The 55,431-nt window shown below is 63.1% G+C and carries 55 protein-coding genes and 1 tRNA gene (2 of these 56 running past the window's edge); 27 read left to right on the top strand and 29 right to left on the bottom strand.

Annotated elements, in window-relative coordinates; translation table 11 throughout:
- Window positions 1-426 carry the 5' end (the start) of a hypothetical protein gene (locus AC1DPX_RS31545; protein WP_477241674.1) on the bottom strand. Its footprint begins 1,344 nt before the window's first position, so only the first 426 of its 1,770 coding nucleotides appear in the window; the start codon lies at window positions 424-426; the stop codon falls past the left edge of the window.
- Window positions 427-873 (bottom strand): TadE/TadG family type IV pilus assembly protein, encoded by a 447-nt coding sequence (locus tag AC1DPX_RS31540; protein ID WP_202355223.1) that lies wholly within the window; start codon window positions 871-873, stop codon window positions 427-429. It abuts the gene before it with no gap.
- A 283-nt stretch (window positions 874-1,156) separates the two neighbouring features.
- Between AC1DPX_RS31540 and AC1DPX_RS31535 the strand changes: the two genes are divergently transcribed.
- The 4 genes from AC1DPX_RS31535 to AC1DPX_RS31520 all read left to right on the top strand — a co-directional run bounded on the left by AC1DPX_RS31535 (window position 1,157) and on the right by AC1DPX_RS31520 (window position 6,583).
- Window positions 1,157-2,749, top strand: coding sequence for a peptide ABC transporter substrate-binding protein (locus AC1DPX_RS31535; protein ID WP_477241672.1), 1,593 nt, complete (start codon window positions 1,157-1,159; stop codon window positions 2,747-2,749).
- 162 nt (window positions 2,750-2,911) lie between these two features.
- Window positions 2,912-3,835, top strand: a complete 924-nt coding sequence (locus AC1DPX_RS31530; RefSeq protein ID WP_019857069.1) for an ABC transporter permease subunit — start codon at window positions 2,912-2,914, stop codon at window positions 3,833-3,835.
- On the top strand, window positions 3,828-4,949 hold the full coding sequence (locus AC1DPX_RS31525; protein ID WP_477241670.1) for an ABC transporter permease: 1,122 nt from the start codon (window positions 3,828-3,830) through the stop codon (window positions 4,947-4,949). The genes AC1DPX_RS31530 and AC1DPX_RS31525 overlap by 8 nt, the downstream gene beginning before the upstream one ends.
- 14 nt (window positions 4,950-4,963) lie before the next feature.
- A complete protein-coding gene (locus AC1DPX_RS31520) occupies window positions 4,964-6,583 on the top strand; it encodes an ABC transporter ATP-binding protein (protein ID WP_202355219.1) in 1,620 nt (539 codons plus the stop codon).
- A 31-nt stretch (window positions 6,584-6,614) separates the two neighbouring features.
- Here the strand turns inward: AC1DPX_RS31520 and AC1DPX_RS31515 are convergent, their stop codons facing one another.
- The 5 genes from AC1DPX_RS31515 to AC1DPX_RS31495 all read right to left on the bottom strand — a co-directional run bounded on the left by AC1DPX_RS31515 (window position 6,615) and on the right by AC1DPX_RS31495 (window position 9,273).
- On the bottom strand, window positions 6,615-6,959 hold the full coding sequence (locus tag AC1DPX_RS31515) for a hypothetical protein (protein WP_202355218.1): 345 nt from the start codon (window positions 6,957-6,959) through the stop codon (window positions 6,615-6,617).
- 320 nt (window positions 6,960-7,279) lie between these two features.
- Window positions 7,280-7,714: a hypothetical protein gene (locus AC1DPX_RS31510; protein ID WP_202355217.1), complete on the bottom strand. Its 435-nt coding sequence runs from the start codon at window positions 7,712-7,714 to the stop codon at window positions 7,280-7,282.
- Between the two features lie 4 nt (window positions 7,715-7,718).
- Complete coding sequence (locus AC1DPX_RS31505; RefSeq protein ID WP_202359465.1) at window positions 7,719-7,934, bottom strand: hypothetical protein; 216 nt, start codon at window positions 7,932-7,934, stop codon at window positions 7,719-7,721.
- Between the two features lie 574 nt (window positions 7,935-8,508).
- Window positions 8,509-8,835 carry a hypothetical protein gene (locus AC1DPX_RS31500; RefSeq protein WP_477241668.1) on the bottom strand — a complete coding sequence of 109 codons (327 nt, stop codon included), beginning with the start codon at window positions 8,833-8,835 and terminating at the stop codon, window positions 8,509-8,511.
- A 126-nt stretch (window positions 8,836-8,961) separates the two neighbouring features.
- Window positions 8,962-9,273, bottom strand: a complete 312-nt coding sequence (locus AC1DPX_RS31495; protein WP_477241666.1) for a hypothetical protein — start codon at window positions 9,271-9,273, stop codon at window positions 8,962-8,964.
- A 366-nt stretch (window positions 9,274-9,639) separates the two neighbouring features.
- Between AC1DPX_RS31495 and AC1DPX_RS31490 the strand changes: the two genes are divergently transcribed.
- Window positions 9,640-9,855 (top strand): hypothetical protein, encoded by a 216-nt coding sequence (locus AC1DPX_RS31490; RefSeq protein ID WP_477241664.1) that lies wholly within the window; start codon window positions 9,640-9,642, stop codon window positions 9,853-9,855.
- A gap of 150 nt (window positions 9,856-10,005) precedes the next feature.
- Here the strand turns inward: AC1DPX_RS31490 and AC1DPX_RS31485 are convergent.
- A tRNA-Pro gene (locus AC1DPX_RS31485) sits at window positions 10,006-10,082 on the bottom strand.
- 190 nt (window positions 10,083-10,272) lie between these two features.
- On the opposite strand from AC1DPX_RS31485, the gene AC1DPX_RS31480 reads away from it, so the two are divergent.
- Complete coding sequence (locus tag AC1DPX_RS31480) at window positions 10,273-12,513, top strand: AGE family epimerase/isomerase (RefSeq protein ID WP_477241662.1); 2,241 nt, start codon at window positions 10,273-10,275, stop codon at window positions 12,511-12,513.
- 7 nt (window positions 12,514-12,520) lie between these two features.
- On the opposite strand, the gene betB is transcribed toward AC1DPX_RS31480, so the two are convergent.
- The 5 genes from betB to betI form a co-directional block, all read right to left on the bottom strand.
- Complete coding sequence (gene betB / locus AC1DPX_RS31475) at window positions 12,521-13,984, bottom strand: betaine-aldehyde dehydrogenase (protein ID WP_477241660.1); 1,464 nt, start codon at window positions 13,982-13,984, stop codon at window positions 12,521-12,523.
- Between the two features lie 79 nt (window positions 13,985-14,063).
- The gene (gene betA, locus AC1DPX_RS31470) at window positions 14,064-15,716 is read right to left on the bottom strand and encodes a choline dehydrogenase (RefSeq protein WP_202355210.1); all 1,653 of its coding nucleotides are present in this window, start codon (window positions 15,714-15,716) and stop codon (window positions 14,064-14,066) included.
- A complete protein-coding gene (locus AC1DPX_RS31465) occupies window positions 15,709-16,710 on the bottom strand; it encodes a threonine/serine dehydratase (RefSeq protein ID WP_446721079.1) in 1,002 nt (333 codons plus the stop codon). The genes betA and AC1DPX_RS31465 overlap by 8 nt, the downstream gene beginning before the upstream one ends.
- On the bottom strand, window positions 16,710-18,239 hold the full coding sequence (gene betC, locus AC1DPX_RS31460; RefSeq protein WP_477241658.1) for a choline-sulfatase: 1,530 nt from the start codon (window positions 18,237-18,239) through the stop codon (window positions 16,710-16,712). The genes AC1DPX_RS31465 and betC overlap by 1 nt, the downstream gene beginning before the upstream one ends.
- Window positions 18,236-18,826 (bottom strand): choline-binding transcriptional repressor BetI, encoded by a 591-nt coding sequence (betI, locus tag AC1DPX_RS31455; RefSeq protein WP_477241656.1) that lies wholly within the window; start codon window positions 18,824-18,826, stop codon window positions 18,236-18,238. Before betI ends, betC begins: the two co-directional genes overlap by 4 nt.
- Window positions 18,827-19,026: 200 nt before the next feature.
- Between betI and AC1DPX_RS31450 the strand changes: the two genes are divergently transcribed.
- Together AC1DPX_RS31450 and AC1DPX_RS31445 are read left to right on the top strand one after the other, a co-directional pair.
- Window positions 19,027-20,193: an acetyl-CoA acetyltransferase gene (locus AC1DPX_RS31450; RefSeq protein WP_258584822.1), complete on the top strand. Its 1,167-nt coding sequence runs from the start codon at window positions 19,027-19,029 to the stop codon at window positions 20,191-20,193.
- Window positions 20,194-20,218: 25 nt separating this feature from the next.
- Complete coding sequence (locus AC1DPX_RS31445; RefSeq protein WP_477241654.1) at window positions 20,219-21,223, top strand: asparaginase; 1,005 nt, start codon at window positions 20,219-20,221, stop codon at window positions 21,221-21,223.
- On the opposite strand, the gene AC1DPX_RS31440 is transcribed toward AC1DPX_RS31445, so the two are convergent.
- The gene (locus tag AC1DPX_RS31440; protein ID WP_477241652.1) at window positions 21,216-22,592 is read right to left on the bottom strand and encodes a TIGR03808 family TAT-translocated repetitive protein; all 1,377 of its coding nucleotides are present in this window, start codon (window positions 22,590-22,592) and stop codon (window positions 21,216-21,218) included. The two genes, AC1DPX_RS31445 and AC1DPX_RS31440, sit on opposite strands and share 8 nt — an antisense overlap.
- Before the next feature lie 120 nt (window positions 22,593-22,712).
- On the opposite strand from AC1DPX_RS31440, the gene greA reads away from it, so the two are divergent.
- The gene (gene greA / locus AC1DPX_RS31435) at window positions 22,713-23,186 is read left to right on the top strand and encodes a transcription elongation factor GreA (RefSeq protein WP_477241650.1); all 474 of its coding nucleotides are present in this window, start codon (window positions 22,713-22,715) and stop codon (window positions 23,184-23,186) included.
- 6 nt (window positions 23,187-23,192) lie between these two features.
- Here the strand turns inward: greA and AC1DPX_RS31430 are convergent, their stop codons facing one another.
- The 3 genes from AC1DPX_RS31430 to AC1DPX_RS31420 form a co-directional block, all read right to left on the bottom strand.
- On the bottom strand, window positions 23,193-23,420 hold the full coding sequence (locus tag AC1DPX_RS31430; protein WP_477241648.1) for an AbrB/MazE/SpoVT family DNA-binding domain-containing protein: 228 nt from the start codon (window positions 23,418-23,420) through the stop codon (window positions 23,193-23,195).
- Between the two features lie 66 nt (window positions 23,421-23,486).
- The gene (scpA, locus tag AC1DPX_RS31425; RefSeq protein WP_477241646.1) at window positions 23,487-25,607 is read right to left on the bottom strand and encodes a methylmalonyl-CoA mutase; all 2,121 of its coding nucleotides are present in this window, start codon (window positions 25,605-25,607) and stop codon (window positions 23,487-23,489) included.
- Window positions 25,604-27,046, bottom strand: coding sequence for a methylmalonyl-CoA mutase subunit beta (locus AC1DPX_RS31420; RefSeq protein WP_477241644.1), 1,443 nt, complete (start codon window positions 27,044-27,046; stop codon window positions 25,604-25,606). Before AC1DPX_RS31420 ends, scpA begins: the two co-directional genes overlap by 4 nt.
- 307 nt (window positions 27,047-27,353) lie before the next feature.
- On the opposite strand from AC1DPX_RS31420, the gene AC1DPX_RS31415 reads away from it, so the two are divergent.
- Entirely contained in the window at window positions 27,354-28,901 is a 1,548-nt protein-coding gene (locus AC1DPX_RS31415) for a helicase HerA-like C-terminal domain-containing protein (protein WP_477241642.1), read from the top strand.
- Between the two features lie 32 nt (window positions 28,902-28,933).
- On the opposite strand, the gene AC1DPX_RS31410 is transcribed toward AC1DPX_RS31415, so the two are convergent.
- Complete coding sequence (locus AC1DPX_RS31410; RefSeq protein ID WP_477241640.1) at window positions 28,934-29,971, bottom strand: LacI family DNA-binding transcriptional regulator; 1,038 nt, start codon at window positions 29,969-29,971, stop codon at window positions 28,934-28,936.
- Window positions 29,972-30,238: 267 nt separating this feature from the next.
- Here AC1DPX_RS31410 and AC1DPX_RS31405 point away from each other — a divergent pair, with 267 nt between their 5' ends.
- The 7 genes from AC1DPX_RS31405 (at window position 30,239) to AC1DPX_RS31375 (ending at window position 36,435) form a co-directional block, all read left to right on the top strand.
- Entirely contained in the window at window positions 30,239-31,246 is a 1,008-nt protein-coding gene (locus AC1DPX_RS31405) for a sterol desaturase family protein (protein ID WP_477241638.1), read from the top strand.
- Window positions 31,247-31,353: 107 nt separating this feature from the next.
- Entirely contained in the window at window positions 31,354-32,334 is a 981-nt protein-coding gene (locus AC1DPX_RS31400) for a sugar ABC transporter substrate-binding protein (RefSeq protein WP_477241636.1), read from the top strand.
- A gap of 250 nt (window positions 32,335-32,584) precedes the next feature.
- Window positions 32,585-33,586 (top strand): ABC transporter permease, encoded by a 1,002-nt coding sequence (locus tag AC1DPX_RS31395; protein ID WP_202359464.1) that lies wholly within the window; start codon window positions 32,585-32,587, stop codon window positions 33,584-33,586.
- Complete coding sequence (locus AC1DPX_RS31390) at window positions 33,586-34,410, top strand: ATP-binding cassette domain-containing protein (RefSeq protein WP_202355196.1); 825 nt, start codon at window positions 33,586-33,588, stop codon at window positions 34,408-34,410. The genes AC1DPX_RS31395 and AC1DPX_RS31390 overlap by 1 nt, the downstream gene beginning before the upstream one ends.
- Window positions 34,411-34,516: 106 nt before the next feature.
- Window positions 34,517-34,828, top strand: coding sequence for a MocE family 2Fe-2S type ferredoxin (locus AC1DPX_RS31385; protein WP_202355195.1), 312 nt, complete (start codon window positions 34,517-34,519; stop codon window positions 34,826-34,828).
- A 1-nt stretch (window position 34,829) separates the two neighbouring features.
- The gene (locus AC1DPX_RS31380) at window positions 34,830-35,612 is read left to right on the top strand and encodes a TIM barrel protein (protein WP_477241634.1); all 783 of its coding nucleotides are present in this window, start codon (window positions 34,830-34,832) and stop codon (window positions 35,610-35,612) included.
- A gap of 10 nt (window positions 35,613-35,622) precedes the next feature.
- The gene (locus AC1DPX_RS31375; RefSeq protein ID WP_202355193.1) at window positions 35,623-36,435 is read left to right on the top strand and encodes a 3-methyl-2-oxobutanoate hydroxymethyltransferase; all 813 of its coding nucleotides are present in this window, start codon (window positions 35,623-35,625) and stop codon (window positions 36,433-36,435) included.
- An 85-nt stretch (window positions 36,436-36,520) separates the two neighbouring features.
- Here the strand turns inward: AC1DPX_RS31375 and AC1DPX_RS31370 are convergent, their stop codons facing one another.
- On the bottom strand, window positions 36,521-37,354 hold the full coding sequence (locus AC1DPX_RS31370; RefSeq protein ID WP_202355192.1) for a L,D-transpeptidase: 834 nt from the start codon (window positions 37,352-37,354) through the stop codon (window positions 36,521-36,523).
- Between the two features lie 175 nt (window positions 37,355-37,529).
- Complete coding sequence (locus AC1DPX_RS31365) at window positions 37,530-38,189, bottom strand: haloacid dehalogenase type II (RefSeq protein WP_202355191.1); 660 nt, start codon at window positions 38,187-38,189, stop codon at window positions 37,530-37,532.
- 154 nt (window positions 38,190-38,343) lie between these two features.
- Here AC1DPX_RS31365 and AC1DPX_RS31360 point away from each other — a divergent pair, with 154 nt between their 5' ends.
- The 4 genes from AC1DPX_RS31360 (at window position 38,344) to AC1DPX_RS31345 (ending at window position 41,557) form a co-directional block, all read left to right on the top strand.
- Window positions 38,344-39,225: a branched-chain amino acid aminotransferase gene (locus AC1DPX_RS31360; protein ID WP_202355190.1), complete on the top strand. Its 882-nt coding sequence runs from the start codon at window positions 38,344-38,346 to the stop codon at window positions 39,223-39,225.
- Between the two features lie 177 nt (window positions 39,226-39,402).
- Window positions 39,403-40,002, top strand: a complete 600-nt coding sequence (locus tag AC1DPX_RS31355) for a superoxide dismutase (RefSeq protein WP_095786539.1) — start codon at window positions 39,403-39,405, stop codon at window positions 40,000-40,002.
- A 160-nt stretch (window positions 40,003-40,162) separates the two neighbouring features.
- Complete coding sequence (locus tag AC1DPX_RS31350) at window positions 40,163-40,600, top strand: c-type cytochrome (protein ID WP_202355189.1); 438 nt, start codon at window positions 40,163-40,165, stop codon at window positions 40,598-40,600.
- A gap of 9 nt (window positions 40,601-40,609) precedes the next feature.
- The gene (locus tag AC1DPX_RS31345) at window positions 40,610-41,557 is read left to right on the top strand and encodes a cytochrome c (RefSeq protein ID WP_477241706.1); all 948 of its coding nucleotides are present in this window, start codon (window positions 40,610-40,612) and stop codon (window positions 41,555-41,557) included.
- Window positions 41,558-41,692: 135 nt separating this feature from the next.
- On the opposite strand, the gene AC1DPX_RS31340 is transcribed toward AC1DPX_RS31345, so the two are convergent.
- The 3 genes from AC1DPX_RS31340 to AC1DPX_RS31330 form a co-directional block, all read right to left on the bottom strand.
- The gene (locus AC1DPX_RS31340) at window positions 41,693-42,082 is read right to left on the bottom strand and encodes an SET domain-containing protein (protein ID WP_284277519.1); all 390 of its coding nucleotides are present in this window, start codon (window positions 42,080-42,082) and stop codon (window positions 41,693-41,695) included.
- A gap of 152 nt (window positions 42,083-42,234) precedes the next feature.
- Window positions 42,235-42,861, bottom strand: coding sequence for a LysE family translocator (locus tag AC1DPX_RS31335; RefSeq protein ID WP_477241633.1), 627 nt, complete (start codon window positions 42,859-42,861; stop codon window positions 42,235-42,237).
- A complete protein-coding gene (locus AC1DPX_RS31330) occupies window positions 42,858-44,981 on the bottom strand; it encodes a S9 family peptidase (protein ID WP_477241631.1) in 2,124 nt (707 codons plus the stop codon). The genes AC1DPX_RS31335 and AC1DPX_RS31330 overlap by 4 nt, the downstream gene beginning before the upstream one ends.
- A 116-nt stretch (window positions 44,982-45,097) precedes the next feature.
- Between AC1DPX_RS31330 and AC1DPX_RS31325 the strand changes: the two genes are divergently transcribed.
- The gene (locus AC1DPX_RS31325) at window positions 45,098-45,466 is read left to right on the top strand and encodes an SH3 domain-containing protein (RefSeq protein WP_202355185.1); all 369 of its coding nucleotides are present in this window, start codon (window positions 45,098-45,100) and stop codon (window positions 45,464-45,466) included.
- 445 nt (window positions 45,467-45,911) lie between these two features.
- On the top strand, window positions 45,912-46,337 hold the full coding sequence (locus AC1DPX_RS31320) for a Ros/MucR family transcriptional regulator (RefSeq protein ID WP_202355184.1): 426 nt from the start codon (window positions 45,912-45,914) through the stop codon (window positions 46,335-46,337).
- A gap of 90 nt (window positions 46,338-46,427) precedes the next feature.
- Here the strand turns inward: AC1DPX_RS31320 and AC1DPX_RS31315 are convergent, their stop codons facing one another.
- A complete protein-coding gene (locus AC1DPX_RS31315) occupies window positions 46,428-46,856 on the bottom strand; it encodes a SufE family protein (RefSeq protein WP_095770788.1) in 429 nt (142 codons plus the stop codon).
- Window positions 46,857-46,956: 100 nt separating this feature from the next.
- Complete coding sequence (locus tag AC1DPX_RS31310; protein WP_095791376.1) at window positions 46,957-47,307, bottom strand: DUF5330 domain-containing protein; 351 nt, start codon at window positions 47,305-47,307, stop codon at window positions 46,957-46,959.
- Window positions 47,308-47,838: 531 nt separating this feature from the next.
- Here AC1DPX_RS31310 and AC1DPX_RS31305 point away from each other — a divergent pair.
- From AC1DPX_RS31305 to AC1DPX_RS31295, 3 genes are all read left to right on the top strand, one after another.
- Window positions 47,839-49,587 (top strand): sensor histidine kinase, encoded by a 1,749-nt coding sequence (locus tag AC1DPX_RS31305; RefSeq protein WP_477241629.1) that lies wholly within the window; start codon window positions 47,839-47,841, stop codon window positions 49,585-49,587.
- Entirely contained in the window at window positions 49,562-50,389 is an 828-nt protein-coding gene (locus AC1DPX_RS31300) for a peptidoglycan-binding domain-containing protein (RefSeq protein WP_477241627.1), read from the top strand. The genes AC1DPX_RS31305 and AC1DPX_RS31300 overlap by 26 nt, the downstream gene beginning before the upstream one ends.
- Before the next feature lie 68 nt (window positions 50,390-50,457).
- The gene (locus AC1DPX_RS31295; RefSeq protein ID WP_202355182.1) at window positions 50,458-50,805 is read left to right on the top strand and encodes a DUF1491 family protein; all 348 of its coding nucleotides are present in this window, start codon (window positions 50,458-50,460) and stop codon (window positions 50,803-50,805) included.
- Here AC1DPX_RS31295 and AC1DPX_RS31290 read toward each other — a convergent pair.
- Window positions 50,783-51,817, bottom strand: a complete 1,035-nt coding sequence (locus AC1DPX_RS31290; protein ID WP_477241625.1) for a hypothetical protein — start codon at window positions 51,815-51,817, stop codon at window positions 50,783-50,785. The genes AC1DPX_RS31295 and AC1DPX_RS31290 overlap by 23 nt on opposite strands.
- A 210-nt stretch (window positions 51,818-52,027) precedes the next feature.
- On the opposite strand from AC1DPX_RS31290, the gene AC1DPX_RS31285 reads away from it, so the two are divergent.
- Window positions 52,028-52,213 (top strand): hypothetical protein, encoded by a 186-nt coding sequence (locus AC1DPX_RS31285; protein ID WP_244730439.1) that lies wholly within the window; start codon window positions 52,028-52,030, stop codon window positions 52,211-52,213.
- A gap of 109 nt (window positions 52,214-52,322) precedes the next feature.
- Here the strand turns inward: AC1DPX_RS31285 and AC1DPX_RS31280 are convergent, their stop codons facing one another.
- The 3 genes from AC1DPX_RS31280 to AC1DPX_RS31270 all read right to left on the bottom strand — a co-directional run.
- The gene (locus tag AC1DPX_RS31280) at window positions 52,323-52,892 is read right to left on the bottom strand and encodes a DUF1254 domain-containing protein (protein ID WP_477241623.1); all 570 of its coding nucleotides are present in this window, start codon (window positions 52,890-52,892) and stop codon (window positions 52,323-52,325) included.
- Window positions 52,885-53,469, bottom strand: coding sequence for a DUF1214 domain-containing protein (locus AC1DPX_RS31275; RefSeq protein ID WP_202355178.1), 585 nt, complete (start codon window positions 53,467-53,469; stop codon window positions 52,885-52,887). The genes AC1DPX_RS31280 and AC1DPX_RS31275 overlap by 8 nt, the downstream gene beginning before the upstream one ends.
- A gap of 111 nt (window positions 53,470-53,580) precedes the next feature.
- Window positions 53,581-55,431, bottom strand: partial view of a transglycosylase domain-containing protein gene (locus tag AC1DPX_RS31270; protein WP_477241621.1) — the 3' portion only. 303 nt of this gene lie beyond the right edge of the window; the window shows 1,851 of its 2,154 coding nt (coding positions 304-2,154); the start codon falls outside the window, past its right edge — the gene reads right to left on this strand; its stop codon occupies window positions 53,581-53,583.

Raw genomic sequence — 55,431 nt, 5'->3', positions numbered from 1 at the left:
GATTTTCGCCAGCGTCACACGCACCGCATTGTAGGGCGTCACGCCCGGCTGGAAGCGCTGGGTGACATTGGTGGTCGATGAGGCATATCGGCCTTGCGTGACCGTCACCACCGTCTTTCCGACAGCCGGGGCAATGGTCTGGCCCGAGGCTTGAACGACGACTCCCGGCATGCCGTTGTCGGTAAGCGTGGTGACGACCGCCGTGTTGACATTGTTGATGTTCGAGGCGGCGGTGATCGCCGCCAGGTCGACCATCGCCTGGGCTTGCCGGCGCTCGGTGTAGATGGATGCTTCATCGATGGCCACCGCGGCCAGCGCCAGCGCGACCGGCGCGCTCAGCGCGGTCATGACGGCGAAATTGGCCTTCCTGTCCCCCACCATCGACCGTGCAAGCCGGCCGATGCCCTTGCCCGCACGCTGCAGCATTCAAATACCCCCGACCCTGATCGTTGACTGACGCTTGATGGTGGTCGCCGGCAAGGCGATGCCCGGGAAGAGATTCCAGATCGGCAGGTTGCGCGCATCGTAGGAGATCGACACCACGAACTGGCTGCCGTCGGCCACGCTGTCATTGGCCTGGTAGGTCAGTTTGCTGGCGTCCACGAAGGGGTAACCGCCGGCATTGTTGGTGAGGAAGGCGGCGACGAGCGTCTGCCGTTCGGTCTGGTTCAACCCGGCTATGGCCGTCCGGGCGGCATCCGCCGCGATCTGCTGGACCGAGCTGGCGGCGCCAAAATAGATACCGTACGCAACCATCCCGAGTAGAAGAAGGATAAAGATCGGCGATAGCAGAGCGAACTCGACCGCTGAAGTTCCCGAATTGTCTGTTCGGAACGCGCGCCTTCGGAGCCTGGAAATGAGGTTCTGAACCATGATACCAGCATGCCAAAGTTCGCATGCAGAAAGCGAAAACTCAGGGTACAACCTGAGGATGCCTGCGATTGAAAACGCCGCTCTAAATTAGCAGTTGCTTCTTCGATTCTAGGGATTGACTTAGGGTCAATCAGTACTCGGTTGAAAAGAGCTTACCTCCTGTCTAGTCTCCTGCCACCAGCTGCCGGAGGGAACCGGCGGCGCGCTCGAAGGAACCAGGCATCGGTTCCGGGGCGTCAACACTTAAAGGCGCGCCCACGGCAGCGCCGACAGGGAGAACTTCATGCTGAAAAACATGCTGAAGGCGACGGTATTCGCCACCACCATGGCGGTAGCCGCCGGCGCATTCTACTCGCCGGCGTTCGCCGAGAGTGTCTACAACCGGGGCACCGCGGCTGAATCGGAATCGGTCGACCCGCACAAGACCTCGACGGTCTATGAAGCCAATGTGCTGCGCGACCTGTTCCAGGGACTGGTCATGCAGGACGAGAAGGCAAACCTCATTCCGGGTGCCGCCGAAAGCTGGACGGTATCGGATGACGGCACCGTCTACACCTTCAAGCTGCGCAAGGACGGCATGTGGTCGGACGGCAGCCCGGTGACGGCGGACGACTTCGTCTACGCCTTCCATCGGCTGGAGGACCCGGCGACCGGCGCCGAATACGCCTCGATGCTGTATCCGGTGAAGGGCGCCGAGGACGTCAACACCAAGAAAGGCAAGCCCGAGGACATGGGCGTCAAGGCGGTCGACGCCAACACCCTCGAGGTGACGCTGAAGGCGCCCACCCCCTATTTCCTGGAGATGCTGACCCATCAGGCGACCTATCCGGTCAGCAAGGCTTCGATCGAGAAGCTCGGCGCGGACTGGATCAAGCCCGGCAACCTCGTCTCGAACGGCGCCTATACGCTGGCCGAATGGGTTCCCAACGACCACATGAAGCTGGTCAAGAATCCGAAATTCTGGGACGCCGCGACCGTCAAGTTCGACGTGGTCAACTACATCCCGACCGAAGACCGCTCATCGGCGATGAAGCGCTTAGAGGCCGGCGAACTCGACAGCTATGACGACCTGCCGACCGAACAGCTCGCCGACCTCAAGACCAAGTTCGGCGCCCAGATCCATGTCGGCCCGTATCTCGGCACCTATTATTACGCGATCAAGACCGATAAGGCGCCATGGAACAATCCTGAACTGCGCAACGCCATCTCGATGGCGATCGACCGCGACTTCATCGCCGAAAAGGTCTGGCAGAACTCGATGCTGCCCGGCTATTCGATGGTGCCTCCCGGCATCGAGGGCTACACGCCGGCAATGGCCAAATACGCCGACATGCCGCAGATCGACCGTGAGGACGCCGCCAAGAAGATCCTCGAGAAGCTTGGCTATACGCCCGAGCATCCGCTGAAGATGGAAATCCGCTACAACACCTCGGAGAACCACAAGAACACCGCTGTGGCCATCCAGGAGCAGCTGAAGCCGCTCGGCGTCGACGTCACGCTGCTCAACACCGACACCAAGACCCACTATTCCTTCCTTGAGCAGAAGGGTGACTATGACGTGGCGCGTGCCGCCTGGATCGCCGACTACAAGGACCCGGAAACCTTCCTTGGCATCTCGCGCAAGGCGAGCGGCAACAACTACTCGAACTACAACAGCCCGGCCTACGAAGCGGCCATGGACAAGGCAGCCGCCGCCGGCGGCAAGCCAGAGGAGCGCATGAAGGAGCTCTCCGAGGCCGAGCGCATTCTCGTCGACGACGTCGGCCAGATCCCGCTGCTCTACTACAGCTACCACGACATCGTGTCCTCGAAGCTGCATGGCTTCGTCGACAATGTGATGGATGTCCATCCGTCGCGTTTCGTCAGCAAGGATTGATCCCTGGCCAAGCCGCCGCGCACTTCGTGCGCGGCGGTGCTGGTTTGCCATCGCATCGGCCGGGAAGCGCAATCGATTTTCGGAAAATCCGGTGCGAAGATTTGAAGGCTGGAGCACAATGGTCCAATCGGACAGGCGTGTTCCGGATCAAGTGGGGCACCGATGCTGCGATACGTATTCCGGCGGCTTTTAACCGCCATACCGACGCTGTTCGTCATCGTGACGATGGCGTTCTTCCTGATGCGCGTCGCGCCAGGCGGGCCATTCAACCAGGAGCGGGGGCTGAGCCCCGAGATCAAGGCCAACCTTGAGGCCCAGTTCGGCCTCAACGATCCGCTCTGGCTGCAATATGTCCACTATCTCGGCAATCTGCTGCGCGGCAATTTCGGTCCGAGCTACAACATGCCGGATTTCACCGTCACCGAACTGTTTGCCAAGGGCCTGCCCATTTCCGTCCAGCTCGGCGCCTCGGCGCTGATCCTGGCGCTGCTGCTCGGTTCCGTGCTCGGCACCATTGCCGCGCTCAACCAGAACAAGCTTGGCGACTATACGGTGATTGCGCTGGCGACGGCCGGCAGCACCATCCCCACCTTCGTCATCGCGCCGGTGATCCAGCTGCTTTTCGGGCTGACCTGGAAGCTTCTGCCGATCGGCGGCTGGGGCGACGGCGCCTTCATCAACAAGGTCGGCCCGGTGCTGACGCTTGCCTTGCCGCAGATCGCCATCGTCGCCCGCCTGATGCGCGGCTCGATGATCGAATCGTTGCGCTCCCATCACATACGCACGGCCCGTGCGCTCGGCCTTTCCGATTGGTCTGTGGTGGTCAAGCACGCCTTGCGTGGCGCCATCCTGCCGATCGTTTCGTTCACCGGCCCGGCGGCGGCGGCCCTTTTGACCGGCTCCGTTATCGTCGAGACGATCTTCTCCATTCCCGGCGTCGGCCGCTATTTCGTCGATGCGGCACTCAACCGTGACTACACGCTGGTGATGGGGACGGTGGTGGTGATCGCCATCTTCACCATCGTCTTCAACCTGATCGTCGACGTCATGTACGCGGTCGTCGACCCGAGGGTTCGCTATGACTGACATCGCAGCCACTGCTCCCGCTATTGTCGGCCGCTCGCTGTGGGGCGATGCCTGGGCGCGCCTCAAGGCCAACCGCGCCGCCATGTTCAGCCTCTACTACCTCGCTTTGATCGGGCTCGTCAGCGTGTTTGGCCCCTGGTTCGTGCCGCATCAGTACACGACCATCTATGCCGACTATGTGCGCATGCCGCCAAGCCTGACGGCCTATCCGAAGCCCGACATGATCGAGTCCGCGCTCAATGATGCGATCAAGCGCATGCGGGTCGATATCAAGGAATGGCACCAGGAGGGCGATCAGGTCTTCGTCACGGTCAAGTCGACCAAGCCGATCGATGACCGCAATATCCGCTACCTCGACCGATCCGACGCCTTTGATGACACCAAGATCGTCGACAAGTCCGCCGACGGCCTCGAAGCAACGATGAGCGCGTCGGTCAAGCAGCAATATTTTCTGTTCGGCACCGACAACACCGGCCGCGATCTGCTGTCGCGCACGCTGATGGCCGGGCGCATCTCGCTGGCCATCGGCCTGCTTGCCGGTGTCGTCGCGGTGGTGATTGGCGTCATCTACGGCGCCGCCGCGGGTTTCTCCGGCGGCAAGATCGACGAGGTGATGATGCGCATCGTCGATGTGCTCTACTCCTTGCCGTTCATCTTCTTCGTCATCATGCTGGTGGTGTTCTTCGGCCGCAACTTCGTGCTGATGTTCCTGGCGGTCGGGGCAGTGCTATGGCTCGACATGGCGCGCATCGTGCGCGGCCAGGCGCTATCGATCCGCCGCCAGGAATATGTCCAGGCGGCGGAAGCCATGGGCGTCGGCCAGCGCGGCATCCTGCTGCGCCATGTCATCCCCAATCTGCTCGGTCCGGTGGTGATCTACATGACGCTGCTGGTGCCGCAGGTCATCATCCTGGAGAGCTTTCTGTCGTTCCTCGGCCTCGGCGTGCAGGAGCCGATGACCAGCTGGGGCGTGCTGATCTCGGTCGGCGCCAAGAACATCGGCACCGCCAACTGGCTGCTGCTGTTTCCCGCCTTCTTCCTCGTCTCGACGCTGTTTGCCTTGAACTTCGTCGGCGACGGCCTGCGCGACGCACTCGACCCGAGAGACCGGTAAAGATGGGGACCGTCATGGCCACGCCCGAAACGATCCTCAGCGTCAAGGACCTGCGCGTCCGCTTCCGCACGCTCGACGGCGCCGTCGAAGCGGTGAAGGGCATCAACATCCACGTCAATGCGGGCGAGACCGTTGCCGTGGTCGGCGAATCCGGCTCCGGCAAGAGCCAGACCATGATGGCGGCGATGAGCCTGCTCGCCTCGAACGGCGAGGCCACGGGCAGCGTCGACTATCGCGGCCGCAACCTGCTGACCCTAAGCAAATCCGACCTGAACAAGGTGCGTGGCGCCAAGATCAGCATGATCTTCCAGGAGCCGATGACCTCGCTCGATCCGCTCTATTCGATCGGCAATCAGCTGATCGAACCGATCCGCCGGCATCGCGGCCTGAATGCCGCCGAGGCACGCGAAGAGGCACTCAAGCTCTTGCGTCTGGTGCACATTCCCGATCCGGAGCGGCGGATGAAATCCTACCCGCACGAAATGTCCGGCGGCCAGCGCCAGCGTGTGATGATCGCCATGGCGCTCGCCAACGACCCGGACATCCTGATCGCCGACGAGCCGACCACGGCGCTCGACGTGACCATCCAGGCGCAGATCCTGATGCTGCTCGCCGAATTGCAGCGCAAGCTCGGCATGGCGATCGTCTTCATCACCCACGATCTTGGCATCGTCCGGCGCTTCGCCGACCGGGTCTATGTCATGCGCCAGGGCGAGGTGGTCGAGGAGGGCGAGGCGGGAGCGATCTTCGCCAACCCGCAGCACGCCTACACCAAGATGCTGCTGGCGGCCGAGCCGACGGGAAGCAAGGCGGCGCCGCCCGTCAATGCCCCGGTGGTGCTGGAAGGCAGGAATGTCGAGGTCACGTTCAGGATCGGCGGCGGGTTTCTGGCCGGCGAGCCGCTGATGCTGCGCGCCGTCGACGACATTTCGATCCGGCTGCAGCGCAACCAGACCATCGGCATTGTCGGCGAATCCGGCTCGGGCAAATCGACGCTCGGCCGCGCTCTGTTGCGGCTGCTGCCGAGCGATGGCTTGATCCGGTTCGGCGATCGCGACATTTCCACCGCCGACCGGCAGGCGATGCGGCCGCTGCGGCGCCAGATGCAGCTCGTCTTCCAGGATCCGTTCGGCTCGCTGTCGCCACGCATGACCGTCGGCCAGGTCATCACCGAAGGTCTGCTGGTGCACGAGCCCAATCTTTCGGGCAAGCAGCGCGACCAGCGCGCGGTCGAGGCCTTGCTCGAGGTCGGCCTCGACCCCAACGCCCGCAACCGCTACCCGCACGAATTCTCCGGCGGCCAGCGGCAACGCATCGCCATTGCCCGCGCCATGATCCTGAAGCCCAAGATGGTCGTGCTGGACGAGCCGACCTCGGCGCTCGATCGCTCGGTGCAGAAACAGATCGTCGAACTGCTGCGCAAGCTGCAGGCGGACCATGAACTGTCCTACCTCTTCATCAGCCACGATCTCTCGGTCGTGCGCGCCATGGCGGACTACATCATCGTCATGAAGCAGGGCAAGATCGTCGAGCAGGGGCCGACCGAGGCGATCTTCAGCAATCCGCAGCACGTTTACACGCAGACGCTGATGGCTGCCGCGATCGATGTCACGCGCTTTCGGCTGAGCGCGTGAGACGGCGCTTCAGGTGAGGACGCCCGTCCGCTCAGCCGGCTGATCTCGGGCATTTGCGCTCCCGCACGGCGGCAATGGCATCCTGCTGCTGTTTCAGCCGGTCGATCCTGGCTGTTTCACGGTTGGCGACGGCGGCCTTCACCCGCGAGCCGCCAAGCAGCCAGCGCGGAACACTGGTGTTGGCCACCTTGCCGCGGGTAATGGCTGTCTGAGAGATTTCGCCGGCGTTCTCACCCAGCGCTCCATTGAGCTCGACACAGCTCATGCTCTCGTACTTCGCCGGATCGGCGGTCCTGCCGATCGACGAGCAGCCGGCAACGAGAAGCACCACAATCACAAAAACCGGTGTCGAGGTCGTCGTCGAGATCGAATTCATGTCCACACCGGCTCACCGTTTCACTGGCCCCATCATATCCATCGAACTATCTGGAGCCGACGATTATTTCGTCAAAGATTGCGCTCGCGAAGAACCCCTGGGCATGGGCCGACGGCGGCCAGCCAATATGGGAACGTTCTCGGCCACTCGAAGTTGGTGTGCGTCGAGTGTCCAAATGCAATCACTGGAAACGAAGAGGGGCCGCCTCGGCTGACGCCGGAGCGGCCCCTCGTCCATCCTTGGCCGACGGCGCCACCGGCGGTTCGCGCTGTTTGCGACACCAGCCCTCGTGCGGCGCCATCGTTCAACTTCCCTGGAATTCAGGCTGCTTCGGCGATTGCGGTGGGAGTCCGGCCGCCGAGCACTGCTCGGGCGATGTCGGTTGCATTTTCATCGACATGCGCCGTCACCAAGACGATGCCATCGGCGACGCTCCGTTTATCCGGCTTTGCCGCCGCGGTCATGAAGGCACCGAGCAGCCCGCCGGCACCGCCGCCGCAGACCGCGCAAGCCAGTGCTGTTGCCGGCAGTCCGGCCGGAAGGGAACTGGCCGCGTGGACGACCAGGGCGCTCATGCACGCCAATGCCGCACCGACGGCACAGAGGATAACACTCGGAGACCTTAGAACTGCCAGTTCGTCCTTGTAAGGCCCGATAATGGCGATCTGAACGCGAGGAACACCGACCGCAACCAGTTCTCCAGCAACCCTGGCGGCTTCGGCGTGGGAATCAAAAAGCTTGCTGATTGTCCGCATGGTCTCAGAGCGGTTTCTCGTCAACCAACCCATCGGCAACGAAGGACGCGGCGATCAAGTCGTCGCCATCAATGCTTCCCCGCCCGTCGACCAGCGTGGCCGCGACCTTTTGGAAGGTCTTCATTTCGCTCATGGTGATCCGGGCCTGCTTCATCCTGGCCTTGAGGTCAGCCACGCGCTCCCCCAAGAAATCGGATTGTATGGCCTCACTGTTGGACATGGTGACGTTCATTCAGTTTCGCTTCCTCGTCTGATCGTCCTCGCGCCCAGCCAATCGAACAGCGTCGAAGCGCAAACGTTCCCTGGTCGGACTTCGGTCTGGTGCAGCATCGGACCTTTGTCTGGCCGCAAGATGCAATGGTCTTGCCCGTGGTTCTGCAAGGAACGGCCGCCGTTCGTGGCCGTTGTCCGCTACACGTTCGGGAGGAAGCCGATGGACAAGAGTGTTGGTCAAGCGCGCTGGTTGCTTGCGGTGATCTTCGCCATGCCCATCACATTGATGGCGATCGCAATAGCCTTTGGCTGACCATCCGAGAGTACGAATATTGGCAGATTGGCGTAGCTACGTCCCTTCCTGCGCCGATAGGGTTCGCCCGCCGCGCCCGCGTGGCGGGCGAACCCTGAATATCTGCAAGCCCTAGCCAGCTTTCCAGCCAACGTGGCGAGATTCCGCGACCTATTTCGGGGGCATCGCATTTGATAATGCCTTGTCTCGGCACGCCAGATCACCCGCGATGGTTCAGATTTCTTGCAGAAGGCCCGGCTGCAAACGAACCGGGCCTTCGGTCGGTCGATCAATAATCGTTGTTCTCGATCACCATAGGGCGGCGATGATGGTGCTTGGACACCGAGTTCGTAATAACGACAGCATCAGGGCGATGGTGGCGGCGGCCGTGATCGTAGAAAGCGACCGTACCGTGGTGGCGATGGTACCGGCGGCCGTGATCGTAAAAAGCCATCGTACCGTGGTGGCGATGATGCAGGCGCTGACCGTCCTCATTGATGATCTTGACGTTGCTGTGGTGGCGATGGTGGGTCTTGATGATTACGGTCTCTGCCGCCGAAGCGACAGCCGGCAATCCGATCGAAAGCGCCAAAGCGCACATGATCATTGATTTCATTGCAATTTCTCCGTTACCTTGATTAGCCCTTCGTTGGATAACTGCCGCTGGGGCCTTTGGTTCCGGGTTTTTCAAGGACGATAGGGAAGCGTACGGGAAGTCGAAGGACGGACGATCCGGCATCGCCTAAGGCTGAGAGGGGGCGGCCTCACGCTGGTGGAATTTGCAAAGAACGAAGTGGTTCGATGCATCGGTCGCGCCGGCGTCGGGCAGCACGACGATCTGCGCCCAAAAATCGCAATATCGTACTATCGCGTCCGGCAAGTCTTTGGCGGTCATGCCGTAGACGACGGCGATATCGCCGTCTCTACAGTTGGTCTTCCCTGAAAGCTGGGCCGCCGCCGCCATGATTTGGCATGATCGCTCGTCGTCCGCGTGGGAGGGCGCGCAATGGCAGGCAAACGCGAATACCGCTGCTGTGAAAGCCAGTCGTTCCATAGTGGCCCCGACGTTCTGCCATTCTCTCGGGAAACATGCGCCTTAGCTAATATAAAAGCAATCACGGGGCCATTGCCCGATCTTGCTGAGAGATGGAACATTAGGTTCGCCTAATAGTTCTCCTCTCATCCGGCACCATCGCTTGGTGTCTGCTGAGGATCAGCCGGGAAGGGTTGGTCGGCCCACGTTCCTCCGCCAGAGGCGCGGGCTTTCCAGGCAACAGGAGAAAGATCATGAACAACATCATTTGGCTCGTCGGAGCGGTGGTCATCGTCATAGCGATATTGAGCTTCTTCGGTCTGCGGTAGGCGCGGCTGAGTCATGCCAGCTGACCCTCTATCGGAAGGTGACCAGCCAAAGCGGACAATGCGAAAGCGCCGCAGGCTATCTGGAGAAGACCGAAACGATGCCGAGAAGTTCATTGCTTCTGTTCCGCCTGAAGACAGGAGCTTTCGCGTCTGGTTCCTGTCCAATGAAACAGGCATCAGCGCGGACCAGGCAAGCGAACTTGTCGACAGAATCGAGACAGACGGCGCGGCGTTGTTGAATGCCGCGCGACGGATGAAAATTCACGGGCAATGACCGACAGCCGCTACGTCGTCGACGTTTCCAATAAACTCACTGGCGTAGCGCGTTGGCGCTCAACGGGACCGGTTGCCGAGGATCGGCATGTCCCGGATATCGCGTTTTTGTGGGTGTCGGGAGACACAGATATCCAGGTATCTGTTTTTCTGGTCGGAGTGGCAGGATTTGAACCTGCGACCCCCTCGTCCCGAACGAGGTGCGCTACCAGGCTGCGCTACACTCCGTGACCAGTCGGCGGGCTTATAGCCGCCATGCTTCATTCCTGCAAGCGGCAATGGCAGCACTTCTGTCGCATTTCATCAGCCTTCGCCAGACGTCTGGCTGGGATCGCAGTGCACACCCGATCGGACTAACACCGCTGAGCGCATGTGTGCTAGCTACCGGCCACCACAGCCTTCTGCGCACGAGACCCGAATGAGCCAGCGCATCGTCAGTTTTGTCATGAGCGGCGGCGTCGGCTCGCGGCTATGGCCGTTGTCGCGAGAGGATAATCCCAAGCAGTTTCACGATTTTTCGGGCGATGGCTCCATGCTGGCCAAGACCTTGCGCCGGCTGACGGCAAGGCCGGCCGGCGAAACGCCGATCTTCCTGATCGCCTCCGAGCGCCATGCCGACCGCGTCCATGCCGACTTGGCCGGTCTCGATCTCGCCGGTGGTGGTCCATTGTTCGAGCCCACAGGGCGCAACACCGCCGCCGCGATCGCACTGGCAACGCTGCGCACTTTGTCCGAATTCGGTGACAGCCTGGTCCTTGTCGTGCCGTCGGACCACGAAATATCGACCGCAGGACAATTCTGGCAGGGCGTCGAGGCCGGCGCCGAGGCGGCACATGCCGGCCGGCTCGTGGTGTTCGGCATCAAGCCGACTCAACCCGAAACCGGCTATGGCTATATCGAGGTGGCAGGCGCGCGGGACGGTATTTTCGACGTCACGCGCTTCGTCGAAAAGCCGGACCTCGCCACCGCGCAGGGCTATCTCAAGGCGCAAAGCTTTTACTGGAACACGGGCATCTTCTTGTTTCGCGCCGCTGCGATGCGTGACGCCTTCGCCGCTTTCGAGCCCGACATCTGGCGGGCCACCGAAGTCGCCTACAAGGCGGCGACTTCGGACCTGTCCGGCCTCTATATGCCGCTGGAATTCTATGAGGCCATCCCCTCGATATCGATCGACTATGCCATCATGGAACGGGCGCAAGGCATTGCCATGGTGCCGGCCAACTTCCGCTGGAACGATCTCGGCTCCTGGCAATCGCTGCTCGATGTCGGCCCGGCCGACGACCAGGGCAATGTCGTCATCGGCGATGTCGTCGCCATCGATTGCGAGAACTCCTACATCCGCAGCGACGGCCGCCTGCTGTCGGCGATCGGGATGAAGGATGTCGCCATCGTCTCGACCGCCGATGCCACTTTCGTCGCGCCGGTCAGCCACAGCCAGCATGTCAAGAAGGTGGTCGAGCAACTCGAGAAATCCGGTCGCCTGGAAACCAGGTTCACGCCGGCGCATGATCGTGTCATCGAAAGCGGCGCCTGGCGGCGGCGTGTGCACCACTGGCTGTTCCAGGAGACCTTGCCGCTGTGGTCGACATCAGGTGTCGACGAGCGCCATGGCGGTTTCCATGAGGCGTTGGGCTTTGATCGCGCGCCGCTGATGAAGCCCAAGCGCATGCGTACAATGGCCAGGCAGGTCTATGCCTTCGCGGTCGCCAGCGCGCGCGGCTGGGATGGCCCGGCCGACCGGCTGATCAGCCACGGCATCGAGTTCATGGTCAGGAACGGCCGCACCGACAAGGGCGGCTGGGTGCGCACCTTGCATGTCGACGGCTCAGTCGCCGACGCCACCGAGGACGCCTACGATCATTCCTGCGTGCTGCTGGCGCTTGCGCATGCGCACATGTCGGGCAATCCCGATGCCTTGCGGCTTGGCGAGGAAACCTTCGCCTTCCTTGATGCCCATCTCGAGGATCACCGCATGACCGGCTTCCTCGAAACGTCGGACGGCGAGGGCGAGCGGCGCTCCAACCCGCATATGCATCTGCTCGAAGCCTTCCTGGCCTGGCATCAGGCAACCGGCGAGCGCGCCCATCTGCGCCGCGCGGCACGCATCATCGATCTCTTCCGCAGCCATTTCTTCGACCGGGAAAGCTGGACGCTGGGTGAATATTTCGATGATGAATGGAAGCCGTCAGCCGGCGACAAGGGCGCATGGACCGAGCCCGGCCATCACTTCGAATGGGCGTCACTGCTGGTCGATTTCGCCGGACGCAGCGGCCAGGCCGAGTTGAGTGGCTTCGCCAGGAAACTCTATGCCTCGGCCATCGCCAATGGCCTCAACCGCGCCACCGGCCTTGCCTATGGCGCCGTCTCCCGGCAGGGCCTGCCGCTGGACCTGATCTCGCGCAGCTGGCCGCAGGCCGAAGCGGTCAAGGCGGCGATTGCGCTGGATGGTTCGGGCGGCCCCGATCTCAAGCCGGAGATCGAGGAACGTGTCGGCCGGCTGTTCCGCTGGCACATCGACCCGGCGCCGCTCGGCCTCTGGATCGACCGCATCGACGAGCGTGGCCGTTCGCTGGCGACCGACGTGCCGGCCAGCATCTTCTACCACCTGGTCTGCGCGCTGACGCAGTATCTGGATGGGACGGCGGAGAAGGCGGCCTAAGCCCGGATCAATACGGGCTCGCCACGTCGCCGGTCTCGACGTAGATCGACTTCAGTTGCGAGTAGAGCGCGAGTGCCGCGAGCGAATTCTCGCGGCCGATGCCGGACTGCTTGAAGCCGCCGAATGGGATTTCCACCGGCGTCAGATTGTAGGCATTGATCCAGCAGGTGCCGGCCTGCAATTCAGCGATGACGCGGTGGGCGCGCGGCAGGTCGCGGGTGAAGACACCGGCGGCAAGGCCGAACTCGGTGTCGTTGGCGCGGTCGATCACCTCGTCCTCACCGTCGAATTTCAGCACGCTCATGACCGGTCCGAAAATCTCCTCGCGGGCGATGCGCATATTGTCGGTGACACCGGTGAACACCGTCGGCTCGACGAAGAAACCGCCGTCAAAACCTTGCAGCGACGGCACATTGCCGCCGCAGGCCAGAACAGCCCCATCCTGCTTGCCGATCCCGATATAGCCGACCACCTTCTCGTGCTGTGCCTTGGAGACCAATGGTCCCATCTGCGTCTCGGGATCGAGCGGATCGCCGATGCGGATTTTCTTCGTCCGCTCGACCAGCCGCTCGACGAAGCGGTCGTGAATACCGCTCTGCACGAAGACCCGTGTGCCGTTGGAGCAGATCTGGCCGGTCGAGTAGAAATTGCCGAGCATGGCGCCGCCGATGGCGTTCTCGATGTCGGCGTCGTCGAAGACGATCAGCGGCGACTTGCCGCCGAGCTCCATCGTCGCGTGCTTCATCTTCGAACCGGCAAGCGACAACACCTTGCGCCCGGTCGGCACCGAGCCGGTCACCGAAACCTTGGCGACGACATCATGGCCAACCAGGCCTGCGCCAACATCGCCATAGCCCTGCACGACGTTGAACAACCCGTCCGGCAGGCCGGCCTCGCTATAGATTTCGGCCAGTGCCAGTGCTGACAGCGGCGTATTTTCCGACGGCTTGAACACCATGGCGTTGCCCATGGCGAGCGCCGGCGCCGACTTCCAGCCGGCGATCTGGATCGGATAGTTCCAGGCGCCGATACCGACGCAGACGCCAAGCGCCTCGCGCCGCGTGTAGGCAAAGGGTCCGCCTAGATCGACGGCCTCGCCATTATAGGCAGCGACCGCGCCGCCGAAATATTCAAGGCAGTCCGCGGCAGAAGGCGCGTCCGCCACCAGCGTCTCCTGGATCGCCTTGCCGGTGTCGAGCGTCTCGATGCGCGCGAGGTCGGCATTGCGCGCGCGCAAAATGTCGGCGGCGCGGCGCAGGATGCGGCCGCGCTCGACCGGCTTCAGCCGCGCCCAGGCCGGCTGCGCGGCGCGTGCGGCTTCGATGGCGAGCTCCAGCACATTCGGCGTCGCCGAGCGCAGCATGGCGATGGTCTCGCCGGTGGCCGGATAGATGACCGGCAGCGGCGCGCCTTGCTCGTCGTCGATATAGCGTCCGTTGACATAGTGCGATGCCGTGGGCTGGGCGCGCATGGGAGGTCTCCAAGTGGTCCGGTGCCCAAATGGGCGGCTCAATCTATCGGGCAGCTCGATTTGTCGCGTGGATCATGCGCTATCTGTCCGAGGTCTGCCAGCGCGGATTGATCCATGGTTCCTGGTTGGACGGCGCCAGCGGCGTGCGGCCAAGAATGTGGTCGGACGCCTTCTCGCCGGTCATGATCGACGGCGCGTTGAGATTGCCGTTGGTGACGCGCGGGAAGATCGAGGAATCGGCGACCCGCAGCCCGTCGACGCCGATGACCCGGCATTCCGGGTCGACGACGCTCATCAGATCATCGGCGCGACCCATCTTGCAGGTGCCGCAGGGGTGGTAGGCGCTCTCGGCATGGTCGCGGATGAAGACGTCGAGATCGTCGTCCGACTGCACATGGCTGCCCGGCGAGATCTCCTGGCCGCGATAGGCATCGAAGGCCGACTGGCCGAAGATTTCGCGGGTCAGCCGGATGCAGTGGCGGAACTCCGTCCAGTCGTCCGGATGCGACATGTAGTTGAAGCGGATCACCGGCTTGGCTTTCGGATCCGGCGAGCGCAGCGTCACCGAGCCGCGCGACTTCGAGCGCATCGGCCCGACATGCGCCTGGAAGCCGTGCGACTTGGCCGCCGCCTTGCCGTCATAGCGCACCGCCGCCGGAATGAAATGGTACTGAATGTCGGGATAATCGACACCGGCGCGTGAGCGGACGAAGGCGGCGGCCTCGAAATGGTTGGTGGCGCCGAGGCCGGACTTGAAGAACAGCCACTGCGCACCGATCAGCGCTTTCGAGAATGGATTGAGCACGGAGTTCAGCGTGATCGGCTTGGTGGATTCCTGCTGGATATAGAGCTCCATATGATCCTGCAGATTGCGGCCGACGCCGGGCCGGTCGGCGATCACGGCAATGCCGTTTTCGCGCAAATGTTCGGCCGGTCCGATGCCCGACAGCATCAGGATCTTGGGTGAATTGATCGAGGACGCGGCGACGATCACCTCACGTCGCGCCTTAACGACCTGAATCTGTTTGTGAGCTTCGATTTCGACGCCGACCGCGCGTTGATTCTCGATGATCACCCGACGGGCAAAGCCCTTGACCAAGCTAACGTTTTTCCGCTTGAGCGCCGGCTTCAGATAGGCTGATGCCGCCGACCAGCGGCGGCCGCCACGGATGGTCTGTTCCATCGGCCCAAAGCCTTCCTGCTTGGAGCCGTTGTAGTCGTCGGTCAGTTCGAACCCGGCCTGGCGGCCCGCTTCCACGAAGGCGCCGTAGAGCGGATTCTTGCGCGAGCCGCGCTGTACACGCAGCGGGCCACCATGCCCGCGCCAGCCATCCTCGCCGCCGTCATTGTCCTCCATGCGCTTGAAGTAGGGGAGCACGTCGGCAAAGCCCCAACCCGTCGCACCTTCTTCGGCCCAGTGGTCGAAGTCGCGGGCATGGCCGCGCACATAGACCATGCCGTTGATCGAGGACGAGCCGCCGATGACCTTGCCGCGCGGCGTCGCCAGCACGCGGCCGCCGAGATGCGGCTCCGGCTCGCTGGCAAAGCCCCAATCGTAGAGGCTCATATTGAGCGGGATCGACAGCGCTGACGGCATCTGGATCAGCGGCCCGATATCGCTGCCGCCGAATTCGATGACGATGACCGAATGCTTGCCGTCCTCCGACAGGCGATAGGCCATGGCCGAGCCGGCCGAGCCGGAGCCGATGATGACAAAATCCGCTTCAAGCATGGTTCATATGCGCCATAAAATCGGCGAGCGAGACGTTGCCGCCGGTTGCCACAACAAGGACGGTCTTTCCCGCCACATCCACTTTGCCGCCAAGCAGCGCCGCCAGCGACGCAGCCCCTGACGGCTCCAGCACCAGCTTCATCCGCTCGAAGGCGATCCGCATGGCGCTGCGCACAGATTGATCGTTGACGGTGATGCCGCGAACGCCAGCGGTCTTGACCGCCGCGAACGGCGCGTCGCCCGGCCGCCGCGACATCAGCCCGTCGCAGATCGACTTCGGGCCGATCGGCATCGTCTCGATGCTGCCATGCGCCAATGACGATCCCATGCCATTGAAGCCTTCCGGCTCGACACCGATGATCTCGGTGGCCGGCGACAGGTAGTGGAAGGCGAGCGAAACGCCGCCGATCAACCCGCCGCCGCCGACCGAGCAGAACAAAAGGTCCGCGCTGGCATCCTTGGCCTCGAGCTGGTCGAGTGCTTCGAGGCCGGCGCCCGCCTGGCCGGCGACGATCTCCGGATCGTCGAAAGGATGCAGCAGGGCAAGCCCTTCCGTCTGAGCGATCTCGCGCGCCTTGGCGGCGGCGACCTCTTCACGCGCGCGCTCGCCATGGTCGGTCAGCACGACGCGCGCGCCGTAGCCCGCGGTCGCGTCGCGCTTGGCCGCCGGCGCATCGATCGGCATGACGATCGTGACGGGAATGCCGAGCGCCTGGCCGGCGGCAGCCAGTCCTTGCGCGAAATTGCCGGAGGAGTAGGCGACGACGCCCTTCTTCGCCTCGTCGGCCGACAGCCGCTTCAGGCGCCAATAGGCGCCGCGTATCTTGAAGGAACCTGCCCACTGCAGCGATTCCGGCTTGATGAAGACGCGGGCCGCGCCGGTCTCCCTGGCGAGAGCCGTCGACTCCAATAGCGGTGTGACCTGCGTCGCCCTGGAGGTGACGGCATAGGCCTGTTTGAGGTGGGCCAGCGAGGGAACGAGAAGGTCTGTCATCATTCGCCTCGCGGGAACCGTTTCTGCTCTTCGAGCACGTTGAGATCCATGTGGTTGCGCATGTAGCGTTCCGAGGCCTTCTGCAGCGGCTGGAACTCCCAGGGGTAGTGCGTGCCGTTGCGCAGCGCCGGATAGACCACCCAACGCCGCGCCTGGCTGGCGCGCACGGCGGCATCGAAGGCCGCCATGTCCCAGCGCGCGCGGACCTTTGCCAGGAAAGCCGCCACCAGATCGGCATGCGCCGGATCGGCGGCAAGATTGCTCAACTCATGCGGGTCGGCTTCGATGTCATAAAGTTGCGGCGGATCGATCTCGCAATGGACGAACTTGTAGTGGCCGTCGCGGATCGCCACCAAAGGTGCGTTGGAGCCTTCGGCCGCATATTCCATCAGCACCGGCGCGCTGCGTGGCTTCCCATTCAGCAGCGGCGTTAGCGACTGGCCGTCGGTCCATGGCGCTATCGCGCTCATGTCGATGCCGGCGAGATCGCACAGCGTCGGCGTCACGTCGAGATTGGACACCGGCGTCTCGATCAGGCCGGCCGGCACGCCCTTGCCGGCGATCATCAGCGGCACCCGCGCCGAGCCTTCAAAGAAGCACATTTTGAACCACAGGCCGCGCTCGCCGAGCATGTCGCCGTGGTCCGAGCAGAACAGGATGATCGTGTCGTCGAGCATGCGCGTGCGCTCAAGCACCGACAGCAGTTCGCCGACCTTGTCGTCGAGATAGGAGATGTTGGCGAAATAGCCGCGCCGCGAGCGGCGGATCTGTTCCGCGGTGATATCGAAACTGTCGTAGTCGGAAGCCTTGTAGAGCCGCTGCGAATGCGGGTCCTGGCTGTCGTACGGAATAAAGCCGATCTCCGGCTCGAGGGCCGGGCAATCCTCGTAGAGATCCCAGTACTGCCGCCGCGCCACATAGGGGTCGTGCGGATGGGTGAAGGAGACGGTCAGGCACCAGGGCCGGTGAGCGGCATCGTCGGAGACGCGGGCGAAGTCGTAGAGCTTCTGCACGGCGTGGAAGGCGACCTCGTCGTCATATTCCATCTGGTTCGAGATCTCGGCGACGCCGGCGCCGGTCACCGAGCCTAGATTGTGATACCACCAGTCGATGCGCTCGCCGGGCTTGCGGTAGTCCGGCGTCCAGCCGAAATCGGCCGGGTAGATGTCGGTGGTCAGCCGCTCCTCGAAGCCATGCAACTGGTCCGGCCCGACGAAATGCATCTTGCCCGACAGCACGGTGTGGTAGCCGTCGGCGCGCAAATGATGGGCGAAGGTCGGGATCGACGAGGCGAATTCGGCGGCGTTGTCATAGACCTCGGTGCGCGACGGCAACTGGCCGCTCATGAACGAGGCGCGGCCCGGCGCGCACAGCGGCGAGGCGGTATAGTTGTTCTTAAATCGGGCCGAGCGCGCCGCGAGCGCCTTCAAATGCGGCGCGTGCAGAAACGCGGCCGGCCCATCGGGGAAAAAAGTCCCGTTGAGCTGATCGACCATGACGATCAGGAAATTGGGTCGCTTCGCTGTCACTGTTTTTGCCGCCCGCCGAGTTTGGTTTCGAGATAGTCCTCGACCAGCGCGATCGCGGTCGCGGCGTTGGGCACGCCGTCCTTCAGCGCACGCCTGATGTAGAGCCCGTCGATCATCGCCGCCGTCGCTTCGGCGGCGCGGTCGGCCTCGGTCCGGGACAGTATGCCGGTCAGTCCGCTCATCAGGTTCGAATGCAGCCGCCGCGCATAGATCTTGAGCAGCCGGCGCAAGGCCGATGATTTCTGCGCCTCGACATAGAAGGCGAGCCAGGCGGCGATGGTTTCGGCCTGGAACTGGATGTCGGAGAAGTTGACGGCGACCACGGCCGAAACGCGTTCGCGCGGCGACGTGGCCGATTGCAGGGCGCGGCGCATGTCGATGGTCAGTTCGGCGAGGATGTACCGCATCGTCGCGAACAGCAATTCGTCCTTTGCGCCGAAATAGTGATGGGCAAGGGCCGAGGAGACCCCGGCGCGCCCGGCGATCTCGGACATGGTCACGTCAAGCGAGCCGCGCTCGCCGATCGCCGAGATCGTCGCGTCGATAAGCGCCTTGCGGCGCAGTGGCTCCATTCCAACTTTCGGCATGCTGTTCCCGATTTTGGCGCGGAGATTATTTTTTATTGATGGGTCAATCAACAAAAAATCGACATGAGTTCGACCTGTACCAAGCGATTGTCTTGTTCCGGCCCTTCACGCTTTGGGCGAGAATGTTTATATTTGAACAATAAAGGCGAAGTGCGCCATGAGCCCGATATGCTAGGCTGGCGCCACGGATGGAGATTGCCATGACCGCATGCATCGTCGGCTGGGCGCATTCGCGCTTCGGCAAGCTCGAAGGCGAGACGCTCGAAAACCTCATCGTCAAGGTCGCGACGGATGCGCTCGACCATGCCGGCATCGGCCCAGACGAGGTCGACGAGATCGTGCTCGGCCATTTCAACGCCGGCTTCTCGGCGCAGGATTTCACCGCGAGCCTCGTGCTTCAGGCCGACGACCGGCTGCGCTTCAAGCCGGCGACGCGCGTCGAGAACGCCTGCGCCACGGGTTCGGCGGCGGTCCGGCAAGGCATCCGAGCCATCGACGCCAACGCTGCCCGCATCGTGCTGGTGGTCGGCGCCGAGCAGATGACGACGACGCCCGGACCCGAGATCGGCAAGAACCTGCTGAAAGCGTCCTATCTGCCTGAAGACGGCGAGACACCGGCCGGTTTTGCCGGCGTCTTCGGCAAGATCGCGCAGGCCTATTTCCAGCGCTATGGCGACCAGTCGGACGCGCTCGCCATGATCGCCGCCAAGAACCACAAGAACGGCGTCGACAACCCCTATGCGCAGATGCGCAAGGATTTCGGCTATGAATTCTGCCGCCAGGAGAGCGAAAAGAACCCCTTCGTGGCCGGCCCGCTGAAGCGCACCGACTGCTCGCTGGTCTCGGACGGCGCCGCCGCCCTTATCCTTGCCGACACGGCAACCGCGCTGAAGATGCGCCGCGCCGTCGCCTTCCGCGCCAACGAACATGTGCAGGATTTCCTGCCAATGTCGAAGCGCGATATCCTTTCCTTCGAAGGCTGCGAACAGGCCTGGACCCGCGCGCTGAAGAACGCCGGCGTGACGCTCGACGATCTCTCCTTCGTCGAGACGCATGACTGCTTCACCATTGCCGAGCTGATCGAGTACGAGGCGATGGGGCTGGCCAAGCCCGGCGAGGGCGCCAGGCTGGCGTTGGACGGCACGACGGCGAAGGACGGCCGCTTGCCGGTCAATCCCTCCGGCGGGCTGAAGGCCAAGGGCCACCCGATCGGCGCCACCGGCGTCTCCATGCATGTCTTGACCGCCATGCAGCTGGTCGGCGAAGCCGGCGGCATCCAGGTGCCGGGCGCGAAGCTTGGCGGCATCTTCAACATGGGTGGCGCTGCGGTCGCCAACTACGTTTCCATTCTCGACCGGATCAGGTAAACCGCCCGCATTTACGGGAGGCGATATGACAAATCCGGTTCTGATCGAGGTTCTGCGCGGCGCGATCGTCGAGAGCGCGCATCGCGGTGCCGTCGCGGTCTTCGATGCCGACGGCAAGGCGGTCCTGGAGATCGGCGACACTTTGAGACCGGTGTTCCCGCGCTCGGCGGTGAAGGCGATCCAGGCGCTGCCGCTGATCGAAACGGGTGCTGCGGATGCCTATGGCTTCGGCAACCGCGAACTGGCGCTGGCCTGCGCCTCTCATTCGGGTGAACCGGCGCATGTCGAACTGGCGCGGTCCATGCTGGCCAGGGCCGGGCTCGACGGGTCAGCCCTTGAATGCGGCGCGCATTGGCCGTCCAGTCATGACGCCGAGATCGTACTTGCCCGCGCCGGCGGTTCCCCCAACCCGCTGCATAACAATTGCTCCGGCAAGCATTCCGGTTTCCTCTGCACCTGCGTGCATTCCGGCATTGCGCACCATGGTTACGTCAAGGCGGGGCACGCGCTGCAGGAGATGGTGCGCGATGCCATGCAGTCGGTCACCGGTGCTGTCCATGGCGCCGATGAGCGGGCGATCGACGGTTGCTCGATCCCGACGTATGCGGTGCCGCTCAGGAGCTTCGCGCTGGGCTTTGCCCGCATGGCCACGGCAAATGGTTTCGGCCCCGAGCGGGCCAAGGCGGCAAAGCGGCTGCTCGCCGCCTGCATGGCCGAGCCCTTCTTCGTCGCCGGCACCGGCCGCGAAGACGTCGCCCTGATGGAAGCAGCCCCGGGCCGGATCTTTGCGAAAGGCGGCGCCGAAGGTGTCCACTGCAGCGCGATACCTGAACTTGGCCTCGGCATCGCGATCAAATGCGATGATGGCGCCGGCCGCGCCAGTGAAGCCATGGTTGCTGCCGTGCTCGCCAAGCTGCTGCGCGCGGACGAGGCCCTGGCGGCGAAGCTCGTCGAACAGGCAAACGCGCCGATCAAAAGCCGGATCGGCGCCAAGGTAGGCTCGCTGAGGCCGACGGCCGCCCTCAACTGACGCGGTTGCGCTCAACCGTCAGATGGGCAAAACCGCTGCTGCTTAACTGGGTGAGGTCAGCCGTCACCGGCTCGGCCCAGCGTTGGCCGATGACGGCGCCCTTCAACGCGCCGTCGATGACATTGTCGGAGATGACGGCCGTGCCGGCACCCTCGACCACGCTGACGACGATGCCGGTGCCGGCCTTGCGGATGATGTTGCCGGTCGCCACGACATTGCGCAGATACGGTCCCCAGCCGATCGACATGCCGTAGAGCGGCGCGTTCTCGATGACGTTGTTGGAGGCGATGGTGTCTGCTTCGACGCCGATGCCGACGCCGAAGCCGGGCGGGTCAGCGGGGTAGGGCCCGCTGGTCGACAGGTTGCGCACGATGTTGCCGGAGCAGACGCCCATGCGGCCGCCTTCATTGAAGTTGACGATCGAGATGCCGTTGGCCGCGCCATCGACGATGTTGTTGCTGATGACCGCACCCTCGAACGAGAATTCGGAATAGACCGCGGTCTCGCCCGAACGCGAGCAGGTATTGCCGGAAATCTGCAGATTGCTGGAGCTGTTGGCGCGGATCGCCGAGAAAGCGCAATCCGAAACGACATTGCCCGAAATGATGACGTTGCCGGCACGGAAGGCGTTGATGCCATTGCCGTTCTGGCCGGTCCCGCCGCTGCGCGCGCCGATGCGTTCGACCCGGTTGCCGGTCACCATCGTGCCGTCCTCAGCCGCTTGCCAGCGGTGCACCAGAATGCCGCCATTGGCGCAGTCGGACACCGTGTTGCCTGATATCGCCAGTCCAGCCGCCTCGACTGAATAGATGCCGGCGTCCGCCGCGCCCGATATGTCCGAACGTTCGATGCGGCCCGCGGCGTGTTCCAGCGCCAGTCCGTTCTTGCCGCTGCCAGTTATCTGGCAATTGTCGACGACGAGATGGCCGACCCGGCGCAGGTCGAGCAACCCTTGCGCATAGTCGCCCATCGAGCGGTTCGAACCGTCGAAGACCAGCCCGCTCAATTCGATATGATCGGCCTGTTCGGCCATGAAGAGGTGGCCGTCGCCGCCATAGACGATCCGCGTCGCACCCGGCACGCCGGAAAGACGCACGCGGGCCGGTAGTGAGAGATTGGACACGACATAGGTGCCCGCCGGCAGGAAGACCGGCATGTCGCGGCTGTTCGCGTCGCGCAGCAGCTTGGCGAAAGCCTTGCTCTGGTCGTCGAATGTGCCGGGCTGCACGCCGAGTTCGGTGGCATTGATCGAGCCGCGCATCGAGGCTTTCTCGATCCCGGTCAGGCTGGCGGCGGCAGCCTTGCCAAGCGCCAGGCCTATGACGGCAAAGCCGGCGGTCCCGGTCAGCAGTGTTCGTCTGTTCAACATTGGCACAGAATCCCGGTGTTCAATGCTGAGACCGCAGGAATCGTGCCAGATGTTCCGTTCCTCTTCGCGAGCTATCGACAATGACTTGTCGAGCAGCCATTCGAGGCCTAGGTTCAGGCTATGAGCAGAGCTTTTACCCGCGAAGAAGACAGCGAAAACGCCATCGCCGGCGTCGGCGAGCGGCCGATCAGCCCGCACCGCAACCTGGTGACAGAGCGTGGCCTGGCGCAGATCGAGGAGAATCTGGCCGATCTGCGTGACATCCTGGCGAAAGCCGAGAGGAAGGCCGACCGCGAACGCATCGCGGTCGTGTCGCGCGACCTGCGCTACTGGACCGCGCGGCGGGAAAACGCCGAACTGTCCGTGCCCGAGCCCGGCAGCGATGTCGTCCGCTTCGGCATGGGTGTCACGCTGGAAGGCGATGACCGCAAGAAGGTGCACTGGAAGATCGTCGGCGAGGACGAGGCCGATCCCACCAAAGGAAGCATTTCGCATGTTTCGCCGATGGCGGTCGCCCTGTTCGGCAAGAAGGTCGGCGACGTGGCCGCAGTCAACGGCAAGGAATGGGAAATCGTCAAGCTGTCGGATAGCTGATTTCGTTTACTTGGCCAGCCTTTGCAACGCGACCTCATATTTGTCCATGACATCGCGAGCAGCGCGCATCTGCCGTTCGACGTCGTTACTCTCCATCGGTCTTAGGACGACGCCGCCATCGGTTTCGATAATCTGGAGTTGATCGCCCAATTCCAGCTTCAGGCTGTCGAGCACTTCCCGTGGCAAGATCACGGCTCCTGATCCGTCGTCGAGCTTGTGGACGAGAGTCTTCACTGCTGTTGCCCTTGGTTGCGTCCGCCATTGTGGCACAACCTTTTCCAGCAATACGGAATGTTTCGCTCAGCCCGCCAGGAGCCGGTCCATCAACCGGTCCGCCGCCTCCGGAATAACCGTCCCTGGCGGAAAAATTTCCGCCGCGCCGGCTTTCAGCATCGCGTCGTAGTCCTGCGGCGGGATGACGCCACCGGCGACGATCAGCATGTCGCCGCGACCGAGCTTTTTCAGTGCATCGCGCAATTCCGGGATCAGCGTGAGGTGTCCTGCGGCCAGTGACGAGGCGCCGATGATGTGGACGTCATGCTGGACCGCCAGCTTGGCGATCTCTTCCGGTGTCTGGAACATCGCGCCGACGGTGACATCGAAGCCGAGATCGGCGAAGGCGGTGGCGATCACCTTCTGGCCACGGTCGTGGCCGTCCTGTCCCATCTTGGCGACGAGAATGCGCGGCTTGCCGCCGTTTTTCTTCTCGAAAGCTGCGAGTTTGTCCTGCAGCCCGTCGACCACGGGACTGTCGCCAAGCGCCTTGCGGTAGACGCCGGAAATGGTCTGCACCGTGGCGACGTGCCGGCCAAAGGCCCTTTCGAGTGCAAACGAAATCTCGCCGACCGTGGCATTGGCCCGCGCGGCGCGGATGGCGAACTCCAAGAGGTTCTCATTGCCTTGCGCGGCGCGGGTCAGCGCATCGAGCGCGCTCTCAACGGCACCGACATCGCGCGTGCCCTTCAGCCGTTGCAGCTTTGACAATTGCCGGGCCCTGACCTCGGCATTGTCGATCTTCAGCACATCGACCTCGATGTCGTTCTCGGGGCGATGCGCATTGACCCCGACCAGCATCTGTTCGCCGGAATCGATGCGTGCCTGCGTGCGCGCCGCGGCTTCCTCGATGCGCAGCTTCGGAATGCCTTGTTCGGTAGCGGCCGCCATGCCGCCGAGAGCCTCGACTTCCTCGATGTGGCTCAGCGCGCGCGCCGCCAGGTCATGCGTCAGCCGTTCGAGATAGGCCGAGCCGCCCCACGGATCGATGATGCGCGTGGTGCCGGATTCCTTTTGCAGGATGAGCTGCGTGTTGCGGGCGATGCGCGCCGAATGGTCGGTCGGCAGCGCCATCGCCTCGTCGAAAGAGTTGGTGTGCAGCGACTGGGTATGGCCCTGCGTCGCGGCCATCGCCTCGATCATGGTGCGGATGATGTTGTTGTACGGGTCCTGCGCCGTCAGCGACCAGCCCGACGTCTGGCAATGGGTGCGCAGCGACAGCGAGCGCTCGTCCTTCGGTGCAAAATTCTTCTTCATCAGCGTCGCCCACAGCAGCCGCGCGGCCCTGAGCTTGGCCACTTCCATGAAGAAGTTCATGCCGATCGCCCAGAAGAAGGACAGACGTGGCGCGAAGCGGTCGATGTCGAGACCCGCCGCGACACCGGCGCGGGCATATTCGATGCCGTCGGCGATCGTATAGGCGAGCTCCAGGTCGGCCGTCGCACCGGCCTCCTGCATGTGGTAGCCGGAGATCGATATCGAATTGAACTTCGGCATGTTCTTCGACGTGTAGGAGAAGATGTCCGACACGATCCGCATCGAGGGCTTTGGCGGATAGATGTAGGTGTTGCGGACCATGAACTCCTTCAGAATGTCGTTCTGAATGGTGCCGGCCAGGTCCTTCTGGGCAACGCCCTGTTCTTCCGCCGCGACGATGTAAAGCGCCATGATCGGCAACACCGCGCCGTTCATCGTCATCGACACCGTCATGTCGCCGAGCGGAATGCCGTCGAACAGCTGACGCATGTCGAGGATGGAATCGATGGCTACCCCCGCCATGCCGACATCGCCGGCAACGCGCGGATGGTCGCTGTCATAGCCGCGATGCGTGGCGAGATCGAAGGCTACCGACAGGCCTTTCTGGCCAGCGGCAAGATTGCGCCGGTAAAAGGCGTTGGATTCCTCGGCCGTCGAGAAGCCGGCATATTGCCGGATCGTCCACGGCTGCTGGACATACATGGTCGGGTAGGGGCCGCGCACGAAGGGCGGCAGGCCCGGATAGGTGTCGAGATGCGGCAAGCCCTTGAGGTCGCCCTGATTGTAGAGATGCTTGACGACAAGGCCTTCCGGCGTCGTCCGCTGCCCCTTTACCTCGACAGGTGCGCGGCGCGGCGGCGCCCAACCGATTTGACTGAAATCCGGGATCAAGAAGCGGCCCCGATGGATTGGTCGATGCGGACGGGAGACAGCGCTTCGCACAGCACGACACCTTCGGTGAATTCAGGCCGCTGCTCCGCATCCAGCGTCTCAACCGGGCGCTCGCTCTTCTGCGGATAGAGCGTGGTGCCGATAATGGCCCGCTCACCGGCCTTGAAGGCAGCGTCGCGCCGGGCGGCGGCTTCGCGAACACGCTTTTGGATGTGTCCGTCCCGAAGGCTCGACAATACGCCTCCTTCGGCCTCGATCGCCTGCAACTCCGCCCAGGCGGCCTCGCAAAGGTCTGATGTCAGCGCTTCGACCGCGCCGGAGCCATAGGCGGGATCGGCGACGTGATCGACGTGGCTTTCATGGGCCATGATCAGTTGCGCGTTGCGCGCGACGCGGCGGGCAAAAGGCGCCGGCAGGCCGTGCGCGATCGTGTGCGGCAGGATGGAGATCGAATCGGCTCCCCCCGCTGCCGCGGCGAAACAGCCGATCGTCGTGCGCAGGATATTGGTTTCGGGATCCAGCGCCGTCATCATGCGGAATGATGTCTCGGCATGGATGTTGGCCGTGGAGTTGGGGATCGAGCAGGTCTCCTGCACGCGTGCCCACAGCCTGCGCAACGCCCGCACCTTGGCCATGGACAGGAACTGGTCCTGGTCGACGCTGAGCGCGAAGCCGATATGCGGGGCGGCATAGACCAGCGGCTGCCGCGCCTTCTCGAACATTCTCAGATACGATACCGCCGAGGCCAGCATGATGCCGAGCTCCTGCACCTCCGTGGCGCCGGCATTGTGGAAGACGCGACCGTCCGCCTCCAGAAGCACGCCGGGAACGCCCATCGAGAAGAAATGCGCCAGCGATTGCGGCATCGATTCCTGCAGCGCCTCGATCGACATGCGCAGCCGGCCGGTGCCGGCAAGGATCGCCGCCGGATCGATGCCGAAGGACAGGTTGAGTTTTGCCGGATCGGAGCGGCGCTTGCTCAGGAACGCCACCAGCCAGTCGGCCATGGGGCGGCTCCAGGGGTGGGTGTCGATGCGGATCTGGATGCGGTTGAGGGGCACGCCCTCCAGCACCGTTTCCAGCGCCTGCGCGGTTCTCGGCAGGCCGTAGCCGAATGCGTTCGGTGCCCCTTCGAAGACAAGCGACAGGCCCGTTGCGCCCTGCGCGATATCGTCCAGAACCTGGGCCTTGGCGCGATCGACATCAGGGTCGTCGACGCGTTGGCTGACGATCCAGGACGATCGGGGATTCGCGCGCATGAGCGGTTCGGCTCCCGTCGCGCGGTCATAGAGGGGCTCGATGCGGATGGCGTCGTCGGTGTGCGAGACCAGCTTTTCCTCGAAGGATGCGCCGGCCAGTGCCTTTTCAGCCAGGGCCAGCCATCGCTGGCGCTCGGCGCCCGCTGGTTCAACATCCTTGGTCAAGGCTCCGGCGCCCATCCATCTTCCTCGTTCATATGGCCGCACCAGCCGGGCGGTTCAGTCTACGGTTCCCGGTCGGTTATCGCAATGCGCATCCCGGGTCTGAATTCGATCCACCAGATATAGGTCGGCTTGCATGGACGAACCATGAACGATTGCCAAACACCAGCAAAATCCGCAAGTTCCAAAATCCGATCTCGACGAAAGGCCTGATTGGGCGATTGGCTCCGCTCCGGACAATGGGCATTGTCGCTGTGCAACAGCCTCACTATACCTTCGGGGCAAAGACTGGCTTTTGACACATCAATTTGCGGAGACCCTGGATATGGCTGACGACACCAGTATTTTCATCGGCGCCAGCCGCAAGCCCGACGACAGCTATCAGCGCCCCGAGGAATTGCTGCTGCAATATGGGAATCGCCATGGCCTGGTGACCGGCGCCACCGGGACCGGCAAGACCGTCACCTTGCAGATCCTGGCCGAAGGGTTTTCGAATGCCGGCGTTCCGGTGTTCTGCGCCGACATCAAGGGCGACCTGTCGGGCATCGCCATGATGGGTACGGCGCAGGATTTCCTGGTCAAGCGGGCCGCGCAGGTCAAGCTCGACCCCTACGACTTCCAGGAATTTCCCGTCATCTTCTGGGACCTGTTCGGCGAGCAGGGGCATCCCATCCGCGCGACAATCTCGGAAATGGGCCCGCTGCTCCTGTCGCGGCTGATGAACCTGACCGACGCGCAGGAGGGCATCATGAACATTGCCTTCCGCATCGCCGATGAAGAGGGTCTGCTGCTTCTCGACCTCAAGGACCTGCAGGCGCTGCTTGCCAACATCGCCGAGCGCGCCGAAGAGATCAGCGCCCGCTACGGCAATGTCACCAAGCCATCGGTGGGCGCCATCCAGCGCACGCTGCTGGTGCTGGAGCAGCAGGGCGCGGCCAACTTCTTCGGCGAGCCGGCCCTGCGCATCTCCGACATCATGCGCACCACGCGTGACGGCCGGGGCGCCGTCAGCGTGCTGGCCGCCGACAAGCTGATGATGAATCCGCGGCTCTACGCGACCTTCCTGCTCTGGCTGATGTCGGAGCTGTTCGAGGAACTGCCGGAAGTGGGAGATCCTGACCAGCCGAAGCTGGTGTTCTTCTTCGACGAGGCGCATCTTTTGTTCGACGAGGCGCCGAAAGTGCTGGTCGACCGCGTCGAGCAGGTGGTCCGTCTGATCCGCTCGAAAGGCGTCGGCGTCTATTTCGTCACGCAGAACCCGCTGGATATCCCCGAGAAGGTGCTGGCACAGCTCGGCAATCGCGTCCAGCATGCGCTGCGTGCCTACACGCCGCGCGAGCAGCAGGCGGTTCGGACGGCGGCGGAAACCTTCCGTCCCAACCCCGATTTCGACTGTGCCACCACCATCACCCAGCTCGCCACCGGCGAGGCGCTGGTCTCGACGCTGGAAGCCAAGGGCGTGCCGTCCATGGTGCAGCGCACGCTGATCCGACCGCCATCCTCGCGGCTTGGACCCATAACCCCCGCGGAGCGGCAAAAGCTGATCGCGGAAAGCCCTGTCATTGGCCAGTACGACCAAGTCATCGACCGCGAATCGGCCTTCGAGATCCTGCAGAAAAAGGCCAAGGACGCGCAGGACGCCGAAGCGCAGGCGCAGCAGGCAGGCACCGGCGGCTCGCGCTGGACCATTCCGGGCTTCGGCAATGACGATCCCGCACCGCAGTCCGGCGGTCGCCGCGCGCCGGCGCCACGCCCGTCCAATCGCCAGACTGTGGCCGAGGCCGCGATCAAGTCGGTGGTGCGCTCGGTCGGCTCGTCGGTCGGACGCGCCATCGTGCGCGGGATTTTGGGGAGTCTCGCGCGGGGGCGCTAAGCCCAGGCCGACAGCGTGTCTGGCGCTGCCGGCTAAATGTTTTCGCGGGTGTAAATCTCGAAGGGCAGGATGTTTGTAAAACTCCCGCTTTCGTTCGGTGCTGAGACAGCGCGAATCATGCCCGCCAGGGTCTCTTGCGCGATGCGGGCGAGGGGGTGCGAGATGATGAAGGTCAGCGTGCCGTCGAGCAGCGCCGGGCGGGTCGACTCCATCAGCTCGTAGCCGACAACGACGAGGCTTCCGGCGCGGCCGGTGGAGCGGAGCGCGGTGATGGCGCCGGTGATGCCGCCGCCGGCGACATAAAGTCCGGACAGATCCGGATTTTCGTTCAGCAGCTTCTCGGTCATCTCCTGCGCAATGGCGCTGGATTCGAAGGTCAGCAGCGGTTCGAGCAGCGTGAAGCCAGGGGCGTGCTCGCGGAAATAGGAGCGAAAGCCGCTCTCGTTCATCTCTTGGCAGCGATAGCGGTGGTTACCGACGAGGATGCCGAGCTTGCCGGGCGCACGGCAGACATGCTCGAACACCCAGGCCGCGGTGCGCCCAACCTTCCAATTGTCCAGTCCGATGTAGCGCACATGCCCGGTCGCCGAGATCTGCGAGATCAGCGCAAACACCGGCACGTTGCGGAGATGCAATGTGTCCACCGCCTGGGTGACGAGAGGATGCACCGCTGCAACGACGCCGACGGCATCGCATTCGGCGCCGAGCGCCAGCATCCGCGAGGCGACGTTCTGCGGTGACAGGTCGTCCAGAAATTCCGTGCGCAGCTCTATCTCGCAGTCGGGCATCGTTTCGGTTGCCAGGCGCAGCGCCTCGGCCATATTGCGGTAAAAGGCGCGGCCGGGCTGGTGCAGCAGGAAACCGAACCGGTAGCGCGGGCGGGCGGCCGCCACGCGGCTGCGCAACGCGCCCATGCCGTAAAAACCGATCTGCTCGGCCGCCAGCCGGACGCGCTCGCGCATGCCCTGGCGGACGGCGCCCGAGCCGCTCAGCACGCGATTGACGGTGGCCACCGAAACACTCGCCTCGGCGGCTACATCCTTGATCGTTGGCCGCTTGCCCTGATCCATTTTATCTCATCAGCCTGTCGCATTTGATACAAAGATATCATTGTCCGAGTGAGATTGATATGAATGAAACAATCAATTTGGAACAAAAATTCTATTCTTGATTCATTTTGGATCAAGATGTTTATCTCCGGGAAGCAAGCAAGGCGGAAGCACCGCCAGCCCAGGGATAGCAGCAAAACAGCGCAGACAGCTTCTCGCTCACCGCCTCAAGCGGTGTGAGGCAGCGCGCGTGCGGGCCATCCCGAGGCATGGCGCGGGAGGAATTGCATGGACGATCTCAAATACGGCGTACGCGACAAGCGCGGCGACTGGAAGCCGAACGGACGCATCGAGGGGGCGCCCTTGTGGAACTGGCCGCCCAGGCTGCCGAAAATCCTGGCGTGGCTGCCCGGCTATATCTGGCCGTGGAATGCCTTCCACATGGCCACGGCACTGCTCTACTGGTTCTATATCGTTCCTGGCGTCGAGACGATGAAGACCATCGGCTGGGGCTGGGCGCTATGGCTCTATGCCGTCAATGCCGCCGCGATCCTTGTCTTCTACGGCATCTTCGAGCTGCGCTACTACATCAAGCGCGCCCAGGCGACGCGCTTCAAATACAACCACAAGTTCCCCGCCGATGCGCCCTCCGACGTCTTCTGGTTCCAGAGCCAGAACCTCGACAACTTCCTGCGCTCGTTCTTTATCACCATTCCGCTATGGACAGTGGTTGAGGTCATCTTCCTCTGGTGCTTTGCCAATGGCTACGTGCCGTGCGTCGGTTGGCAGGATCATCCGGTCTACCTCGCCGCACTGGTGCTGATCGCGCCGGCCATCCACGAGGTGCATTTCTTCTTCATCCACCGCCTGATCCACTGGGGACCGCTCTATCGCTGGATCCATTCGGTCCACCACAATTCGATCAACCCGTCGCCCTGGTCGTCACTGTCGATGCACCCGGTGGAAGGGTTCCTCTATCACGCGGTCGCCTTCTGGCACCTGATCATTCCGTCCAATCCGATCGTCGCGCTGTTCCAGCTGCATGTCGCCGGCTTCGGCGCCGTCAATGGCCATCTCGGCTTCGACAAGCTGGAGGTGACCGAGGACACGGCCGTCAACAGCCATGCCTATACGCATTATCTGCACCACAAATATTTCGAGGTGAACTATGGCGGCGACGGGCTGATCCCGCTCGATAGATGGTTCGGCACCTGGCACGACGGCACCAGGGAGGGCGAAGCCATGATGGACGCCCGCTTCCAGAAAAAGAAGGAACGCATGAACGCCAGGGCGTGAGCAACGCCGGGTGAGGCATTCGTGACGCGCAATCGGGAGAGAGGCGCGCATGGAACGACGAAGCTGTTTTTCTAACCCGTCTGACGACGGCAACCGGGAGGAATGAAATGAAAACGATCAGGAAACTGCTGACGGCGATCATGCTTGCGGGCGTGGCAGCGACATCGGCCACGTCGGCCATGGCTGATGGGGCGAAGATCTTCGTCATTGGCGGCAAGGCGGACGACCCGTTCTGGTCGAAGGTCAAGAAGGGTGCCGACGATGCCGGCAAGGTCGCCGAGCTGACCGGCGGCTCCGTGACCTGGCTCGGTCCGCAGAATTACGACAATCTCGGTCCGGATGCGGCCAAGCTGATCCGCACCGCGCTCAGCCAGAAGCCGAGCGCCATTGTCGGCCCCGACTGGGTGCCGGAGGCGATGGACGACGCTTTCAAGGAAGTCGTTGCCGCCGGCGTGCCGCTCATCATCTACAATTCCGGGGGCATGGACGCGGCCAAGCGCCTCGGCGCCATGAACTATGTCGGCAATGAAGAATATGCGGCGGGCCTCGGTGGCGGCACCTATTACGGCAGCCATGGCGCCAAGAACGTTCTATGCGTCAACACCTTGCCTGGTGCCACCAACACCGAAGACCGCTGCAAGGGTATTRCCGACGCCATCGCCAAGAGTGGCGGCAAGTCCAGCCAGTTGCCGTTGCCCTCATCCAGCTTCGGCAATCCGACTGCGGTCGCCGAGGCGATCAAGGCGGCCGTGCTGAAGGACAACACCATCGACGGTGTCATCACCATCAGCGCCGGCGACGCCAACAGCGCCGCCAACGCGATCAGCCAGGCCAATGCCGGCGACAAGGTGAAGCTTGCTTCCTTCGACATGGATGAGACCGGCCTGCAGCGCATCAAGGCCGGCACGCAGATGTTCGCTGTCGACCAGCAGCCCTATCTGCAGGGCTATCTCGCGGTCTCGCTGCTGAACGGCTTCGTCAATTACGGGCTCGACTTGCCGACCAGACCGGTGCTGACCGGACCGGGGATCGTCGACGCCGCCAATGTCGACGCGACAATGGCCGGTGCCGCGGCCGGCGCTCGCTAGCGCCACTTGGCCTTCTCCCCTTGTGGGAGAAGGTGGATCGGCGCGTAGCGCCGAGACGGTTGAGGGGTGCGTGACGGGGTGCTGTCACCGCCAAGCTGGAACACCCCTCAACCGTCGCCTTCGGCGACACCTTCTCCCACAAGGGGAGAAGGGGAGCCGCGTTTCAAGCCACAACGCCAGGGACATTTCGATGACATCCCAAGCCCAATCCGCGATGGCGGCCACCGCGCCACCCCCTCAGCATTCTTCGATGCCCTCGATCGGCAGCCTGGTGCGGCGCCCCGAAGTCGGCTCGCTGATCGGCATGGTCGCCGTTCTGGTCTTTTTCTCGATCTTCGGCGGCGCCAATTTCATGTCGGCCGGGGGGGCCGCGAGCTGGCTCAACGTCGCCTCCGAACTCGGCATCATCGCGCTTCCCATCGGGCTGCTGATGATCGCCGGGCATCTCGATCTCTCCGTCGGTTCGATGGTTCCCGCCAGTTCAATGACCATCGCCATCCTGTCGGGCCATTACGGCCTGCCGATCATCGTCGGCATACTCGCCGCGCTCGGCCTTGGGCTGGCCGTCGGCTTCATCAACGGCGTGCTGGTGATCCGCACCAAGGTGCCGTCTTTCGTCGTTACGCTCGCCACGCTGTTCGCATTGGCCGGCCTGACGCTCGGCCTCTCGGTCATCCTGTCCGGCAGCACCAGCGTCGCGCTGAAGAGCGGCCCCACTGCCAAGCTTCTGTTCGGCGACTATCTCGGCGGCAAGTTCGAGGTGACGCTGTTCTGGTGGATCGCCGCCATCCTGATCGTCGGCTTCATCCTGAATTTCTCGCGCTTCGGCAACTGGATCCTGGCCATGGGCGGCGACGCGGTGAGCGCCCGCAATGCCGGCATCCCGACCGACCGGGTGACCATCGCGCTGTTCATGAGCAGCGGCCTGTGCGCTTCCTTCGTCGGCATGTCGCAGGCGATCCTCTACAACAGCGCCCAGGTGGCCGCCGGGCAGTCCTTCATCTTCAACTCGATCATCGCGGTGGTCATCGGCGGCGTGCTGCTCACCGGGGGCTACGGTTCGGTGGTCGGCATCGTTTTGGGCACGCTGACCTTCGCCATCGTCAACCAGGGCATTTTCTACACCGGCTTCGACGCCAACTGGGCGAGCCTGATCATCGGCGTCCTGCTGCTCGCCGCCGTGTTGATGAACAACACCTTCCGCACCATGGCGCTCACCTACGCGCCGCGCACCAAATCGAGGGTCCGCTGATGACGACGCCCCTGCTCAGGCTGACTGGAATCAACAAGTCGTTCGGCCCGATCGACGTGCTCCACGACATCTCGCTCGAGGTCAACCGAGGCGAGGTGCTGTGCCTGCTCGGCGACAATGGCGCCGGCAAGTCGACGCTGATCAAGATCCTCTCCGGCGTCCACAGGCCAACATCGGGCACGATGGAAATGGACGGCAGATCCGTCGCCTTCGACAGCCCCCGCGACGCCAGCGACCATGGCATCGCCACCGTTCACCAGTTCGGCGGCACGTTCCCGCTGATGAGCATCGGCCGCTCTTTCTTCGTCGGCGCGGAACCGACGCGGCGCTGGGGGCCGCTCACCATCTATGACCGCAAGCGGGCCAATGAGATCGCCGTCACCGAGATGCGCCAGCTCGGCATCACCCGCATCGACGACGGCGATCGCCTCGTCGGCGGATTGTCGGGTGGCGAACGCCAGGCGCTGGCGATCGCACGCGCCGTGCATTTCGGCGCGAGCGTGCTGATCCTCGACGAACCGACCGCCGCACTCGGCGTCAAGGAGGCGGCGCATGTACTGCGCATTGTGCTCCAGGCTCGGCGCAAGGGCATCGCGGTGATCTTCATCACCCACAATGTCGTCCATGCGCTCACCGTCGGCGACCACTTCGCCGTCCTCATCAGGGGCGCCAAGGCCGCCGACTTCCGCAAGGGCGAGAAAAGCCGCGAGGCGATCACCGACCTTATGGCGGGAGGCGAGCAGATGGCCGAGTTGGAAGCCGAGATCGAGAGCTTCTCGGCGGCTGACGATGGGCATGCGCCGCAGGGCGCGACCCATGCGTGACCAGTGAAGACGCCCATCTCCTCCTCCCGGGCATCTTCCTGTAGGGCCGGCGGAAATCCCGCTGGTCGCCTTTTCGACCAACCAAAGAACAGACGGCAGAGTGGCTATGGCAAAATGGATTGATGCGTGCGCGACCGATGACATCGACGAAGAGGACGTCATCCGCTTCGATCACGAGGGCCGAACATTCGCCATCTACCGCAGTCCCGACGATGCCTTCTTCTGCACCGACGGGCTGTGCACGCATGAGAAGGTGCATCTGAGCGACGGGCTGGTTATGGAACACCGGATCGAATGCCCGAAACACAGCGGCGTGTTCGATTACCGGACCGGCGAAGCGCTGCGCGCACCGGTCTGCGTGAACCTGAAAACCTACGCCACCAAGGTCGAGGACGGCCGCGTGTACATCGAGGTCTGACATGTCCGATACGTTTACGCTTGCCGCCTGCGCCGAGATGCTGTGGCGCGACAGGCCGATGGAATGGCGCGTCAAGCGCCTCACCGAAATGGGTTTTCAGGTGGGCCTGTGGAACTGGCCCGAGCATGATCTCGCAATGTTGGAAAGATCCGGCGCCACCTTCTCGATCATGAACGGCTATCTCCGCGGCAGGCTGGCCGATGATGAGGGTGCGGCCGAGCTGTTGAAGACGGCGAAGGAGACGGCCGCGGTCGGCAAGCGCCTCGGCGTCGCTCGGCTCAATCTGCACGGGACGGGGCTCGGCGATCGCGGCCTTCCGGTCATGCCCTGCGAGACCGTCACCGGCGTCATGTGGCTCAAGGCGCGCGACACGCTGAACCGCGTTGCCGACCTTGCCGAGGCGGAAGGCGTGACCTTCACGCTGGAGAATCTGAACCTGCCGGTCGACCATCCCGGCGTGCCGTTCGGGCGCGCCGAGGATACGCTTGCCTTGGTATCCAGCGTCAACCGGCCGGGTCTGCGCCTCAATCTCGACCTCTACCATGCGCAGATCGGCGAAGGAAATCTGATCGAACTGTGCCGCGCCTGCCTGCCATGGATCGGCGAGGTCCAGGTGGCCGACGTGCCCGGACGCATGGAGCCTGGCAGCGGCGAGATCAATTACCGGGGCATTGCCCATGCGCTGAAGGACATGGGCTATCGTGGGCCGGTCGGCATGGAGGCATTCGCCTCCGGTGCCCCTGAAGTGGCCCTGCAGGCCTTTCGCGAAACTTTCACCGTCTGAGGGAAAAACAATGGTCACCAAGAACAGCCGGCCCACCGTCGCCGACATCCGAGCCATGAAGAGCCGCGGGCAAAAGATCTCCATGCTCTACGTCACCTCGCTCGAAGAAGCGGCCGCGGCCGACGCGGCCGGCGTCGACATGCTTTCGATCGAGGGCCGCTTCTTCTCTCCTGAGATGCGCGAGGCCGCCGGCCGCTGCTTCGTGCAGGTAGGGCTTCCCTACGGTCCCGCAGGCAACCTGGTCACGGCGGCGGACTATCTGAAAACCGCCTACCACTTCATGCGCATCGGCGGCGACTGCTTCTACTGTGCCGCCTCGCTCGACATCCAGAAGACGCTCTGTGACAACGCCGTGCCGGTCGTCGCCCATGTCGGCCTGATCCCCTCGCAATGCACCTGGACCGGCGGCTTCAAGGCCGTCGGCAGGACGGCCGAGAGCGCGCGTGCGGTGTGGGACCACGTCAAGCGCCTTGAAACCATCGGCTGCTTCGGCGCCGAGCTGGAAGTGGTGCCGGACCGGATTGCCGAACTGATCACCAAGAGCACGCCGATGATCATGCTTGGCATGGGCGCCGGACCGCATGCCGATGCGCAGTACCTGTTCAGCGAGGACGTGCTTGGCCACACCTCAGGCCACAAGCCGCGCCACGCCAAGACTTACCGCAACTTCGCCGCCGAGTATGAGCGGCTGCAGCGGGAACGCATCGCCGCCTATCGCGAGTTCATCTCAGACGTGCAGACGGGCGCCTACCCCGAGCCGCAGCATGTCGTCGCGATCGCCGACGAAGAGCTGGCGGCGTTCAGGGCTCCGCTTGGCCTCTGACGGATGCCCCGGCCCCGAAATCGCAGGCTGTGGGCACCGGCATGCATGAAAGGAGCGACGGCTGGCCGTCGCTCCCCCGACAAGCTCAGAAGATCGCGTTCGTGACCGCCTTGACCGGGCCGAGCAGCACCGATCCGTCCGGCACGCCGGCGTCGATCGGGATGGCCTTGCGGTTCGCCGTCGCTGCCGCCGCCGCCATCGGCTGGCTGGCGTCGCTGGTCACGATGACGGGGGTTTTCGACGGCACGCGGTCGTATAGGTCGATGATGTCCTGGTTCATCAGGCGAACGCAGCCGGATGAGACCGACTTGCCGATCGACTTCCATTCCGGCGAGCCGTGCAGGCGGTAAAGCGTGTCCACATTGCCCTGGAAGAGATAGAGCGCGCGGGCGCCGAGCGGGTTCTTCAGCCCGCCGGGCATGCCGCCATTGTCGGCGCTGTATGGCTTCAATTCCGGCTGCCGGGCGATCATTTCATCCGGCGGCGTCCATTTTGGCCATTTCTGCTTCCACTGTACGACAGCGTCGCCCGACCATTCGAAGCCGGCCCGGCCGAGACCTACGCCATAGCGGATCGCCTGGCCGCCCGGACGAACCAGATAGAGGAAATGGCCCGTCGTATCGACGACGATCGTTCCCGGCTTCTGACCGGTCGGGTCGGGAACGATCTGGCGCAGGAACTGCGGATCGATCCTGTCGAAGGGGATGGGCGGGAGGTCGAATCCGCCATCGCTGACGGCCGCGTACATCGACGCATAGTCGGCAAGCGGGGGCTCGACATAGGTCGGCGGCGGTGGCTCCACCGGTCCCGGCCCGGTGGTGGCGCATGCGGAAACCGCGATCGATGCGGCGCCCAATGCTGCGGCGTTGAGAAAGCCGCGACGGCTCAGGCGATAGGATTCGATTTCGGTTGTGGACATGGCTGCCTTCTTTAGGACTCAAATCGCAACAAAGCGTCAATACGCCGACGACCGTTGCAGGTGCCTGACAACACCTGGGGCGATAGGCGGTTCCGATTCTGGCCCGAACGTGGACAAACAAAGGCGAAGCTGTGACTGCGCCGCAACTGTGGCGCCAGGGCCACAGGTCGACGGTTCAGGCGGTGACCAGGGCTTCGAGGGTCGGCAGGATCAGGGCCGGCGGAAAGTCCCGGTATTCCTCGGGTTGGTTGGAGCGGTTGATCCACACCGTGCGGAAGCCGAATTTGGTGGCGCCCGCAATGTCCCAGCGATTGGAGGACTGGAAGGACACCGCGCCGGGATAGAGGCGCCAGCCTGTGGCGACCATGTCGTAGACCGCCGGATCGGTCTTGAAGCGCCGCACCGTATCGACCGAATAGATGTCGTCCAGAACCTGGTCGAGCGCCGCGGATTTGACCGCCGCTTCCAGCATCTCGGGCGAGCCGTTGGAGAGGATCGCCAGCCTGGCTCCTGACGCCTTGAGCGCCTTCAGCACGGCCGGCACTTCCGGGTAGCAGTCCAGCCGCCAGTAGGCTTCCAGCAGTTTTGTCCTGAGGCCGGGATCGGCGGAGGGGACCTTGCGCAAGGCGAAGTCGAGCGCCTGTTCGGTCAGCTGCCAGAAGTCCGCATAGGCGCCCATCAGCGTGCGCACCCAGGAATATTCGAGCTGCTTGGCGCGCCAGATCTCGGACAGCAACTGGCCCTCCGGACCGATCTGGTCGGCATGGCGGCGCACGGCGGCGTGCACGTCGAACAGCGTGCCGTAGGCGTCGAAAACATAGGCGGCGTATTGCATGGCGACAGTTTTGAGGCGAGGCGGGGCAAGGTGCAAGCCTTGATTGCATCGCACCACCGCTGGCCTCAACAAAACTCCCGGATGCCCGTTGACGGCCACGGCCAAAGCATCATCCAATGTTGTCACACAAGATTGATCGGAACGGGACAACGCGATGACACTGGCGGCAGCGGCGCAATCCGCGACATGGACTTTCGTCGACGGCGACTGGTACGAGGGCAATGTCGCCATTCTGGGCCCGCGCAGCCACGCCATGTGGCTTGGCACCAGCGTCTTCGACGGGGCGCGCTGGTTCGAGGGCGTGGCGCCCGACCTCGACCTCCACGCCAGGCGGGTGAACGCCTCGGCGATCGCGCTCGGCCTCAAGCCGAACATGTCGCCTGAACAGATCGTCGGGCTGACCTGGGACGGATTGAAGAAGTTCGATGGCAAGACCGCGGTCTATGTCAGGCCGATGTACTGGGCAGAGCATGGCGGCTACATGGGCGTGCCGGCCGATCCCGCTTCGACCCGTTTTTGCCTCTGCCTCTATGAATCGCCGATGATTTCGCCGACCGGGTTTTCGGTGACGGTGTCGCCGTTCCGGCGCCCGACGATCGAGACCATGCCTACCAACGCCAAGGCCGGCTGCCTCTATCCCAATAATGGCCGCGCCATCCTCGAAGCCAAGATGCGTGGCTTCGACAATGCGCTGGTGCTGGACATGCTGGGCAACGTCGCCGAGACCGGAAGCTCCAACATCTTCCTGGTCAAGGACGGCCACGTGCTGACGCCGGCGCCGAACGGCACCTTCCTGTCCGGCATCACACGCTCGCGCACGATGACGCTGCTGGGCGAGTACGGCTTCAAGACGACGGAGAAGACGCTGTCGGTGCGCGATTTCCTCGAAGCGGACGAAATATTCTCGACCGGGAACCATTCCAAGGTGGTGCCGGTCACCCGCATCGAGGATCGCAATCTGCAACCCGGACCGGTGGCCAAGAAGGCGCGCGAGCTTTATTGGGACTGGGCGCATTCGTCGGCATCGGCCGGCTGAGGCGTCGGTTCGGCCTTTTTGTCGCTGCGCGCTTCACCCCAGGAAAACCGTGTGACAGTTTTCCGGAACCCGCTTAGAAAGGGAACCGGCKCTTCACTTCCGGAGTTGTTCCAGCTCAATCCAGTCCTATGTTAGTCCGGTATCGACACCGGATTTTTCCACGAGGGAGTACTACCCATGGCTTTTGAATTGCCCGCTCTGCCTTACGACTATGAGGCTTTGCAGCCTTACATGTCGAAAGAGACGCTGGAGTATCACCACGACAAGCACCACAAGGCCTATGTCGACAACGGCAACAAGCTGGCCGCCGAGGCCGGAATGGGTGATCTGTCGGTCGAAGAGGTGGTCAAGCAGTCGTTCGGCAAGAATGCCGGTCTCTTCAACAATGCCGCGCAGCATTACAACCACATCCATTTCTGGAAGTGGATGAAGAAGGGCGGCGGCGGCAACAAGCTGCCGGGCGCGCTGCAGAAGGCTTTCGACAGCGATCTCGGCGGCTACGACAAGTTCAAGGCCGATTTCATCGCCGCCGGCACGACGCAGTTCGGTTCGGGCTGGGCCTGGGTTTCCGTCAAAGACGGCAAGCTGGCGATCTCGAAGACCCCGAATGGCGAAAACCCGCTCGTCCATGGCGCCTCGCCGATCCTCGGCGTCGACGTCTGGGAGCACTCCTACTACATCGACTATCGCAACGCGCGGCCGAAATATCTCGAGGCCTTCGTCGACAGCCTGATCAACTGGGATCATGTGCTGGAACTCTACGAAAAGGCGAAGTAATCGATCATCAGAAGGCCCCGGCAATCCCGGGGCTTTTTCTTTTCTGTGCCGATATCGGTGGCTGCGAAGGCCCGGAAAAAACCATCCGAGGAGAGGGAATATTCCGTCCGCCGCATCGTTAACGTCGTGTCCCAAATACCTTCATCACGGAGCCAAATGAATGAGAAAGCTTGTCATCGCCATCTCAATGCTCGCCTTCGCCGGTTCGGCGGCCTTTGCCGATCCGGTCCTCGACCGGCAGGCTCTGATGAAGGAGCGTGGAAAGATCGTCGGCGGTTTGGCGAAGGTCGCCAAGGGCGAGGACTCCTTTGATGCCGCTGCCGTGCTGACGCAGTTGCAGGCGCTGCAGGCGAATGCTGAAAAGTTCGATGTCGATACCTTGTTCCCGAAAGGCAGCGATGCCGGCGACACCACGGCGGGGCCGAAAATCTGGGAAGACACGGCCGGCTTCAAGGCCGCCGAGGACAAGTATCTGGCCAACGTCAAGGCCGCCGTCGCGGCGGCTCCCGCTGATGTCGACGCGCTGAAGGCGCAGGTCGGCGCCATCGGTTCGGACTGCGGCACCTGCCATCAGGGCTACAGGATCAAGAAAAGCTGATTGCCTGACATGGCATGGCTGAAGAAGCTCGTCGGCGCGACCCTCATCCTGGGTGGCGCTGGCGCGGCCGCTGGTTGGCTGCTGTCGGCGCCGGTCAGGCTCGATGCCGCGGCGCTGGCGCAACTTGGGCCGGGCGACGCGACCAAGGGCAAACGCATTTTCTATGCTGGCGGCTGCTCGTCCTGCCACGCCAAGCCGGGTTCGCAGGGCGATGCCCGGCTTCAACTGGTCGGCGGCCTCCAACTCAAGACGCAGTTTGGCACCTTTGTTCCGCCCAACATTTCGCAAGACCCCAAGGACGGCATCGGTGCGTGGTCGGTCGAGGATCTCGCCAATGCCATGCTCAAGGGTGTTTCACCATCCGGCCAGCATTTCTATCCGGCCTTCCCCTATGGCTCCTACGCCCGCATGAAGCCGTCGGATATTGCCGATCTCTATGCCTTCCTGAAGACGTTGCCCGCTGTCGCCGGCAAGGCGCCGGACAATTCGCTGGCGTTCCCGTTCAACATCAGGCGTGGCATCGGCCTGTGGAAGCGCCTTTACCTTGCCGACCAGCCTATTGTTGCCTTGGCCGATGGCGCGCCTGATCCGGTGGTGGTTGGCCGCTATCTGGTCGAGGGGCCGGGCCATTGCGGCGAGTGCCACACGCCGCGCGACTTCGCGGGCGGGATGAAGAAAGGCGAGTGGCTGGCGGGTGCCGTGGCAGCAGAAGGCCCAGGCGTCGTGCCCAACATCACATCGGGCAAGGGCGGCATCGCCAACTGGTCGGAAGCCGACATAGCCAACTACCTCGAAACCGGTTTCACACCCAATTTCGATTCCGTCGGCGGCGCGATGGTCGACGTGCAGCGCAATATGGCCGAGCTGACAGCAGGGGACCGCGCCGCGATCGCCGCCTATCTCAAGGCCGTACCGCCGCACCCCAACGGTTATCCGGCCCGCAAACCGGCAAGCTGAATTCCGCCTTTTAGCAAATCCAGGAAAAGTGTGAGCGGTTTTCCCGGGAAAAGCGTATAGCGCGCTTTCCCTTGGGAATTGCGGCAAAACAAAGAGTTAGAGTGGTTCACCGTTTCCATGAAACGGTGAAAGGCTCTAGAGGTGCCGGTCGCCGAGGAAGTCGAAGCCCGTCTCGAAGAAATGATTGTAGTTGCAGGTCAGTTCTTCCCCGGGTGCGATGTCGCGCAGCGCAAAGGTTTCCTCGGGCGAGGAGACATCGCAATTCGGCTCGTCGTCATGGTTCATGTAGCGGGCGTCGTCGGCTTCGAAGACGATGTAGGCCGGATCGCGCCGGTCCGGGTAGGAATAGCGGTCAAGATAGTTTTTCACCGGCCCGGTTTCGCCCTCATAGGTCTCGACGTCGATGATCCGGTCGAAGCGGGGGTCGAGCTTCCAGATCAGCGCACCCTTGGGGATGTGGTGCTTGGCAAAGACGCCGATGCCCTGGATCGGCGATTTGTCGAGATAGACGTCGACGAGCAGCATAATGGACCCTTGTGCGAGTACGGGCTTCATCGCCCGGGAAAGCCGTGCCTTGGGTAACGCGCGACTGTCGCAATTGCGAGTGGAAATGAGCAATGCGGAATTCAAAAAGTCATGATCGCCAAATCCAAAAGTGAACGTGCTGTCCCGAGCCCTCAGCGTTGCTGCAAGGCCAGGCGGACGCCCAGGGCGCAATAGATGCCGCCGACAACCTTGCCCTGCCATTTCATCACGGTCGGATTTCGGCGCAGGAAAGAGCCCAGGCGGCCGGCGCTCACGGCAAAGACGACCGTGCTGAAAAGACCGAGCACGACGAAGACAATGCCCAATACCGCCAACTGAAGCATCACCGTGCCGTTTTCGGGCCGCACGAACTGAGGCAGGAAGGCCAGGAAAAACAGCGCGGTCTTGGGATTGAGCACTTCGGTCAGGACGGCCTGCCGAAACGCCTTGCCGGCGGAGATGGCGAGCGCGCCGGCCGAGGGATCGGTCGGCGATTTCTCGATGATGGCCCGAATGCCGAGGTAAACGAGGTAGGCCGCGCCGATATATTTTACGATGCTGAACAGCGTCGCCGACGTGGCGATGATCGCCGAGATGCCGACCATCGCCATGACGGTGTGAAATATGTCGCCGGCCGCGATCCCGGCGCCGGTCGCAATCCCGACCTTCGTTCCAGAACTCGTTGCCCGGGCGATCGTCAACAGCGTGGCCGGACCCGGGATAAAGACAAAGCCGAGCACGACGGCGATATAGGCAATCAACGTGGACAGATCGATCATTTAAGCGTCTCCTCGACAAGCTGCGCCTTTCCCGTCACCTTCAGCGCGAAGGAATAAGTATAAGCGATCTCTTCCAGGCGTGAGAACCGGCCGGACGCGCCGGCATGGCCGGAATCCATGTTGATCTTGAACAGCACCGGATTGTCACCGCTCTTGCGGTCGCGCAAGCGCGCCACCCATTTGGCCGGTTCCCAATAGGTGACGCGCGGATCGGTGAGACCGGCGAGCGCCAGGATCGGCGGATAGTCGAGGGCCGCGACATTATCGTAGGGCGAGTAGGCTGCGATGGTCCGGTAGTCGTCGGCCGACGCGATCGGATTGCCCCATTCCGGCCATTCCGGCGGCGTCAGCGGCAGGGTCGCGTCGAGCATGGTGGTGAGCACGTCGACGAAGGGAACCTCGGCGACGATGCCGCCAAAGCAGTCCGGCGCCATGTTGGCAATGGCGCCCATCAGCATGCCGCCGGCCGAACCGCCTTGCGCGACCATGCGGTCATGCGCGGAATAACGCTCGGCAACGAGATGGCGCGCGCAGGCGATGAAATCCGTGAAGGTGTTCATCTTGTGCGCCCGCTTGCCGTCATCGTACCAGCCGTAGCCCTTGTCCTTGCCACCGCGGACATGGGCGATGGCGTAGACGAAGCCGCGGTCGACCAGCGACAGGCAGTTGGTGTTGAAGGCCGCCGGCACGGTGATGCCGTAGGAGCCGTAGCCGTAAAGCAGGCAAGGTGCCGATCCATCGAGCGGCGTGTCGCGATGATGCAGAAGCGAGATCGGCACCAGTTCGCCATCGGCGGCGGGCGCCATCAGTCGTCTGGTGACATAGTGGTCCGCATCATGACCGGATGGCACCTCCTGGGTCTTGAGCAAGACCCGCTCGCGGGTGCGCATATTGTAGTCGAACACCTGCGCCGGCGTCGTCATCGACGAATAGGAAAAGCGCATGATCTCGGTGTCGTATTCATAGGAGCCCGACAGGCCGAGCGAAAAAGCCTCCTCATCGAGAGACAGGAGATGCTCTTCGCCGCTGGCGCGGTCGCGCACGACGATGCGCGGCAGGCCCTCCTTGCGCTCGAGCCGGACCATATGGTCCTTGAAGCCGATCACCGACAGGATCAGCCGGCCCGGTTCATGCGGCACCAGTTCCCGCCAGTTGGCGCGGACCGGATCGACTGCCGGCGCCGTCATGATCTTGAAGTCCTTGGCGCCGTCCGCATTGGTCAGGATGAAGAAGATGTCGCCGCCTTCCTCCAGCTCATATTGAAGGCCGGTCTCGCGTGCTGACACCAGCCTGGGTTCGGCAAACGGATCGCTGGCGCTCAACAGGCGATATTCCGAGGTCTCGTGATCGTTGATGCCGATCATGATCCATTGGTTGTCGCGGGTGCCGTCGACATTCATGAAGAAGCCGGGATCGGTTTCCTCATAGATCAGGCGGTCGGTCTCAGGGTCCTGTCCAAGCGCGTGGAACAGCACCTTCGAGGGCCGGTGATTGGGGTCGAGACGCGTGTAGAAGAACCCGTCATTGCCTGCGTCCCACACGCCCGAGCCGCCTGTAGCGGGAATCTGGTCCGCCAGTTCCTTGCCATCGGCAAGGTCGCGAACGCGCAGCGTGTAGAACTCGGAGCCCTTGTCGTCGAAGGCCCACAACAGCTTGCGGTGATCGGCCGAATGGTCGACGCCGCCGAGCCGGAAATAGGCCTTGCCTTCCGCCTCGAGGTCGCCGTCGAGCAGGATCTGCTCGGTTCCGCCGTCGCGCGGCATGCGGAAATAGCGTGGCTGCTCGCCGCCGAGCTTGAAGGAAGACCCATAGGCGTAAGGCCCGTCCTTCATCGGAACCGAGGAATCGTCTTCCTTGATGCGGCCCTTCATCTCCTTGAAAAGCTGCTTCCGCAGGTCCGATGTGTCGGCCATCAGCTTCGACTGATAGGCATTCTCGGCGTCGAGTTCGGCGCGGATGCCCGCATCGAGCAGGGAAGGGTCGCGAAACATCTCCTGCCAGTTGTCGGCCCGCAGCCAGGCATATTCGTCGGTTCGCGTGATGCCGTGATGCGTGTCGAAGACCGGCCGCTTCTGCGGCGTCGGCGGGCTGGCGATCGGAAATAGGGAAGTCTTGGTCATTGCGTCTCGCTTGGGAACTTCTTGAATGATGAATGAACACGCCGATCAGGGTGGGTTCAAGTGCCGTAACCTAGAGGTGATGTCGGCTCCATGAGAATGGGCCGGGAGGAAAGATGATGACTATTCGATCTCGGATTGCAGCAGCCTTCGCCGTTGCTTCGCTGGCTCTGGTCTTTGCCGGTCAGTCTCATGCGACCGTATTCGCGGCTTGGCAAGTGGCCAATGTACCGTTCGGCGACACGCTCAACTTGCGCAAATATCCGTCCGCCACATCCCAGAAGCAGGCCGCATACCCGAACGGGACGGTCCTGCAGATGACCGGACGATGCACCGGCGGCGTAAACCTGCTCGACATCGCCAGTCAACCGGCATGGAAGCAACGGCAGACGGTTCGCTTTCGCTGGTGCGAAGTCTGGCACGACCCGGCCAAGAACGGTGAGTTCGTCACCGGCTGGGCCTATGGCAAGTACATCACCCCGTATTGATCATCGGCCGTCGATCAATCGTGATGCCGCCGGCGGGACATGCCGCCTGGCTGTCCGCAAAAAGATTGAGCGGCAACCTGCGGTTTCGTGGACAGATGTGAACAACCAAGATTGACGGCGTCCTGGCAAAGCAAACCAGAGCATTGACACTTGTTTTGTGAGTTATCGCGAATGTAACGATCAGCTGACGTAACGTCAGGCGATGTCGGTTTGGCGAGCGAAATATCGAAAAATTACGTGATGCACGAAAGATTGAAGCTGATTGGCGAATAGTTGATCAACTTTCCTAAATATAATGCAAAGGGCGAATTGACTTACTTGCTCTATGGTCGCATTGATGTGCCCGCGACACGAATCGTGGAAACTCTATCTGCTCAAAATTCGTGCGATGCCCTGCCTGTAAAAAAGGGCATATCGACGTAACTCTTGTTGGGGCCTGAAAACCATGGATATTGTCGAAACACCTTCCAGAAACAACGATGCGCTGATCGAGCTGACCGCCGATGTCGTGGCCGCCTATGTCAGCAACAACCCCGTGCCGGTCGGCGAATTGCCGAGCCTCATATCCGATGTCCATGCCGCTCTCGGGCGCGTGGGCGGAACCGCCGAACTGCCTCCTGCCGACAAGCAGAAGCCGGCTGTCAACCCGAAGCGTTCGGTTCATGACGACTACATTGTCTGTCTTGAAGACGGCAAGAAGTTCAAGTCGCTCAAGCGTCACCTGATGACCCACTATGATCTGACGCCGGACCAGTACCGCGAAAAGTGGAATCTCGACCCGAGCTATCCGATGGTTGCTCCGAACTATGCGGCAGCTCGCTCGCAGCTCGCCAAGAAGATGGGCCTTGGCCGCAAGCGCAAGGCGCGGTAATCGCTGCTCCGCCAGGTCGAACCGACATTGACGGCGCCTTCGGGCGCCGTTTGATTTTGGGAACAGGATTGCCGGCTGACCGGAGGGGCGTCAGGCGGTCTGCTTGAGCGCCATCTCGGCATCGCGCTTGATGCGCTTGACCATCGAGCGCAGGCCATTGGCGCGCTGCGGCGACAGATGCTCGTCCAGGCCGAGTGCCTTCAGCGTCGCTTCCGCATCGGTTTTCTGGATTTCGCTGGCCGTCCTTCCGGAAAACAGCGCCAGCATGATCGCGACCAGCCCGCGCACGATATGGGCGTCCGAATCCCCCGTGAAGGTGATGACCGGATCGCTGCCCGGTCCTTGTTCGGTGGTCAGCCAGACCTGGCTGACGCAACCCGGCACCTTGTTGGCGGCATTGCGCTCTTCATCAGGAAAGGGCGGCAGCGCCTCGCCGAGCTCGATGACGTAGCGATAGCGGTCCTCCCATTCGTCAAGGAAGGAGAAGTCGTCGCGGATCGTCTGGATCGTGGTCGTCATGACCCGGATATAGTCACGCGGCGGCCCCGCGTCACGGAAAAAACAAGGACACCGCGGGCGTCGAGAGGGCAGACTGCCCGCGGTGCGCCGTCGAGACGGCTTAATTCTTGACCGGCAGGTTGACGGTCTCGGGCAGGACGATCTCTTCCGCCACGCTGCCCGTCATTGTCGAAGTGTCGGGGCCGGTGGACTTGTCGTCCAGCATGGCGGCAGCGATCTTGGCGGTTTCCTTGGCGCGGGCGGTGATGGTGTGCATCGCCGACTTGCCGGTCTCACAGACATCGGGCTTGCGCTCGCAGATGCCGGCAATGTCGCCCACCGCGTCACGTGCCGCGAACAGGGCCTGGATCGGCCCGACGCTTTCCTGCCCCGGCTCGTCGGAACCGACACTCAGCGGCAGCGCCAAAAGCACCAGTGAAAACCAGAAAGCCATTCTTATCAGGAAGAACATGCCTTGCCTCTCGTCGTGACCGGATCATGCATCATGGCATGACCTCTTTTATGGGCAGGATGTTGGCACACAGGCACAAAGGACGGCTTGCGTGCACAGCGACAATTTTCCTCAAATTTTAGGCAAATTCGAAACGAAGCGTTTTGCCATGGATTTGTTTCATATCGGGACGATTTTAGTTACCTCTTGATAACCATCTATCTGGTTGTTTCCATTGAAATTTCCTGGAATTCGATCGGGTCTCTCCCAATCCATGATCCACTGACGGCAAGCGTTCGCAGATAACCCTCCATTTACTATGGCGGCATTTGCCCGGGTTTTCGGCAGCAAGCATCCCGATATTTGCCACAGGCCGGGCTTTGGTCGGCCCTGCCTTATCCATTCCTTAAACGCTGGATGAGAGTTTCGGAGCCAACCAAAACAATCTGCAAAAGCAGAACTGTTCACGACGAGTGCGAGTGCGTTGAGTTGATGCCGATCAAGGCCAGATACGCTGAATTGCCTGGCGCGATTGCCGCCGGTTGCGAACGTATGGTCCATCCCTCCATTCTTGGACAGAGCGGCCGCGAGCGCCAGCGCCGTTTCATCGGCGTCATGCTGGCGGCGCCATTCTTTGCCGCCGGTGCCGCGGTCACGCTGGTCACGTCAGGCATGGGCGCCGCTGTGACCATGGCCGCCATTTTCGCCGCCTTCGGTCTGTGCTGGTTCGTCGCCTTGCTGGTGGCGGCGACCGGCAAGATGGCCGCGGCCGCCCCAATCGCCTTGGCGATGGCGGCTGTTGCCCTTGGCGGCCTCATCGCCGCCGCCGGCGGGTTGAGCTCTCCCGTCGCCATGCTTGCCGTGGCGCTGCCCTTCGAAGCCTGGTGGATCGGTGCTTCGCGGCGCGCGGCCCTGTGGGGAGCGGTCTCGGCCATTGCCGCCATTGTCCTTCAGCCTCTGGCAGCGGCCTTCCTGCCCTTCGCGGGCGCGCAGATCGCGGCCTGGCATTGGCTGGTGCCGCTGGCCTGGGCGCTGACGCTGATCCCGCGCCTGTCGGCGTTTCGCGACAGCAGCGGTGCGGCCGATACGCACGAGACCGGCGACCGGCTGGAAGACATCATCGATGCGGTGATCCTGCGGGTCGCCCGTCACGGCGAGGTGCTCGATGCGTCCGCCAAGGCGCGCACGCTTTTGAAATTGCCGCCGGAACTGCTTTCCGGAACCGGCTTCTTCGACCGTGTCCATCTGTCGGACCGTGTCTCCTATCTCAGCGCCCTGGCGGACATGCGCGATGGTGCGGCCTCGCGCCGCCTGGAACTGCGCGTCAGGCTGCCCCAGAACGGCAATGGCCAGAATAACATGCGTTCGATGGCCGACAACTACCGGCCGTTCCTGCTCGAACTGCTGCGTGGCGAGGAGCAGAGCGACGTCTTCACGCTGGTGCTGCGCGAGAATGACGAGACGGCCCGGCTGCGTGAGGAACTCCTGCAGGCCAATGAGACGGCGGCAGCCGCGGAAGTGGCCAAAGGCCGGTTCCTGGCGGTGGTCAGCCATGAACTGCGCACGCCGCTGAACGCCATCATCGGCTTTTCGGACATGCTGCTGCACGAGATGTTCGGCGCCTTCAAGGATCCGCGCCAGAAGGAATATGTCACTCTGGTGCGGGATTCCGGCCAGCATCTTCTGGCCGTCGTGACATCCATACTCGACGTATCGAGGATCGAAGCGGGCGCCTACACGGCGGACCCGGAGCCGTTCCGGTTCATGGAAGCCGTCGACATGTGCCAGTCGATGATGCGGCTGCAGGCGCAGGCCAAGAACATCGACCTGCAGACGCAGATCGCTCCCGACGCCGGCGACATCAATGCCGATCGCCGCGCCGTGCAGCAGATCCTGATCAATCTCGTCTCCAATGCCATCAAGTTCACGCCTGACGGCGGCGATGTCGTCGTCGGCGCCAAGCGCATCGGCTCGCGCCTGCATTTCTGGGTCAGGGACACCGGCATCGGCATCGCCGAGGAGGATTTCGCCAATCTCGGCAAGCCCTTCACGCAGATCCAGAACGACTATACGCGCCGTTTCGAGGGGACCGGCCTTGGCCTGTCACTGGTGAAGGGGCTGGTGGCGCTGCACGAAGGCACCATGTCGATCGAAAGCATGCCGGGCGAGGGCACCACGGTGACCATCAGCCTGCCGGTCAACGGGCCGAAGGGGCGCCCGGCGAACGAGGCGGGGGTGCTGACGATGCCGGTGACGAGGGCGAAAGGGGACAGAAATGGCTCGCTCCGCAAAACAGCCTAAGGCGGTCAAACGCCGCGGCAACGCCTTCCAGGACGGCGCAATGGCCGTCGGCGGGATGATTTCGCGCAACCCCGTCCTGGTGGGCGGATCGACGGCATTCCTGGTGACGCTGTTCTATGTCTCGGCGAATGCGCTGTGGTATCAGCCTTTCCCGCATGCCGGGGCGTTCTTCGCCACCCGCCATTTCCAGGGTTTTCCGCACACCACCTCCGATGAGCCGGAGACGACGATCAACATCGTGCGGCCCAATGCGGCGCCCGCCCCGATGAAGGGCGATCCGGTGGTCGAGCAGGTGCAAGGCATATTGAAGGATCTCGACTTCTATTCCGGCACGGTCGACGGCATTTCCGGCCCCAACACGCGCAAGGCCATCCAGGCCTACCAGCAGAAGGTCGGTCTCAACGCTTCCGGTGAGATCGATGCGCTTCTGCTCGATCAGCTTGGCGCAACGCCGAAGACCGCCTCCGTGCCCAGACCGCAGCCGCGGCCGGATACGCAGGCCGCCGTTCCGGTTTCCTTGCAGACAAGTTCCGGGCAGACAAATTCCGGGCAGACAAATTCCGGGCAGGCGACTGCCGGGCAGGCGGATGCCGGCCCGACCCAGGGACCCGACCCCCGCATCGTCAAGATCCAGGCCGGGCTGAAGGCGTTCGGCAATGACGACATGCAGCTGGATGGTGTCGTCGGTGCGCGCACCAAGGCGGCGATCAAGGAATTCCAGTCGCTGTTCGGCCTGCCGCAGACCGGCGAACCCGACGAGATCGTCTACGTCAAGATGCGCGAAATCGGCCTGACCAACTGATCGGGAAGCGACGGCTCGCCGAGCGGCGGAAATATCGCTAGATAGCCCGCACGGTTTGCGGAGTTTTCATGCGCGTCACATCGGATTTGTGGGTTTCTGCCCTGGTGCGCCGGGTTTTCAGCGCCGGCGGCTTTGCCGCCGTGGTCAACCGTGGCGCGACCGAGGCCGGTGCTGTTTTCGTGCTGACGCGGGGCAGGTTGGGTGACGTCGCCCTCTACGGGCCGGCGCCGCAGACAAGCTATGATTCGGCAAAGCCCGACGACCGCTTTTTCAGCCTTCTCGCCGCCGGTGATGATCCGGCCATGCTCGATGCCCGTCTTGAAAAGGAAAAGAAATTCGATCCCGACATCTGGGTGGTCGAGATCGAGGCCGGCACCGTTCCCGTCGAGGAGCTTATTTCCGTGAAGACGCCCTGAGGGCGGGAGCCGCGGCTTCGTCGCTGTTCGATGCCTTGCGGCTGTCGCTGTTTGCGGGCGAGGCGTCACGAACCATCCTGGAAAGGGCCTCGGCCTTCCATCCTCGCACCCTGTCCAGAGCCACGTCGCGATGCAGCAGGCGGTAGCGGTCGAGATAGGTGCGAATGGCCTGCGGATGCGGGAACAGGCCGGGGTAGATGGCGACCGTGATCAGGAAGGCCCTGTCTTCGCTGAAGTCGAGCGAGCGCAGCGCCGCGAGCAATGAGGCATAGTTCTGGCTGGCGGTCAGCGAGCGCGCGGTCGAGAAATCAATGTCGAGAGCATCCGCAAGCGCGGTCTGGAAGAAAGCGGCGTTTCCCGTCAGCGCCGTCTCGCGCAGTTTGACATAGGTATCCGCGCCAGGGAACGCATCGACCTTGGCCGCCGATGCTTCGTCGCCGGTGCGCATCATGGAGCGCAGCCTGCGCCGCGCATTCTCGGCGGCAATGCCGGGAGACTGTTGGTTCGTCGCGCTCTCTCCGGCCATTTCCGCATTTGCGGTGATCGCGGCTGGCGCCGTGGGGGCTTGCACGTCCGCTTCCCGCACCCGCACCAGTGTCGGCCGTTCGAGCGCCCTGATCAGGTCGGCAATGGTCGGGTTCAGGTCCTTGCGGCGCGCTATGGCGCGCGCATGCGGCAGGCCGTGGCGGCCGATCAGCGCGATCAGGTCGATATCGCTGACGGCGCGCGAGCGGATCAGCAGCGGCGCGGCAATGTCGACCGGTTCCTCGCACAGGCGGCGCACGAGTGCCGCGGGCGCGTATTCGCATTCGGAAAGGGCGGCGGCCACGTATCGTCGCGATTCGACGGACACATCGTCAAACAGCGGCAGCGTCAGGTCTTCGAGCTGGCCGATCTCGCGGCGCGATGGGCGGGTCAGCGAGCAGAACGCCGACACCGCGGCGCGGAACAGCCTTTCGGCCTTGCCCGATTCCGTTCGTATCGCGATTTGCCTGAAGTCCGAAGATGACACGAAGGATACCCGATACTCGATACACAGCCTTGAGCACGCTCAACCGGGACTGTGTCGGTTTCGCGATTGCCCCGGTCAGAACCTCCTGACCTCAAGACAAAGATCAAGTTAGCGGTGATCCGTTAGCGCTCCGTTAACCCTCTGCCTGCCTTAATGATATTTGGAGGCGTTGCGTTGTGCTCCGGGGAAACCGAGAGGAATGCGCGAATCATGGGCATGGTACTGTCTTTCGTGCCGCGTGCGGCACCGACCAATCGAACCAAGCAAACCACCGAAATACCGGCGGCGGTGATCATCTTTCCCGGCATCCGCTATGAGCGGTCCGCCACCGGCGAAGCGCGGCCTGCCGGGCCCGACAAGCCGGGATCGCCACGGACACCGGTGCCTCACCACTGAAGCCTTGGTCTGGTCCGTCGGGTTATCGGCCTCGGGCCTTTGACCAAGAGCAATTTCAGGAAAAGTGTGAAGCGGTTTTCCGTCTGAAATTGCGTCAAAGACAAAGAGTCTAGAATTCCTGTAGCTCGCAGGAACTCTGATCGAGAAAACGCGACACGATCGGCTTCCAGCTGTCGTCCGGCACGAAGCTGCGGATGACGAAGATACCCTCGTCGATCGGCGCTTCGACGAAGATCGCTCCCTGCAGATCCTCCGGCAAGGCCTTGCGCACATCGATCATCTGCGCCGGCGTCAGCACCACGGCATCGAGCTTGCCGTCGGTCGCCGTATGGTCGTTGAAGGAATAGATGTTGTGGCCGTTGCGGTCATAGACCGACACCGACCAGAAGGGGACGTTCCCTGGCGCCTTGATCCGGACCATGCCTTCCTCGAGATCGAACCGGCAGGCCGTGGCGTAGAACAGCGGGTCGACCGATTTCACCACCGGCGCGCCGCCCGCCTCGGCATCGAGCCGGTTCATCCGGTAGAGATCGGATGCCATGGACAGTCGCGACCAGGCGTCGCGTTCGGAAAATTCCGGCACCAGGAGCAGCACCACGATGTGCACGATTCCGGCGCCGACAAGGCCGAGCAGCACGGCGTGAAAAGGACGGCGCAGTGCGGCCAGGAAATTACGCATCGCAGCCGGCCTTCACGATCCTGGGCAGCGAAACATCCGACAGGCCGGTGCTGCTTGCGATCGGCGTGTCGTAGAAGGTCAGGACGAAATACATCCGTCCGGAGCCGTCTGTCAGCAGCCAATTGCCGGACATCGGGTGATGCCCGACCGAGATTATCACCGAATTGTCCGCCTGGCGCAGCACCTCATAGGACTGAAGGGCTGCAAGTCGCGGCTTGCCGGTCTCGACGACGCCGAGCGATTGGTCCGCGGCATAGAGCGTCCAGAAGCGGGCGGTCGGAAATCCGCCCTCTATCCTGTAGCTGCATTCCCGCTTGAGCTGGTCGCCCGCAGCGTCAGTTTCCGCGACGAAGGACAGGCCCTCGGCGCGGCCGAGCGCAAGCACGCCCTCGCGCGCCACGCGGGCCTTGGAATAGGGGTCGGCGGCCGGCGTGCCGATATCGGGGAAGGCGGTCCATTGGCCGATGCGGATCGCGCCGACGCCATCCTGGATCTTCAGCGCATACCAGACGCTGGCGCCGCCGCCGCCAATGGCTATGGCAAGCGAAAGCAGCATCAGGAAGGCGTTCTTGAGCATGAAGGGCCGCGTGCGCGAAGGATTGCCGTTCGGGGATATCGCGGCGCGGGGCCTTGTGGCAAGCGGGCGTGATGGATTTGCCTGTTGGCCCGGCCCGCGCCGAGGCCGAACTCACAGCGCTGAAAGCGTTTCGGGCGAGGCGGGGGCGTCGATTTTGGGTGCCGACTGGAACAGCTGCGTCATGTCCCTCAGTGTCTGCGTGGTCCGGCTGGACAGCACCGCCGGGCGTTCGGCCGCCGCGTCGGCCGCGGCCTGCTCCTCGCTCTTCTTCTGGGCTTCCGCGGCCTTGGCCGCGGTGTCCTCGTCAACGAACGGCTTGTCGATGCCGGGGATCGGCTTCAGGTCGATGTTCTGGTGCGCATAGACCATCAGGCGCTGCCAAACCATCGCCGGCAGCGATCCACCCGTCATGTTCTTGGTCGGGGTGAAATCGTCGTTGCCCAGCCACACGGCCGCCGTGTAGTTGCCGGTGAAGCCGACGAACCAGGCGTCGCGATAGGATTGGGTCGTGCCGGTCTTGCCGGCGACGACGATGTTGGGGATTTGCGCCCGCCGCGCCGTGCCCATCACCGGCACGGCCGCCAGCATGGTGTTCATGGATTTCAGCGCCTGCTCGGACAGCACCCGGTGCGGCGGCGTCGCGTCCTTTGTCCAATCATACACAACGTCACCGGTGCGGGTGACGAGCTGGGTGATGCCGTGCCGAGAGCCGACGAAGCCGTTCTGGGCGAACACGCTGTAGCCCGTCGCCTGGTCCATCACGGTCATGCCCGACGTGCCGAGCACCATTGTCTTGTGCGCCTCGAGCGGCGATTCCACGCCCATCGCCTCGGCCATCGCCTTGATCGGCGCGATGCCGAGGTGGTCCTTGGCCAGCCGCACCGGTACGGTGTTGATCGACTTGGCCATCGCCATGATCAGCGTGATGTTGCCGGCGGATTCGCCGCTGTAATTGTGCGGCGACCAGTTGCCCCAGCTGATCGGCCCGCCGGAAATGATCGAATTGGGCGTAAAGCCGTGTTCCATCGCCGTGGCGTAGACATAGGGCTTGAAGGACGAGCCGGTCTGGCGCAGCGCCTTGGTCGCGCGGTTGAACTGGCTAGCACCGTAGTCGCGGCCGCCGACGATGGCGCGGACCGCGCCATTGGTCTCGATGACCACCACAGCGCCTTCGGTGACGTTGTACTCCTTGCCGAACTGGCGCAGGTGGAACTCGACGGACTCTTCCGCCGCCTTCTGGATGTTGGCGTCGAAGGTGGTATGGGCAACCAGCGAATGCTGGCCGGGCTTGGCGATCTTCTTGACCTCATCGAAGGCCCAATCGAGGAAATAATCGGGGCTCTTCTGTTCGCCGCGGTCGACGACGTCGGCCGGATGCAGCCTTGCCTGCAGCACCTGGCCTTCCGTCATGAAGCCGGAATCGACGAGGTTGGACAGCACCACATTGGCGCGTGCACGCGCCGCCGGCAGGTTGATATGGGGGGCGTATTTGGTCGGCGCCTTGAACAGGCCGGCCAGCATCGCCGCCTCGGCGAGGTTAAGGTCCTTGACGCTCTTGCCGAAATAGAAGTCCGCCGCCGCCTCGATGCCGAACGTGCCGCCGCCCATATAGGCGCGGTCGAGATAGAGCTGCAGGATTTCCTTCTTCGACAGATTGGCTTCGAGCCACAGCGACAGGAAGGCTTCCTTGATCTTGCGCTCGAAGGTGCGCTCATTGGTGAGGAACAGGTTCTTGGCCAATTGCTGGGTGATGCTGGAGCCGCCCTGGACGACGGAGTTCGCCCGCACATTCTCGAAGATCGCGCGCGACAGGCCGAGCACGTCGATGCCGTAGTGATCGAAGAAACGCCGGTCCTCGGTCGCAAGCACCGCCTTGATGACGTGGTCGGGCATCTCGTCGACCGGCACCGAATCGCGCTGGATGATGCCGCGCTGGCCGATCTCGTTGCCGTAGCGGTCGAG

The sequence above is a fragment of the Mesorhizobium sp. 01N446 genome (genome assembly GCF_056399285.1).
Note: the sequence above shows the minus strand (reverse complement) of the source record. Positions and strands in the feature narration are given on the sequence as shown.

Bases quoted from the DNA above. Each gene is read 5' to 3' on its own strand.
- AC1DPX_RS31540 (WP_202355223.1), bottom strand. From the start codon at position 873: ATGGTTCAGAACCTCATTTCCAGGCTCCGAAGGCGCGCGTTCCGAACA.
- AC1DPX_RS31535 (WP_477241672.1), top strand. From the start codon at position 1,157: ATGCTGAAAAACATGCTGAAGGCGACGGTATTCGCCACCACCATGGCG.
- AC1DPX_RS31530 (WP_019857069.1), top strand. From the start codon at position 2,912: ATGCTGCGATACGTATTCCGGCGGCTTTTAACCGCCATACCGACGCTG.
- AC1DPX_RS31525 (WP_477241670.1), top strand. From the start codon at position 3,828: ATGACTGACATCGCAGCCACTGCTCCCGCTATTGTCGGCCGCTCGCTG.
- AC1DPX_RS31520 (WP_202355219.1), top strand. From the start codon at position 4,964: ATGGCCACGCCCGAAACGATCCTCAGCGTCAAGGACCTGCGCGTCCGC.
- AC1DPX_RS31515 (WP_202355218.1), bottom strand. From the start codon at position 6,959: ATGAATTCGATCTCGACGACGACCTCGACACCGGTTTTTGTGATTGTG.
- AC1DPX_RS31510 (WP_202355217.1), bottom strand. From the start codon at position 7,714: ATGCGGACAATCAGCAAGCTTTTTGATTCCCACGCCGAAGCCGCCAGG.
- AC1DPX_RS31505 (WP_202359465.1), bottom strand. From the start codon at position 7,934: ATGTCCAACAGTGAGGCCATACAATCCGATTTCTTGGGGGAGCGCGTG.
- AC1DPX_RS31500 (WP_477241668.1), bottom strand. From the start codon at position 8,835: ATGAAATCAATGATCATGTGCGCTTTGGCGCTTTCGATCGGATTGCCG.
- AC1DPX_RS31495 (WP_477241666.1), bottom strand. From the start codon at position 9,273: ATGGAACGACTGGCTTTCACAGCAGCGGTATTCGCGTTTGCCTGCCAT.
- AC1DPX_RS31490 (WP_477241664.1), top strand. From the start codon at position 9,640: ATGCGAAAGCGCCGCAGGCTATCTGGAGAAGACCGAAACGATGCCGAG.
- AC1DPX_RS31480 (WP_477241662.1), top strand. From the start codon at position 10,273: ATGAGCCAGCGCATCGTCAGTTTTGTCATGAGCGGCGGCGTCGGCTCG.
- betB (WP_477241660.1), bottom strand. From the start codon at position 13,984: ATGCGCGCCCAGCCCACGGCATCGCACTATGTCAACGGACGCTATATC.
- betA (WP_202355210.1), bottom strand. From the start codon at position 15,716: ATGCTTGAAGCGGATTTTGTCATCATCGGCTCCGGCTCGGCCGGCTCG.
- AC1DPX_RS31465 (WP_446721079.1), bottom strand. From the start codon at position 16,710: ATGACAGACCTTCTCGTTCCCTCGCTGGCCCACCTCAAACAGGCCTAT.
- betI (WP_477241656.1), bottom strand. From the start codon at position 18,826: ATGCCGAAAGTTGGAATGGAGCCACTGCGCCGCAAGGCGCTTATCGAC.
- AC1DPX_RS31450 (WP_258584822.1), top strand. From the start codon at position 19,027: ATGACCGCATGCATCGTCGGCTGGGCGCATTCGCGCTTCGGCAAGCTC.
- AC1DPX_RS31445 (WP_477241654.1), top strand. From the start codon at position 20,219: ATGACAAATCCGGTTCTGATCGAGGTTCTGCGCGGCGCGATCGTCGAG.
- AC1DPX_RS31440 (WP_477241652.1), bottom strand. From the start codon at position 22,592: ATGTTGAACAGACGAACACTGCTGACCGGGACCGCCGGCTTTGCCGTC.
- greA (WP_477241650.1), top strand. From the start codon at position 22,713: ATGAGCAGAGCTTTTACCCGCGAAGAAGACAGCGAAAACGCCATCGCC.
- AC1DPX_RS31420 (WP_477241644.1), bottom strand. From the start codon at position 27,046: ATGGGCGCCGGAGCCTTGACCAAGGATGTTGAACCAGCGGGCGCCGAG.
- AC1DPX_RS31415 (WP_477241642.1), top strand. From the start codon at position 27,354: ATGGCTGACGACACCAGTATTTTCATCGGCGCCAGCCGCAAGCCCGAC.
- AC1DPX_RS31410 (WP_477241640.1), bottom strand. From the start codon at position 29,971: ATGGATCAGGGCAAGCGGCCAACGATCAAGGATGTAGCCGCCGAGGCG.
- AC1DPX_RS31405 (WP_477241638.1), top strand. From the start codon at position 30,239: ATGGACGATCTCAAATACGGCGTACGCGACAAGCGCGGCGACTGGAAG.
- AC1DPX_RS31395 (WP_202359464.1), top strand. From the start codon at position 32,585: ATGCCCTCGATCGGCAGCCTGGTGCGGCGCCCCGAAGTCGGCTCGCTG.
- AC1DPX_RS31390 (WP_202355196.1), top strand. From the start codon at position 33,586: ATGACGACGCCCCTGCTCAGGCTGACTGGAATCAACAAGTCGTTCGGC.
- AC1DPX_RS31385 (WP_202355195.1), top strand. From the start codon at position 34,517: ATGGCAAAATGGATTGATGCGTGCGCGACCGATGACATCGACGAAGAG.
- AC1DPX_RS31380 (WP_477241634.1), top strand. From the start codon at position 34,830: ATGTCCGATACGTTTACGCTTGCCGCCTGCGCCGAGATGCTGTGGCGC.
- AC1DPX_RS31375 (WP_202355193.1), top strand. From the start codon at position 35,623: ATGGTCACCAAGAACAGCCGGCCCACCGTCGCCGACATCCGAGCCATG.
- AC1DPX_RS31370 (WP_202355192.1), bottom strand. From the start codon at position 37,354: ATGTCCACAACCGAAATCGAATCCTATCGCCTGAGCCGTCGCGGCTTT.
- AC1DPX_RS31365 (WP_202355191.1), bottom strand. From the start codon at position 38,189: ATGCAATACGCCGCCTATGTTTTCGACGCCTACGGCACGCTGTTCGAC.
- AC1DPX_RS31360 (WP_202355190.1), top strand. From the start codon at position 38,344: ATGACACTGGCGGCAGCGGCGCAATCCGCGACATGGACTTTCGTCGAC.
- AC1DPX_RS31355 (WP_095786539.1), top strand. From the start codon at position 39,403: ATGGCTTTTGAATTGCCCGCTCTGCCTTACGACTATGAGGCTTTGCAG.
- AC1DPX_RS31350 (WP_202355189.1), top strand. From the start codon at position 40,163: ATGAGAAAGCTTGTCATCGCCATCTCAATGCTCGCCTTCGCCGGTTCG.
- AC1DPX_RS31345 (WP_477241706.1), top strand. From the start codon at position 40,610: ATGGCATGGCTGAAGAAGCTCGTCGGCGCGACCCTCATCCTGGGTGGC.
- AC1DPX_RS31340 (WP_284277519.1), bottom strand. From the start codon at position 42,082: ATGCTGCTCGTCGACGTCTATCTCGACAAATCGCCGATCCAGGGCATC.
- AC1DPX_RS31335 (WP_477241633.1), bottom strand. From the start codon at position 42,861: ATGATCGATCTGTCCACGTTGATTGCCTATATCGCCGTCGTGCTCGGC.
- AC1DPX_RS31330 (WP_477241631.1), bottom strand. From the start codon at position 44,981: ATGACCAAGACTTCCCTATTTCCGATCGCCAGCCCGCCGACGCCGCAG.
- AC1DPX_RS31325 (WP_202355185.1), top strand. From the start codon at position 45,098: ATGACTATTCGATCTCGGATTGCAGCAGCCTTCGCCGTTGCTTCGCTG.
- AC1DPX_RS31320 (WP_202355184.1), top strand. From the start codon at position 45,912: ATGGATATTGTCGAAACACCTTCCAGAAACAACGATGCGCTGATCGAG.
- AC1DPX_RS31315 (WP_095770788.1), bottom strand. From the start codon at position 46,856: ATGACGACCACGATCCAGACGATCCGCGACGACTTCTCCTTCCTTGAC.
- AC1DPX_RS31310 (WP_095791376.1), bottom strand. From the start codon at position 47,307: ATGTTCTTCCTGATAAGAATGGCTTTCTGGTTTTCACTGGTGCTTTTG.
- AC1DPX_RS31305 (WP_477241629.1), top strand. From the start codon at position 47,839: ATGGTCCATCCCTCCATTCTTGGACAGAGCGGCCGCGAGCGCCAGCGC.
- AC1DPX_RS31300 (WP_477241627.1), top strand. From the start codon at position 49,562: ATGGCTCGCTCCGCAAAACAGCCTAAGGCGGTCAAACGCCGCGGCAAC.
- AC1DPX_RS31295 (WP_202355182.1), top strand. From the start codon at position 50,458: ATGCGCGTCACATCGGATTTGTGGGTTTCTGCCCTGGTGCGCCGGGTT.
- AC1DPX_RS31285 (WP_244730439.1), top strand. From the start codon at position 52,028: ATGGGCATGGTACTGTCTTTCGTGCCGCGTGCGGCACCGACCAATCGA.
- AC1DPX_RS31280 (WP_477241623.1), bottom strand. From the start codon at position 52,892: ATGCGTAATTTCCTGGCCGCACTGCGCCGTCCTTTTCACGCCGTGCTG.
- AC1DPX_RS31275 (WP_202355178.1), bottom strand. From the start codon at position 53,469: ATGCTCAAGAACGCCTTCCTGATGCTGCTTTCGCTTGCCATAGCCATT.